The 57,671-nt window shown below is 47.7% G+C and carries 43 protein-coding genes (1 of these 43 running past the window's edge); 31 read left to right on the top strand and 12 right to left on the bottom strand.

The genetic code is table 11. The features are described from left to right. From GGR07_RS10700 to GGR07_RS10690, 3 genes are all read left to right on the top strand, one after another. Positions 1–1,025: the 3' portion of an aspartate kinase gene (locus GGR07_RS10700; protein ID WP_034543630.1), read on the top strand. Its footprint begins 295 nt before the window's first position; the window shows 1,025 of its 1,320 coding nt (coding positions 296–1,320); its start codon lies off the left edge, out of view; its stop codon occupies positions 1,023–1,025. A 72-nt stretch (positions 1,026–1,097) separates the two neighbouring features. After that, positions 1,098–2,261 (top strand): diaminopimelate decarboxylase, encoded by a 1,164-nt coding sequence (gene lysA / locus GGR07_RS10695; RefSeq protein ID WP_021646264.1) that lies wholly within the window; start codon positions 1,098–1,100, stop codon positions 2,259–2,261. Between the two features lie 117 nt (positions 2,262–2,378). Then, positions 2,379–2,858, top strand: coding sequence for a ferritin (locus GGR07_RS10690; RefSeq protein WP_021646262.1), 480 nt, complete (start codon positions 2,379–2,381; stop codon positions 2,856–2,858). Between the two features lie 60 nt (positions 2,859–2,918). On the opposite strand, the gene GGR07_RS10685 is transcribed toward GGR07_RS10690, so the two are convergent. Next, positions 2,919–3,332: a DUF2721 domain-containing protein gene (locus GGR07_RS10685; protein ID WP_021646261.1), complete on the bottom strand. Its 414-nt coding sequence runs from the start codon at positions 3,330–3,332 to the stop codon at positions 2,919–2,921. A gap of 117 nt (positions 3,333–3,449) precedes the next feature. Continuing rightward, on the bottom strand, positions 3,450–4,634 hold the full coding sequence (gene kbl, locus GGR07_RS10680) for a glycine C-acetyltransferase (protein ID WP_021646260.1): 1,185 nt from the start codon (positions 4,632–4,634) through the stop codon (positions 3,450–3,452). Positions 4,635–4,770: 136 nt separating this feature from the next. On the opposite strand from kbl, the gene GGR07_RS10675 reads away from it, so the two are divergent. From GGR07_RS10675 to GGR07_RS10655, 5 genes are all read left to right on the top strand, one after another. Beyond that, positions 4,771–5,727, top strand: a complete 957-nt coding sequence (locus tag GGR07_RS10675) for an NAD-dependent epimerase/dehydratase family protein (RefSeq protein ID WP_021646259.1) — start codon at positions 4,771–4,773, stop codon at positions 5,725–5,727. Further along, positions 5,724–6,572: a DUF4348 domain-containing protein gene (locus GGR07_RS10670; RefSeq protein ID WP_021646258.1), complete on the top strand. Its 849-nt coding sequence runs from the start codon at positions 5,724–5,726 to the stop codon at positions 6,570–6,572. The genes GGR07_RS10675 and GGR07_RS10670 overlap by 4 nt, the downstream gene beginning before the upstream one ends. Before the next feature lie 92 nt (positions 6,573–6,664). After that, positions 6,665–7,654, top strand: coding sequence for a UDP-N-acetylmuramate dehydrogenase (gene murB, locus GGR07_RS10665; RefSeq protein ID WP_034543629.1), 990 nt, complete (start codon positions 6,665–6,667; stop codon positions 7,652–7,654). A 6-nt stretch (positions 7,655–7,660) separates the two neighbouring features. Further along, positions 7,661–8,419 (top strand): MBL fold metallo-hydrolase, encoded by a 759-nt coding sequence (locus tag GGR07_RS10660; protein ID WP_034543628.1) that lies wholly within the window; start codon positions 7,661–7,663, stop codon positions 8,417–8,419. Positions 8,420–8,506: 87 nt separating this feature from the next. Continuing rightward, positions 8,507–10,057: a DUF3352 domain-containing protein gene (locus tag GGR07_RS10655; RefSeq protein WP_034543627.1), complete on the top strand. Its 1,551-nt coding sequence runs from the start codon at positions 8,507–8,509 to the stop codon at positions 10,055–10,057. A gap of 521 nt (positions 10,058–10,578) precedes the next feature. Here the strand turns inward: GGR07_RS10655 and GGR07_RS10650 are convergent. Beyond that, a complete protein-coding gene (locus GGR07_RS10650; RefSeq protein WP_021646253.1) occupies positions 10,579–10,953 on the bottom strand; it encodes a DUF3127 domain-containing protein in 375 nt (124 codons plus the stop codon). 152 nt (positions 10,954–11,105) lie between these two features. On the opposite strand from GGR07_RS10650, the gene dnaN reads away from it, so the two are divergent. The 6 genes from dnaN (at position 11,106) to GGR07_RS10620 (ending at position 19,092) form a co-directional block, all read left to right on the top strand. Continuing rightward, on the top strand, positions 11,106–12,230 hold the full coding sequence (dnaN, locus tag GGR07_RS10645) for a DNA polymerase III subunit beta (RefSeq protein WP_021646252.1): 1,125 nt from the start codon (positions 11,106–11,108) through the stop codon (positions 12,228–12,230). 174 nt (positions 12,231–12,404) lie between these two features. Beyond that, a complete protein-coding gene (locus tag GGR07_RS10640; protein ID WP_021646250.1) occupies positions 12,405–13,184 on the top strand; it encodes a 3'-5' exonuclease in 780 nt (259 codons plus the stop codon). 29 nt (positions 13,185–13,213) lie between these two features. After that, positions 13,214–14,410 carry a bifunctional phosphopantothenoylcysteine decarboxylase/phosphopantothenate--cysteine ligase CoaBC gene (gene coaBC, locus GGR07_RS10635; RefSeq protein WP_021646249.1) on the top strand — a complete coding sequence of 399 codons (1,197 nt, stop codon included), beginning with the start codon at positions 13,214–13,216 and terminating at the stop codon, positions 14,408–14,410. A gap of 13 nt (positions 14,411–14,423) precedes the next feature. Further along, complete coding sequence (gene recN / locus GGR07_RS10630) at positions 14,424–16,085, top strand: DNA repair protein RecN (RefSeq protein WP_021646248.1); 1,662 nt, start codon at positions 14,424–14,426, stop codon at positions 16,083–16,085. 566 nt (positions 16,086–16,651) lie between these two features. Beyond that, on the top strand, positions 16,652–17,374 hold the full coding sequence (gene rlmB, locus GGR07_RS10625) for a 23S rRNA (guanosine(2251)-2'-O)-methyltransferase RlmB (protein ID WP_034543635.1): 723 nt from the start codon (positions 16,652–16,654) through the stop codon (positions 17,372–17,374). A gap of 2 nt (positions 17,375–17,376) precedes the next feature. Beyond that, entirely contained in the window at positions 17,377–19,092 is a 1,716-nt protein-coding gene (locus GGR07_RS10620) for a serine protease (RefSeq protein ID WP_122056720.1), read from the top strand. A gap of 769 nt (positions 19,093–19,861) precedes the next feature. Here the strand turns inward: GGR07_RS10620 and GGR07_RS10615 are convergent. Next, positions 19,862–20,338 (bottom strand): Dps family protein, encoded by a 477-nt coding sequence (locus GGR07_RS10615; protein ID WP_021646242.1) that lies wholly within the window; start codon positions 20,336–20,338, stop codon positions 19,862–19,864. Positions 20,339–20,475: 137 nt separating this feature from the next. Between GGR07_RS10615 and GGR07_RS10610 the strand changes: the two genes are divergently transcribed. Both GGR07_RS10610 and GGR07_RS10605 read left to right on the top strand, forming a co-directional pair. Then, a complete protein-coding gene (locus tag GGR07_RS10610) occupies positions 20,476–21,402 on the top strand; it encodes a hydrogen peroxide-inducible genes activator (protein WP_021646241.1) in 927 nt (308 codons plus the stop codon). A 169-nt stretch (positions 21,403–21,571) separates the two neighbouring features. After that, positions 21,572–22,252, top strand: coding sequence for an MIP family channel protein (locus tag GGR07_RS10605; RefSeq protein WP_021646240.1), 681 nt, complete (start codon positions 21,572–21,574; stop codon positions 22,250–22,252). Between the two features lie 725 nt (positions 22,253–22,977). Here the strand turns inward: GGR07_RS10605 and GGR07_RS10600 are convergent. Further along, positions 22,978–23,688, bottom strand: coding sequence for a NigD1/NigD2 family lipoprotein (locus tag GGR07_RS10600; RefSeq protein WP_021646237.1), 711 nt, complete (start codon positions 23,686–23,688; stop codon positions 22,978–22,980). A gap of 258 nt (positions 23,689–23,946) precedes the next feature. Here GGR07_RS10600 and GGR07_RS10595 point away from each other — a divergent pair, with 258 nt between their 5' ends. Next, positions 23,947–24,495 (top strand): RNA polymerase sigma factor, encoded by a 549-nt coding sequence (locus tag GGR07_RS10595; RefSeq protein WP_021646234.1) that lies wholly within the window; start codon positions 23,947–23,949, stop codon positions 24,493–24,495. An 11-nt stretch (positions 24,496–24,506) separates the two neighbouring features. After that, positions 24,507–25,751 carry an outer membrane beta-barrel protein gene (locus GGR07_RS10590; protein WP_034543625.1) on the top strand — a complete coding sequence of 415 codons (1,245 nt, stop codon included), beginning with the start codon at positions 24,507–24,509 and terminating at the stop codon, positions 25,749–25,751. Between the two features lie 319 nt (positions 25,752–26,070). Here the strand turns inward: GGR07_RS10590 and GGR07_RS10585 are convergent, their stop codons facing one another. From GGR07_RS10585 to GGR07_RS10560, 6 genes are all read right to left on the bottom strand, one after another. Then, the gene (locus GGR07_RS10585) at positions 26,071–28,800 is read right to left on the bottom strand and encodes a cation-translocating P-type ATPase (protein WP_034543624.1); all 2,730 of its coding nucleotides are present in this window, start codon (positions 28,798–28,800) and stop codon (positions 26,071–26,073) included. Between the two features lie 313 nt (positions 28,801–29,113). Then, a complete protein-coding gene (locus tag GGR07_RS10580; RefSeq protein ID WP_034543623.1) occupies positions 29,114–30,217 on the bottom strand; it encodes a TlpA disulfide reductase family protein in 1,104 nt (367 codons plus the stop codon). 91 nt (positions 30,218–30,308) lie between these two features. Continuing rightward, positions 30,309–30,998 carry a DNA alkylation repair protein gene (locus GGR07_RS10575; protein WP_122056614.1) on the bottom strand — a complete coding sequence of 230 codons (690 nt, stop codon included), beginning with the start codon at positions 30,996–30,998 and terminating at the stop codon, positions 30,309–30,311. Between the two features lie 93 nt (positions 30,999–31,091). After that, positions 31,092–31,682, bottom strand: a complete 591-nt coding sequence (locus GGR07_RS10570; RefSeq protein WP_147298155.1) for a hypothetical protein — start codon at positions 31,680–31,682, stop codon at positions 31,092–31,094. Positions 31,683–32,033: 351 nt separating this feature from the next. After that, entirely contained in the window at positions 32,034–32,588 is a 555-nt protein-coding gene (locus GGR07_RS10565) for a 30S ribosomal protein S16 (RefSeq protein WP_021644760.1), read from the bottom strand. Between the two features lie 115 nt (positions 32,589–32,703). Continuing rightward, positions 32,704–34,005 carry a Na+/H+ antiporter NhaC family protein gene (locus tag GGR07_RS10560; RefSeq protein ID WP_122056613.1) on the bottom strand — a complete coding sequence of 434 codons (1,302 nt, stop codon included), beginning with the start codon at positions 34,003–34,005 and terminating at the stop codon, positions 32,704–32,706. A 151-nt stretch (positions 34,006–34,156) separates the two neighbouring features. Between GGR07_RS10560 and GGR07_RS10555 the strand changes: the two genes are divergently transcribed. The 7 genes from GGR07_RS10555 to GGR07_RS10525 all read left to right on the top strand — a co-directional run bounded on the left by GGR07_RS10555 (position 34,157) and on the right by GGR07_RS10525 (position 48,088). Next, on the top strand, positions 34,157–35,095 hold the full coding sequence (locus GGR07_RS10555; protein WP_021644762.1) for a tyrosine-type recombinase/integrase: 939 nt from the start codon (positions 34,157–34,159) through the stop codon (positions 35,093–35,095). 491 nt (positions 35,096–35,586) lie between these two features. Then, positions 35,587–37,056, top strand: coding sequence for an NHL repeat protein (locus GGR07_RS10550; protein WP_021644763.1), 1,470 nt, complete (start codon positions 35,587–35,589; stop codon positions 37,054–37,056). A 10-nt stretch (positions 37,057–37,066) separates the two neighbouring features. After that, positions 37,067–40,159: a SusC/RagA family TonB-linked outer membrane protein gene (locus GGR07_RS10545; RefSeq protein ID WP_034543870.1), complete on the top strand. Its 3,093-nt coding sequence runs from the start codon at positions 37,067–37,069 to the stop codon at positions 40,157–40,159. A 15-nt stretch (positions 40,160–40,174) separates the two neighbouring features. Next, on the top strand, positions 40,175–42,208 hold the full coding sequence (locus GGR07_RS10540; protein WP_021644765.1) for a RagB/SusD family nutrient uptake outer membrane protein: 2,034 nt from the start codon (positions 40,175–40,177) through the stop codon (positions 42,206–42,208). A gap of 21 nt (positions 42,209–42,229) precedes the next feature. Next, entirely contained in the window at positions 42,230–43,279 is a 1,050-nt protein-coding gene (locus tag GGR07_RS10535) for a BT_3044 domain-containing protein (RefSeq protein WP_021644766.1), read from the top strand. 24 nt (positions 43,280–43,303) lie between these two features. Beyond that, complete coding sequence (locus GGR07_RS10530) at positions 43,304–45,130, top strand: BACON domain-containing protein (RefSeq protein WP_021644767.1); 1,827 nt, start codon at positions 43,304–43,306, stop codon at positions 45,128–45,130. Positions 45,131–45,253: 123 nt separating this feature from the next. Beyond that, positions 45,254–48,088 (top strand): M60 family metallopeptidase, encoded by a 2,835-nt coding sequence (locus tag GGR07_RS10525; RefSeq protein ID WP_394357302.1) that lies wholly within the window; start codon positions 45,254–45,256, stop codon positions 48,086–48,088. A gap of 162 nt (positions 48,089–48,250) precedes the next feature. On the opposite strand, the gene GGR07_RS10520 is transcribed toward GGR07_RS10525, so the two are convergent. Beyond that, positions 48,251–49,315: a LacI family DNA-binding transcriptional regulator gene (locus GGR07_RS10520; RefSeq protein ID WP_021644769.1), complete on the bottom strand. Its 1,065-nt coding sequence runs from the start codon at positions 49,313–49,315 to the stop codon at positions 48,251–48,253. Between the two features lie 251 nt (positions 49,316–49,566). On the opposite strand from GGR07_RS10520, the gene GGR07_RS10515 reads away from it, so the two are divergent. The 6 genes from GGR07_RS10515 (at position 49,567) to GGR07_RS10490 (ending at position 57,468) form a co-directional block, all read left to right on the top strand. Beyond that, positions 49,567–50,592: a sugar kinase gene (locus GGR07_RS10515; RefSeq protein WP_021644770.1), complete on the top strand. Its 1,026-nt coding sequence runs from the start codon at positions 49,567–49,569 to the stop codon at positions 50,590–50,592. Between the two features lie 29 nt (positions 50,593–50,621). Further along, positions 50,622–51,290, top strand: a complete 669-nt coding sequence (locus tag GGR07_RS10510) for a bifunctional 4-hydroxy-2-oxoglutarate aldolase/2-dehydro-3-deoxy-phosphogluconate aldolase (RefSeq protein ID WP_021644771.1) — start codon at positions 50,622–50,624, stop codon at positions 51,288–51,290. A 355-nt stretch (positions 51,291–51,645) separates the two neighbouring features. Next, entirely contained in the window at positions 51,646–52,557 is a 912-nt protein-coding gene (locus tag GGR07_RS10505) for a cation diffusion facilitator family transporter (protein WP_021644773.1), read from the top strand. Positions 52,558–52,720: 163 nt separating this feature from the next. Then, positions 52,721–54,319, top strand: a complete 1,599-nt coding sequence (locus GGR07_RS10500; protein WP_021644774.1) for an aspartate:alanine exchanger family transporter — start codon at positions 52,721–52,723, stop codon at positions 54,317–54,319. Positions 54,320–54,396: 77 nt separating this feature from the next. Beyond that, positions 54,397–54,738 (top strand): hypothetical protein, encoded by a 342-nt coding sequence (locus tag GGR07_RS10495; RefSeq protein ID WP_021644775.1) that lies wholly within the window; start codon positions 54,397–54,399, stop codon positions 54,736–54,738. A gap of 132 nt (positions 54,739–54,870) precedes the next feature. After that, complete coding sequence (locus tag GGR07_RS10490) at positions 54,871–57,468, top strand: TonB-dependent receptor (RefSeq protein WP_021644776.1); 2,598 nt, start codon at positions 54,871–54,873, stop codon at positions 57,466–57,468. The last annotated feature ends 203 nt before the right edge of the window (positions 57,469–57,671 follow it).

Here is a 57,671-nt window from a genome sequence, read left to right as displayed (position 1 = left end):
GCTCTTATACCAAAGACCTCTTTACTTTATTTGAAGAGAAAGTGGTGCTGGCACAGGGCGAATTGATTTCTACGGCGATGATGAACTTTTATTTGCAGGAGTGTGGAGTAAACTCTGTGTTGTTGCCGGCTTTGGAATATATGCGTACCGATAAGAATGCGGAGCCCGATCCTGTCTATATTAAGGAAAAACTGAACATGCAGCTGGAGCTTTATCCGGATACGGAAATTTATATTACTCAGGGATTTATTTGCCGCAACGCATATGGTGAGATCGATAATCTCCAGCGGGGAGGGAGCGACTATACGGCTTCTCTGATAGGCGCGGCGGTAGGTGCGTCCGAAATTCAGATTTGGACGGATATCGATGGCATGCACAATAACGATCCGAGGATTGTGGATAAAACAGCACCGGTTCGTCAGTTGCACTTCGAAGAAGCCGCAGAGTTGGCTTATTTCGGCGCGAAGATTTTGCATCCTACTTGCGTGCAGCCTGCCAAATATGCTAATATTCCCGTGCGTCTGTTGAATACGATGGCGCCGGAAGCTCCGGGAACATTGATATCCAACGATACGGAAAAAGGCAAGATAAAGGCGGTGGCCGCCAAGGAAAACATTACGGCGATCAAAATAAAATCGAGCCGGATGTTGCTGGCTCATGGTTTCTTGCGCAAGGTTTTCGAGATATTCGAAAGCTACCAGACATCCATCGATATGATTTGTACGTCGGAGGTAGGGGTTTCCGTGACTGTAGACAATACGAAGCATCTGAATGAGATACTCGACGACCTGAAGAAATATGGGACGGTGACTGTGGATGAGGACATGTGCATTGTTTGCGTAGTAGGCGACCTGGAATGGGAAAATGTCGGTTTTGAAGCCCGGGCGTTGGATGCGATGAGAGATATTCCCGTGCGGATGATCTCATTCGGCGGCAGCAATTATAATATTTCGTTCCTTATCCGTGAGTGCGATAAGAAAAAAGCGCTGCAATCATTGAGCGATATGCTCTTTAATGATAAGTGATTGCGGTAGCGGAATTTTTGAAATGCACTTTGCCGTACTTTCTTATTATATTAATCAAATAAATTTCGGGCGATGAAGGGAGTATTTCCTCTTGATAAATTCTGTGATTTGCAAACCCCTTTCTATTTCTACGATATACAAGTTCTGAGTGATACGCTGGCTGCCATTCACCGGGAGACAATCAAATATCCGAATTATGCAGTGCATTATGCCATGAAAGCGAACGTCAATTCCAAACTGCTTTCTGTGATTCGTGAAAGCGGATTGGGTGCCGATTGCGTGAGTGGCGGAGAAATCCGTGCCGCTATCCGTGCTGGATTTTCTGCCGATAAGATTGTGTTTGCCGGTGTAGGCAAGGCCGATTGGGAAATCAATCTCGCGCTGGAGCACGGCATCTTTTGCTTCAATGTAGAGTCTGTTCCCGAACTGGAAGTAATCAACGAATTGGCTGCCGCACAGAATAAAGTGGCGAAAGTGGCTTTTCGTATCAATCCGGACGTGGGAGCGCATACCCATGCCAATATTACAACGGGGCTGGCCGAGAATAAATTCGGAATAAGTATGGAAGATATGGACCGGGTTGTCGACACAGCTTTGGAGATGAAGAACGTGAAGTTTATCGGGCTTCATTTTCATATCGGTTCTCAGATTCTGGATATGGGCGATTTTATTGCTTTATGCAACAGGGTAAATGAACTGCAAGATAAGTTGGAGGCACGTTGTATTCTGGTAGAGCATATCAATGTCGGCGGCGGTTTGGGCATTAATTATGCACATCCTAACCGCCAGGCCGTTCCCAACTTCAAAGATTACTTCGCGACTTATGCGGGGCAGTTGAAGCTCCGTCCTTATCAAACGTTGCACTTCGAGCTCGGGCGATCTGTTGTCGGTCAGTGCGGTTCATTGATATCGAAAGTGTTGTATGTCAAGCAGGGAACGAAGAAAAAGTTCGCCATCCTGGACGCGGGTATGACGGAGTTGATTCGCTCTGCTTTGTATCAGGCTTATCATAAGATAGAGAATCTTACTTCCGACGATGTTGTGCAAGCGTATGATGTAGTGGGCCCTGTTTGCGAAACATCCGACGTGTTTGGTAAGGCGATAGATTTGAATAAGGTAAGGCGGGGCGATCTGATCGCCATCCGCTCTGCTGGAGCTTACGGAGAAGTGATGGCTTCCGGCTACAATTGCCGGGAGTTGCCCAAAAGCTATACTTCTGCCGAGCTGATGATATAAAGATGTGAACGTAGTTTAAAAAAAAGAACGACATGAAACAATTCTTTTTGAAACCTTGTTACTTTTGTAATTAGTTCAGACGAAGGAATTGTTGATAATTTTAAAATAAAAACGATTATGATTTCAGAAAAATTACAAAAAGCAATGAATGAACAGATCACGATGGAAATGTGGTCTGCTAACCTGTACCTGTCAATGTCTTTCTATTTCGATAAAGAAGGCTATAGCGGTTTCGCTCATTGGATGAGAAAACAATATTTTGAAGAAGTAGAGCATGCTTGTTCGATGGCTGATTATATTATCAAACGCGGTGGTACTGCCCAAATAGACAAGATAGATGTGGTTCCTACCGGTTGGGGCACTCCGTTGGAAGTGTTTGAACATGTGTATAAACACGAATGCCACATCTCTGAATTGGTAGACAAGTTGGTAGATGTTGCTGCAGCTGAGAAAGATAAGGCTTCTCAGGACTTCCTGTGGGGATTCGTTCGGGAGCAGGTGGAAGAAGAAGCTACCGTACAAGGTATTGTCGACAGGATTAAGAAGGCGGGCGATGCCGGTATCTTCTTTGTCGACTCGCAGTTGGCGCAGCGTTGATGAGGTGTTAAAGTACGAATGATCTATATGGGCTGTCCGGATGAATTTCTGGGCAGTTTTTTATTTGCGCTTTTTGGTTTGCCCTTTCTCCATTGTTCCCAGATAGATTTCCAAAGAGCGGGTAGATATCTGTATTTCGTGAAAAGACACTCCTAAGGAAGCTATCAGCAGGATCAGTGCGATTCCGAACACGTAGGCCGAAAAGATTTGCAATCCAATGTAGATGAGAAACATGCTGACAACACAGAGGAAGAGGCTTGCGATGCCCAGTCCTTGCATAGTACGAGTCAGGTTCAAGCGTTTCCGCAGGTTCTCGATCTGCGCCACCGTGATGTCTGCGGGATCTTCCATGTAGCGGTCGCGTAATTGCCGAACCAGCTGCGCATAAGATAGAAACCGATTGGTATATGCCAGCAGAATCAGCGAAACTGCCGAAAAAAGAAGTGCGGGGGTAGTGAGGGTAAGTTCTTCCATTGAGTTCGTTTTTTTGAGGTTTGGATATGAGTTTCGGCGGATACATTAATAATGAGCATACGGCGAAAGTGGGAGACACCCGTATTTGCCGTATGCTCATGTTTCCGGAGTTTCGCGTTATAGCACTCCGAGATCTTTGCCCACCTTGATAAATGCGGCTATGCACTTATCCAGATGTTCTTTTTCGTGTCCAGCGGAAATCTGCACGCGGATTCGAGCCTGTTCTTTCGGAACCACCGGATAATAGAATCCGGTCACATAAATTCCCTCTTCCTGCATCCGCGCCGCAAAAACCTGAGACAGTTTGGCATCATACAGCATGACGGCGCAAATGGCGCTTTGAGTCGGTTTGATGTCGAATCCCGCGGCTGTCATCTTCTCACGGAAATAAGTCACATTCTCTACCAGCTTGTCGTGCAGGTCATTGTTTTCCTTCAGCATCTTGAAAACTTCGATGCTCGCACCTATGATACCCGGTGCCAGTGAGTTGGAGAAGAGATACGGACGGCTGCGTTGGCGCAACAGGTCGATGATTTCTTTGCGTCCGGTGGTGAAACCGCCCAATGCACCGCCGAAAGCCTTGCCCAGCGTTCCGGTGTAAATGTCCACACGTCCGTGAGTCTTGAACAATTCGCTTACTCCGTGCCCGGTAGCCCCTACCACGCCTGCCGAGTGCGATTCGTCCACCATTACCAGCGCGTCGTATTTCTCTGCAAGGTCGCAGATTCGATCCATAGGAGCTACGTTACCGTCCATTGAGAACACCCCGTCGGTGACGATGATGCGGAAACGTTGCGCTTGCGCTTCTTTCAGGCATCTTTCCAGATCCTGCATGTCGGCGTTCGCATAGCGGTAACGCTTCGCTTTGCAAAGCCGTACGCCATCGATGATGGAAGCGTGGTTCAAAGAGTCCGAGATGATAGCGTCCTCTTCGCCGAACAGGGGTTCGAATACTCCTCCGTTCGCATCGAAGCAGGCGGCATATAGAATCGTGTCTTCTGTCCGGAAGTATTCGGAGATGGCGGCTTCCAACTCTTTATGTATGTCTTGTGTACCGCAGATGAAACGGACGGACGACATTCCGTATCCGCGGCGGTCCATCATCTCTTGCGAGGCTTTGATCAGGCGGGGATGGTTGGATAAACCTAAATAATTGTTAGCGCAAAAGTTCAGCACTTCTTTTCCTTTTACAGTGATTGCTGCTTGTTGTGAACTTTCAATGGTCCGTTCTTCTTTATAAAGCCCGGCTTCCTTTATTTCAGCCAGTGTCTGACTGAGATGTTTCTGCATTCTACCGTACATAGTGTTTGAGTTATTAAGTTATATGCAAAGGACACTATTTTTATTGGAATAAACAATATCTTTTTGATTTAAATCTGAAAAAAAAGTATTTACTTTGTGCACTATTTTAGCTTAATATCTTTAGTACAAAGAAAGAATGGAACACATTTTGATTATTGGAGCTACCGGACAGATTGGATCGGAGCTGACGATGGAACTACGTCACCGCTATGGGAACACGAATGTTGTGGTCGGTTATATACCCGGAGCAGAGCCTAAGGGCGAATTGAAAGATTCGGGGCCGTCGGCGGTTGTCGATGTTACAGATGGAGAAATGATATCGAAGGTGGTAAAAGAATATCGCATCGATACTGTCTACAATCTGGCCGCCTTGCTTTCGGTAGTTGCCGAATCGAAACCGAAGCTCGCTTGGAAAATAGGGATCGACGGTTTGTGGAATGTTCTGGAAGTGGCGCGCGAACAGAATTGCGCTGTCTTTACACCGAGCTCCATCGGCTCTTTCGGTGCAAGTACCCCGCATACCAAAACTCCTCAGGATACCATTCAACGGCCGGGGACAATGTATGGTATCACCAAGGTGACCACAGAGTTGCTGAGCGATTACTATTTCAATAAATACGGAGTAGATACCCGGGCGGTGCGTTTCCCCGGCGTTATTTCCAATGTGACTCCTCCGGGAGGCGGAACGACCGATTATGCAGTCGACATATATTACTCTGCGGTGAAAGGGGAAAGATTTGTGTGTCCTATTCAAAAAGGCACCTTGATGGATATGATGTACATGCCCGACGCGCTGAACGCGGCGATTATGCTGATGGAGGCCGATCCGTCGAAACTGATACACCGCAATGCTTTCAATATTGCCTCCATGAGTTTTGACCCGGAAGCCATTTATCAGGCTATCAAAAAGCATGTACCCGATTTTGAGATGATCTATGATGTGGATCCGCTGAAACAACGCATTGCCGATAGCTGGCCCGATAGCCTGGACGATACTTGCGCCCGTGAAGAATGGGGGTGGAAGCCGGCTTACGATTTGGAAAGTATGACGGTGGATATGCTTGAAAAGTTAAGTGCCAAATTAAAACAATGAAAAAAATAATTGCAGGGGTTGCAATGTTGGGCTTTCTTGTTGCCTGCGGGAACAAAAAAGCAAACGTCGACCCCTTTGCATCTATTACCCGTGAGGTGGACTCTATCCGGCATAAGGCCGATACCGTCCGCCAACAGAAATTGCCTGAAGAACCGAAGCCGACGGAGGCGGACGAGTCTTTCGACGATTTTATTTACAATTTTGCTTCCGATGACGAGTTGCAGCGTAAGCGGATAAAGTTTCCTTTGTCTTATTACAAGGGCGACGAGAAGATTAAGATAGAGGAACGGTATTGGAAGCACGACAGTTTGTTTGCCGGACAAAGTTACTATACGCTCTTGTTCGACAGAGAAGAAGATATGGATTTGGTGGGAGATACGTCCCTCACTTCCGTGCAGGTGGAATGGATTTTTATGGCAACGAAGATGGTGAAGAGGTATTATTTCGAACGCATCAAGGGAGCGTGGATACTCGAAGCCGTCAACATGCGTCCGGCTGAGCGGGGCGAAGGCGAGGGTTTCGTGGAGTTTTTCGCCCGTTTTGCCTCCGACAGCCTTTTCCAGAGCCAGCGTGTACAAAAGCCGTTGGCTTTTGTCACTACCGATCCGGACGATGATTTCTCCATTTTGGAAACCACGCTCGATTTGAACCAATGGTTTGCTTTCAAACCCGAATTGCCTACCGAACGTCTTTCTAACATAAGTTACGGGCAACGGAATGACGACCGATCGCCCATTAAAATCCTTGCATTGAAAGGCATCGGAAACGGATTCTCCAATATCCTTTATTTCCGTCGGAAAAACGGAGGGTGGGAACTGTATAAGTTCGAAGATACCAGCATTTAGTGTCTGGAAAGAAAATAGCGGGAAGCTGTGCAGGTGTAATCCCGGCAGCACGGCTTCCTTATAATCTTGTATAATCATTTTATAATCTGTATATGTATTCTCTATTACCTCACAATACTTTCGGCATCGATGCGAATGCCGCCCGTTTTCTGGAGTACGCTTCGGTGGAAGAGCTGAAGAAACACATCTCCGGAGGGAGTGTTACAACCCCTTTTCTGCATATAGGCGCCGGCAGCAATCTACTTTTTACCAAAGACTATGACGGGGTGGTTCTCCATTCGCGCATCGAAGGTATCGAGGTGACCGGAGAGACGGAAAAGCATGTGGAGGTGAGAGTAGGGGCCGGAGTCGTTTGGGATGATTTCGTAGCCTACTGCGTGGCGAAAGGCTGGTACGGGACCGAGAATCTTTCGCTCATTCCCGGAGAAGTGGGGGCAAGCGCGGTGCAGAATATCGGAGCCTACGGCGTGGAGGTAAAAGACCTCATCACATCTGTGGAAACAGTCGATATCAATGGGAAAGAGCGCGTTTACCCGGTAGAGGAATGCGGCTATGCCTATCGCGACAGCATATTCAAACGTCCCGAAAACAAACCCGTATTTATCACATACGTCCACTTCCGGCTCGGCAAAGAGGAACGCTATATGCTCGATTACGGAAGTATCCGGCAGGAGCTGGCGAAATACCCGGCAGTTTCTTTGCCTGTCGTCCGTCAGGTGATTATAGATATACGGCAGAGCAAACTGCCCGACCCGAAAGTGAGGGGAAATGCCGGAAGTTTCTTTATGAATCCGGTCGTAGGGCGTGAGAAACTGAAAAGCTTGCAGAAGGAATATCCGCAGATGCCTTACTACGACTTGGAAGACGGAAGGGTGAAGATTCCAGCGGGTTGGATGATCGATTGCTGCGGCTGGAAAGGAAAAGCGTTGGGACCGGTGGCTGTGCACGATAAACAGGCGCTGGTGCTGGTCAACCTCGGCGGGGCAAGCGGGAGCGATGTCGTGGCACTTTCGGATGCCATACGGGTTTCCGTCTTCGAAAAGTTCGGAATCGAAATTCATCCGGAGGTAAACTTTATTTGACGAGGAATGAAAATCAGGATATTGGGAAGCGGAACATCGACAGGCGTACCCCAGATTGGCTGTACTTGCGCTGTCTGTACTTCGAACGACCCCAGAGACAGGCGGTTGCGTACTTCCGCTCTTGTGGAGACGGAAGATGCCCGCATCCTCATCGATTGCGGCCCCGACTTTCGGGTACAAGCGCTTGGCATGCCTTTCGAAAAGATAAACGCCGTGCTTATCACCCACGAGCATTACGACCATGTAGGCGGATTGGACGATTTGCGCCCCTTCTGTCGCTTCGGCCCGATTCCCGTTTTTGCGGAGGACAGTGTTGCGCGGGCCCTTTCCCTGCGTATGCCCTATTGTTTCATCGATCATCATTATCCCGGTGTGCCCGATATTTTTCTGAAAAAGATAAAGCCTGGACAGCCTTTCCTTGTCTGTGGAACGGAGGTTTTGCCTTTGCGTGTGATGCACGGGCGTTTGCCCATCTTGGGATATCGCATAGGCAAAATGGCGTATATCACAGACATGCTGACGCTGCCTGAGAACTCTTGCCGATTGCTGGAAGGGGTGGAGATTCTGATAATGAATGCACTCCGTGCCGCGCCCCATCCCACTCATCAGCATTTGGAGACGGCATTGGAGGTGGTGGAGCGTATCGGCCCCCGCAAAACTTATTTTATACACATGGGCCATGATATGGGATTGCATGCCGAAGTAATGAAAATGCTCCCCGAAAATGTATGCTTGGCATCCGACGGCTTGGAAATTCATCTCTGATGGCTAATCTTTTTTTGCAAAAGTTTTGTTTTGTTTGTAGAATTTATTATTTTTGTCCGACAGTCGATAAAGATAATCAAGAGCGTCATGAAACTTCGTACGATAGTGAAAATAGCAATCACTTCTTCTGTGGTACTTTTGTGCGCAGGTTTCGTCCTGTATTCTTTCTTCAGGCTTTCAGCCGCCGAAAGCAATAAAGATTTCAATCTTTTCTCTCTGGTTCCGCCTTCTGCCGCTGTGGTGTTGATGACGGACGACGCGGCGGAGCTTGTCGGCGAAATCGAGGGGCTGGCGTGCAGCAAAAACCAGCAATACCTTCGTGTGTCCAAACTCTTTTCTTATCTTAAAAGCTATCTAAATACGCTTGCCGAGGATACCCCGCACGGATTGAGCCGGCAGATGAGCCAAGTCATCATCAGTTTCCACGAGCCGGACAACGATCGCAATCAGGTGCTCTACTGTACACTGGGCGAAGGAGACTCGGAACTGATCGGCAGGTTTATACGGAAATACATGTCCTCGTCTTATCCTGCCAAAACATTTCGTTATAAGGGTGAAGATATTGTGATCTACCCGATGATTGACGGCGATTTTTTGGCTTGTTACCTGAAGCCTGACTTTCTGGCTGTGAGCTACCAGAAGAAGCTGGTTGAAGAAGTGATCGACGCGTATAAGGCGGGACGTTCGCTGGCTGCCGACCCCGAGTTCAGGAAAGTATGCACGCCTAAAAAGAGTACTTCGACGGCCACCCTCTATGCCCGCTTGAACGGAGTGATCGGGTGGACGGAGTTCGACATGAAGCTGAAGGAAGACTTTATCTACTTGTCGGGAACCACTCCGCAGCCCGACTCTTGCTTTACCTTTATCCACATGCTCAACAGGCAGGAGCCTGTCAAGGGATTTCCCGGAAAGAAAATACCTTCCACCGCTTTCTATTTCGTCAAACAGGGAGTCAGTGACTGGACTTCTTTGTCCGCCCAAAACGGAAAGATGAAAGAATTGCTGGCCGATTTGCGTGAAGACAGCCGGATCCGGCACGGGCAACTTTTGTCGCACCTGACGGCCGAGGATGGGCAGGAGCTTTTTACATGTCTTTTCCAGAGAACGGACACTTTGAAAGGATGCGCTATGCTGTCGAGCCTCTCCATGCCCGATGTAGCCGATGCGGACAACTTCCTGAGGTCGTTTATGGAGAAGCCCTCCCGTATCCGCTACTTCTATCATCAAGGGAGGTACTATCCGGTCTACCGCTTGTCGTGTACGGAGTTTCTGGGCCAACTGACCCATTTCGCCGACAGGGTATCGGAGGTTTACGCTACGCTCCATGACGATTGCCTGTTGCTGGCGCCGGATGAAGAAAGCCTTTCGGAGTATGTCCGTATGCTCGAACATGGCGAAGTCCTGGATGAGTCGTCGGCTTATCGGGCGGGAATGGACGGTCTGTCGGATTCGTACCAACTCATCGTAATGGCCGATTTGACCGAAGTGTTCCGCCGGTTTGACAAGGAGATTCATCTTGTGCCCGATTTCTTTTTCCGCAATGCCGACTTCTTCCGCAACTTCCTGCTTTTCGGACAGATTAGCTGTTCCGACGGGATGGTGTATCCGAACATTGTTTTGAAGTATCAGGCGGAGTAGGGCAGAGCTGTGTACGCCGCAGGCCGAAATTCCTGCGCCCGATTACCCGCAGCCGTTCGGCGCAGTGCCGCAAACGTTTGGAGAGAGTCTGTTTCGTTCGGGTGGGACTTCTGCTTTGTCTCCAATAAGCCGAAGACTGTCCGGTATATGCCTGATTTCTCCGATAGTGAGACTTCCGTTTTGTCACCGCAAAGCAGGCTCGTCGACTCTCCGGTTGCTGCTTGTTTCGCTCAGGCGGAGCTTCCGATTCGTTGCTGCAGACCTGTCTCACCTTGTTGGAACCTTCGTTTCGTCCCGATTAGAGGCCCTGTTTCTTTTCGACAGAGCTTCTGTTTCGCCCCGATAGAACCTCTGTTTGGCATCGGTGGAGCCTCTGTTTTTGTAAACGGCAGACGGAAGCGAAGCGCTTATACGCATCCGCCGGGCGATTGCCGTGCAGATAGGCGGCAACCGTCCGGCGGACAAAAACACTTTCTTTCGGCAGACTTTTCTTCGTGTTTACCCGACCTGCCGCGCAAACATCAGAAAGGAAGATCGTCTTTCTCGTCGCCCGGAGTGAATTCCGGAACGGAGGTAGGGGGCGGAGGAGGAACCGGAGCGCCCGGATCCATGCTTGCGCCTGCGCTTACACGCTCTACTTTCCATGCGCGTATGCTGTTGAACCAACGGTCGTTCCATTGGCGGGCGTCGATGTCGAAAGATACGGTCAGCTCTTCGCCCATTTGGATATTGAATTGTTCGATTTTATCGGCGCCGAATACGTCGAAGCACATTTTACGCGGATATTGGTCGTGATTCTCGATAACGTATTCTTGTGATTTCCATTCGTTGCCGCTTGTCTTTGATACTCCGCCTCTCGGGGGCAGGATAGCGATAATTTTTCCAGTAAATTCCATTGCAATAAATTTAATATTCTGCGGCGAAGTTACGATTTTTTGGGAATATCCTTGATATTATGGCTGTTTTTTCTCCGTTTTGTTGTGATGCCCGAATCTTTTTTCGTAACTTTGTGCAATTGAACATTTAAAACTTAAATATCGGGAAATATATGAAATTTATCGTTTCAAGTACTGCGCTTTCCAGCCATTTACAGGCTGTCAGTCGTGTGATAAACACCAAAAATACGCTGCCTATTCTTGATTGTTTCCTCTTCGAACTGGAAGACGGAACGTTGTCTGTAACAGTCTCCGATAGTGAAACGACGATGGTGACCACGGTGGAGGTGACCGATGGCGATACCGGCGGACGGTTCGCCGTAGCGGCGAGAACGTTGCTCGATGCTTTGAAAGAGATTCCGGAGCAACCGCTGACTTTCGATATCAATCCGGATACATACGAGATTACCGTACGGTATCAGAACGGTAAGTACAGCCTGATGGGGCAGAACGCCGACGAGTTTCCGCAAGCGGCTTCTCTGGGAGAGAACGCCGTGCGCGTGGAGATGGAAGCGGAGGTGCTGATGAATGGTATCAACTGTTCGGTGTTCGCCACCGCCGACGATGAGCTACGCCCGGTGATGAACGGTATTTATTTCGATATTACGACCGAAGATATTACGATGGTGGCATCGGACGGACACAAGCTCGTCCGCTGCAAAACACTGGCTGCCAAGGGGAACGAACGTGCGGCGTTTATTCTTCCGAAGAAGCCTGCCACGCTGCTCAAAAACCTGCTTCCGAAAGAGCAGGGAACCATGGTTGTGGAGTTCGACGAGCGGAACGCCGTGTTCATGCTCGAAAGATACCGGATGGTCTGCCGCCTCATCGAAGGGCGTTATCCGAACTACAACTCCGTGATTCCGCAGAACAACCCGCATAAGGCGACCATCGACCGCCTCCAACTGCTCGGAGCGTTGCGCCGTGTGTCCATATTCTCCTCACAAGCTAGCAGCCTCATTAAACTGCGCCTGCAGGAGAACCGGATGGTGATTTCGGCGCAGGACATCGATTTCTCTACTTCGGCTGAGGAAACGCAGGTTTGCCAGTATGACGGAACTCCGATGAGCATCGGTTTCAAATCGACCTTCCTCATCGATATCCTGAATAATATTTCGGCGGCTGAGGTCGTGATCGAACTTGCCGATCCTTCGCGCGCCGGAGTTATCATTCCTGTGGAACAGGAAGAGAACGAAGACTTGCTGATGCTGTTGATGCCGATGATGTTGAATGACTAAGTGTATTATACAATATTTTTCATAAACTGACGCAGAGTTCCACCAAGAAGGAGTGGCGCCGGAGTTCCGGCGCAAAGGCGATTGGCCGCTGTTCGGCAAATACGTTTTCGAGCCTTTCCTTTTTAGCGGAACTCTGCGTTGCTCTGATAAGAGCATAAAATCAAATACCCGAATATGAAGCTAAATCTGAAGAACCCGATTGTTTTTTTCGATCTGGAAACCACCGGAACCAACATTAATACAGACCGTATCGTTGAAATCTGTTATCTCAAGGTATATCCCAACGGCAACGAAGAATCGAAAACGATGCGCATCAACCCCGAAATGCCTATTCCGGAATCAGCCTCCGCCGTACACGGCATTTATGATGCCGATGTGGCCGACTGCCCCATTTTTAAAGCCGTAGCGAAGAACATTGCCCGGGATATAGAGGGGTGCGACCTCGCGGGATTCAACTCCAACCGCTTCGACATTCCCGTACTGGCGGAGGAGTTCTTGCGTGCGGGAGTGGACATCGACATGTCGAAGCGTAAATTTATCGACGTGCAGGTCATTTTCCACAAGATGGAGCAACGCACGCTTTCCGCCGCTTATAAGTTTTACTGCAACAAGAGTCTGGAAGACGCCCATACGGCGGAAGCCGATACACGAGCGACCTATGAGGTGCTGAAAGCCCAGCTCGACCGTTATCCCGAACTTCAGAACGATATGGCGTTTCTGGCGGAGTACTCCAACTTTACGCGGAATGTGGATTTTGCCGGACGGATGGTTTACGATGACAACGGGGTGGAGGTATTCAACTTCGGAAAGTACAAGGGAATGCCCGTAGCCGAGGTGTTGAAGAAAGATCCCGGATATTACGGGTGGATACTGGGGAGCGACTTTACGCTCCACACGAAGGCGATGCTTACGAAGATACGTTTGCGTGAAATGAGCAATCTGATTACGAAATGAACCGGAGAACGTAAAACTGCGAACTGAAAATGCTTAAAGGAAAAAAGATCATTCTCGGAATTTCCGGGAGTATTGCCGCTTATAAAGCCTGTTACCTTATTCGCGGGCTCATTAGGGAGGGCGCGGAGGTACAGGTCGTTATTACTCCGGCAGGAAAAGAATTTATAACGCCCATTACTCTTTCGGCGTTGACGAGCAAACCGGTGATCAGCGAGTTTTTCGCTCAGCGCGACGGGACTTGGAACAGCCACGTTGATCTGGGTTTATGGGCGGACGCGATGGTGATTGCGCCTGCCACGGCAGCCACCATCGGCAAGATGGCGAACGGAATTGCCGACAATATGCTGATTACGACTTATCTCTCAGCCAAAGCGCCCGTGTTCGTGGCGCCGGCTATGGATCTTGACATGTACGCGCATCCTTCCACACAAAAGAATCTCGATACACTGCGTTCTTATGGTAACCGTATCATCGAACCGGGTACGGGCGAACTGGCCAGCCACTTGGTGGGAAAGGGGCGGATGGAGGAACCCGAAAACATCATCCGTGTTCTGGATGAATTTTTCTCCGCCACGCCCGAATTGCAAGGCAAGAAGGTGATGATTACGGCAGGTCCGACCTGCGAAAAGATAGACCCTGTCCGCTTTATCGGTAATTACTCTTCCGGTAAGATGGGTTTTGCCCTCGCCGAAGAGTGTGCCCGTCGCGGAGCCGACGTAACGTTGATTGCGGGTCCCGTGCAGATGCAGGCGCGTCATTCGCGCATTCGCCGGGTAGATGTGGAGTCGGCGGCCGAAATGTACGAAGCCGCTTCGGAGCATTTCCGGGAGTCGGACGCGGCTATTCTCTGCGCCGCAGTGGCGGATTTCTGCCCCGTTGAGGCAGCGGGTAAGAAGATAAAACGGGAAAAGGAGGGAGAGCTGACGCTTCATCTTCAGCCGACAAAGGATATCGCCGCCTGTCTGGGACGGGAGAAAAAGGAAAATCAACTGCTGGTGGGCTTTGCCCTTGAGACCGATGACGAACAGCGGAACGCCGAAGGAAAGCTCGAGCGCAAGAACCTCGACTTCATCGTGCTCAATTCGCTCAACGATGCGGGCGCGGGCTTCAGGCACGATACCAACCGCATCAGCATCATCGACAGGGAGGGGCGGACGGATTATCCTTTGAAGAGCAAAAAAGAAGTGGCGCGGGATATTATAGACCGTTTGGTAAAGTCGTTATAACGGTGCAGAGTGTATGTTACGTTCATTATACATCCAAAATTATGCGTTGATAGAAAAGCTGGATATCGGTTTCGATTCCGGTTTTTCGGTTGTTACGGGCGAAACGGGAGCGGGAAAATCCATCATGCTGGGAGCTATCGGCTTACTGCTCGGCCAGCGTGCCGATGTGAAAGCCATCCGTTTGGGTGCGTCGAAGTGTGTCATCGAGGCGCGTTTCGACATTTCCGCCTACGGGATGCGTCCTTTCTTCGAAGAGAACGAGCTGGAGTACGACGGGGAGTGTATTTTGCGCCGCGAAGTTCAGGCTTCCGGCAAGAGCAGGGCGTTCATCAACGATACGCCGGCTTCACTGGCACAGATGAAGGAGTTGGGCGAACTTTTGGTCGATGTGCATTCACAGCATCAGAACCTGTTGCTCAATCAGGAGGGTTTCCAGTTGAATGTGCTCGATATATTGGCGCGCAATGACGCCGTGTTGGAGAAATACCGTTCGCTGTACGGAGAATGGAAGCGGACGGAGCGCGAATTGGCGGAACTGCATGCGCTTGCCGGACAGAACCGGGCGGACGAGGATTATATCCGTTTCCAATTGGAGCAGCTCGATGAAGCGCGTTTGACGGAAGGGGAGCAGGAATTATGGGAACAGGAGGTGGAATTGCTGAGCCATGCCGAAGAAATCAAGGCGGGGCTTTACGGCATTGAACAGATGTTCGCTTCGGATGAGGGAGGGATGCTTTCTCTGTTGAAGGAAAACCTGAACATACTGCATGGTTTGCGGAAAGTGTATCAGCCCGCCGAAGAATTGCACGGGCGTATGGAAAGTGCTTACATCGAACTGAAAGATCTTTCGCAGGAAATATCGTCACGGGCAGAGAATGTGGAGTTCGACCCCGAACGGCTCGCAGAGGCGAACGAACGTTTGAACCTGATTTATTCGTTGCAGCAGAAGCACCGGGTGCAAACGCTGGAGGAGTTGATGGCGCTGGCGGACGAATACCGTAAGAGGTTGTCGGACATCACTTCGTATGACGACCGCATTGCGGAGCTTACCGCGCTTCGCGACTCGCAGTACGGACAAGTGAAGGCGCAGGCGGCGTTGCTGACTCGCTCCCGCACGGAAGCTGCCCGTGAGGCGGAGAGGCAGTTGGCTGCCCGGCTCGTTCCGTTGGGTATGCCCAACGTACGTTTCCAAGTGGAGATGGGACTCAGGAAAGAGCCCGGCATGCAGGGGGAGGATACGGTGGCGTTTTTGTTTTCTGCCAACAAGAACGGTTTGTTGCAGAATATCTCTTCCGTGGCTTCGGGGGGCGAGATAGCTCGTGTGATGCTTTCCGTCAAGGCGATGATTGCGGGAGCCGTGAAGCTTCCAACGATCATATTCGATGAAATAGATACCGGAGTCTCCGGCGAGATAGCCGACCGCATGGCGGATATTATGCAGGAGATGGGCGACAGCAACCGTCAGGTGATCAGTATTACGCATTTGCCGCAGATAGCGGCGCGGGGCTCAGCGCACTACAAAGTATATAAGAAAGACAGCGATACGGAAACAAATAGCCATATCCGCAGGCTGACCGATGAAGAAAGGGTAGAGGAAATTGCGCACATGCTGAGCGGGGCGACGCTGATGGACGCCGCGCTCGATAACGCGAGAGCATTGTTGAAACTCGGTTAGGGATTGAAAGTCCTCAAAAGCGATATGTTTTTTCGCAGATTCCGGGTTCGTATGCAGAGGGGAGGAGGCCGGCTTCTTCTTTTGATGAAAGCGGGAAGTCTTTCGGAGGAGTTGATGCAGAATGTTGTTAGGCAGGTATTTGCAGTGAATTAAAGCTGATTCTCCTTTTGTTGAAAGCGGGAAGTCTTTCGGAGGAGCTGATGCAGAATGTTGTCAGGCAGGTATTTGCAGTGAGTTGAGACTGACTCTCCTTTTTGTTGAAAGCGGGAGCCCCTTTGTGTAAAGCCGATGTAAGATGTTGCCGGCGATGTATTTGCAGTGAGGTGATAATGATCTTCCTTTCAACCTGCTGAAAGCCGGGAGTTTGCTTACGGTAGCCGGAGAACCCGCCTGCCGCAAGAACAACGCTTTGAGAGGGCGCGGACAAATATGGTCCGGTGAGAGTGAAATAATAACAAAATTAAGGATATAAATATATGGAATATAAAAGAAAAAACAAAAGCAACTCGTCTGCCGGGGCCTCGAAAGAGGTGAAAGGGGAGCTTCGCAGCCATGAGGAACCGCAGATGATATTTGGCGTGCGTGCCGTGATAGAAGCGGTTCAGGCGGGAAAAGAGATAGACAAGATTCTGGTAAAGAAGGATATACAAAGCGATTTGTCGAAAGAACTGTTTGCCGCTCTGAAGGGAACTCTGATTCCCGTTCAGCGCGTACCGGTGGAGCGCATCAACCGTATCACCCGGAAAAATCATCAGGGAGTGGTCGCTTTCATCTCTTCCGTGACGTATCAGAAGACGGAAAACCTCGTGCCGTTCTTGTTTGAAGAGGGAAAGAACCCTTTCTTCGTGATGCTCGACGGTGTGACCGATGTGCGCAATTTCGGAGCTATTGCCCGCACTTGCGAGTGCGCGGCTGTGGATGCCGTGATTATTCCCGCGCGTGGAAGCGTGACGGTAAATGCTGATGCCGTGAAAACTTCGGCCGGGGCGTTGCATACGCTTCCCGTGTGTTGTGAACAGAGCCTGCGCACGACCTTGCAATACCTCAAGGATAGCGGATTTCGCATTGTGGCTGCCACCGAAAAAGGCGACTACGACTACTCGAAAGCTGATTACAAAGGTCCGCTGTGCATCATCATGGGAGCGGAGGATACAGGAGTTTCGTACGATAATCTGGCCTTATGCGATGAATGGGTGAAGATTCCGGTGCTGGGGAGTATCGAATCGCTTAACGTATCGGTAGCTGCCGGTATATTGATTTATGAAGCTGTGAAACAAAGAATGGAATGATTATGATAAAGTTGAGAAAGTTATTGGTGCTGCCTCTTGTGCTTCTCTCCTTGACGGAGGGGAGCCACGCGCAAACTCCCAAATGGGTGGAAAAGGCGAAACAAGCGGTTTTTTCGGTAGTGACTTACGATAAAGAGGGTAAAATCCTGAATACCGGCAACGGTTTTTTCGTATCGGAAGAGGGGTTGGCTTTGTCCGACTACACACTTTTCAAAGGTGCGGAGCGTGCCGTTATCATCTCTGCCGAAGGAAAGCAGATGCCCGTCGGCCGGATTCTGGGAGCGGATGACATGTACGATGTCGTTAAATTCCGCGTCGATATTGTCGGCAAGAAAGTGCCGGCATTGAAACCGGCAGAGGATATGCCTGCTGAGGGGTCGGCTGTATGGTTGCTTCCTTATTCTACGCAGAAAAGCATTGCCTGTGTTTCGGGTAAGGTGAAAGAGGTGAGCAAAGTCGGCGGGGAATATCATTACTATACGCTGGATCTGCCTTTGAAAGAGAAAATGGTGAGCTGTCCGGTGGTCGATGCCGCCGGTCGCGTGTTCGGCATTGCCCAAAAATCATCGGGAGCGGATACTGCTACCGTGTCTTATGCCGTAGGGACAGGCTTTGCGATGGCACAGAAAACCAATGCTCTGTCATTGGCAGACGCTACGCTGAGAAGCATCGGCATCTGCAAGGGACTGCCCGACACGGAGGAGCAGGCGTTGGTGTATCTGTTTATGGCGTCTACGCAACTTTCTGCTCCGGAGTATGAGGCGGTGCTTGATGATTTTGTGCTTCAGTATCCCAACAGTGCGGACGGCTATATGCGTCGGGCGAATTACTATGCGGGAAACGCGCAGAACGCCCCCTCGCTGCTCGATAAAGCTTCGGCGGATATAGAACGGGCGTTGAAGACTGCCGGAAAGAAAGATGATGTGTATTACAGCATCGCCAAGCTACAGTATGGCTACCGGTTGGGCAAGCCTGAGAACACGTATAAAGACTGGACATACGACACGGCGCTGGCGAATGTGCGTGAAGCGCGGGCTATCAACGATCTGCCTGTTTACGTCCAGTTGGAAGGGGATATCCTGTTTGCAAAACAGGATTATGCGGGGGCATTGGCCTGCTACGAGAGGGTGAATGCCGGCAATCTTGCTTCGCCCGCCACTTTCTTTAGCGCTGCAAAAACGAAAGAGTTGTTGAAAGCCGATCCGAAAGAAGTGATAGCATTGATGGACAGTTGCATTGCCCGTTGCCCGCAGCCGGTCACCGCCGATGAGGCTCCTTATCTGCTCGAACGGGCAGCGATGTACATGAATGCCGAACGGGGAAGGGACGCGCTGGCTGATTACGACGCATACCATAAGGCGGTGAACGGCGCTGTGAACGACCTTTTTTATTATTACCGCCATCAGGCAGCCATGAAAGCCCGTCAGTACCAACGGGCGTTGGACGATATAGCGAAGGCGGTGGAATTGAATCCCAAAGAATTGGCTTATCAAGTAGATCAGGCGGTAATCAATCTGCGGGTAAGTCGCTATGAAGAAGCCATAGAGATGCTCAACCGTGTGCTGAAGGCGGAACCCCAGTATGCCGAAGCTTACCGTCTGATAGGGGTTTGCCTTGTGCAGCTGAAGCGCATGGATGAGGCTTGCGCCAACTTTAAGAAAGCCAAAGAACTGGGCGATACGAACACGGATGACTTGATTGGCAAATACTGCAAATAGTGGATTGCGGGCGAGCCCGGAACTATTCTTGCGGCTACGGGTCGTTATCGATAAATGCTTCAACAATGGATTTTGGTGAAAAACCGATCTGCTCTTAAGGTAATGGAAAGGTGGCAATAACATAAGTCTGCGCGTACACCGGAGTATCGTTAATATTCTGGCGGAACCGTATAACCCGGCAATAGCATAAGTAGTCTGTTCGCAACACCAGAGCGTCGCTAATATTCTGGCATACTGAATAGACCGGCAATAAAACAAGCCTGTCCGTAACAGATCCTCGTTGTAAGCATTGAACGAAAGAGGCTAGACTGGCAACAAAACAAGCCTGTCCGCAATCTGTTTCCAGCTTTTAAACGTTCAGTTTTAACCGGAAGTTTTTGTGCGTGTGCTCTCGATCAAAAGAACAGAGAGTACCGTTTTTCCTGTAAAAGCAGGTTTAAAACGGTACTCTCTGTTTTATGCGGAGCTCAGGATTGTCTTTCATACGTTTTTATTCCGGTATCACGTCGCAGATTGTACGTCTTCGCAGACTCCTGATCGACTTCTATGAAAATGCACGCATTCGGTTGCAGAAAGTCATGTTCCGGTCTTCACCTTTTGTTTCTGCTTTTGCTTTTTGTTCGAAGTTCTGCTTTCACCCAGATTTTGCTTTTTACCCGGACCTCGCTTATTGTCGGGTTTTCGCTTGTTCTCCGGCTTTTGCTTCTTACCCGGACTTCGTTCTTACTTGAGTTCGCTCCTTATCCGGACTTCGCTTGTGATTCGGACTTTACTTCTTGCTGTATGCCGTCAGCATCCAAACCAGCTTTTCCTGTTCTTTCAGGTAATCGCTCATCAGCGAAACGGTAACTTCGTCGCCCGCTTGAGAAGCTACTGACAACACTTTGCGCTCTTCACCGATCAGGAGGCTGATGGACTGAAGTACGTGTTGCAAGGCTTCCGTTCCGTTGGTCACTTTATCTACTTCGTTGATGTTTGCCAGTTTCAGGTAATCGCTGAATTTGCTGGCGGGAGTACCGCCCAATGTCAGAATACGTTCGGCGATCTCGTCCACCTTTTCAGCTACGTCGTCGTACATTTTCTCAAACTGGCTGTGGAGAACGAAGAATTCCGGGCCTTGGATGTTCCAGTGGAAACCGCGGAGGTTGGTGTAATAAATCTGGAAGTCTGCCAATAACTGCTGCAAAGAGCTTACTACTTTGTTGGCTTCCGACTCGGTCAATTGGATAAATGCTAATGTTTTCATATTCTTATTGTTTTTAAATGATTTATACTTATTCTTTTTTTATGTTACTGCAAAGATAGTGGAAAAAGTAATTGGTGTCAAACTGAAAATTTCTATCTTTGCATAGAATATTTCTATATATAAACAGTTTTTTATAGATGACGATACAACAATTGGAGTATGTTTTGGCGGTCGACCGTTTCCGCCATTTTGCACGTGCCGCCGAGCATTGCCGGGTGACGCAGCCCACTTTGAGCGCAATGATCCAGAAGCTCGAAGAGGAGTTGGGAGTGAAGTTGTTCGACAGAGCGGTTCAGCCTGTATGCCCCACAGCCGTGGGGGAGAAAGTAATCGGGCAGGCACGTATCGTGCTGTCTCAGGCGGCGCACGTGAAAGAGATAATCAGCGAGGAGAAGCAGACCGTATCTGGCATTTTCCGCTTGGGCGTGCTACCTACGATTTCTCCCTATCTGCTTCCCCGTTTTTTTCCTCAATTGATAGAGAAATATCCGGAGCTGGACATCCGCGTGACGGAAATGAAAACGCACGATATCTTGCAGGCGCTGCATGCCGGCGAACTCGATGCGGCAATCGTCGCCAGCAGGTCGGACGACCAGATGCTGAGGGAGGAAACGCTGTTCTACGAGCAGTTCTATGTTTATGTTTCGCGCAGTGAGGCGTTGTTTAAGAAAGATCTCATCCGCACGGCAGACGTGACGGGCGAGCGTTTGTGGCTATTGGACGAAGGGCATTGCTTCCGCGACCAGTTGGTGAGGTTTTGTCGCATGGAAGCGGTGAAGGTAAGCCAGATGGCCTACCGTCTGGGGAGCATGGAAACTTTCATGCGGATGGTAGAGAGTGGCAAAGGAATCACGTTTATCCCCGAACTGGCTTTGATGCAACTGACCGGCGGGCAGAGCGAGTTGGTGCGTCCGTTTGCCATCCCCCGTCCCACGCGCGAAATCGTCTTGGTCACCGGTAAAGACTTTATACGCTTCAGTCTGCTTGCCGTGCTGAAAGAAGAGATACTCGCCGCCGTGCCGAAAGAGATGCTTTCGTTGAAGAGTGCCCAGTATCTGTTGTAGGAGGGGGATGCGCGGTATTTGAGGAGAAATGGCGGCCGGTGAACCTGAAAAAGAGTGTTTATTGCAGGAGAAAGCAGGGCAGACCGATTTAAAAAGCGATGAAAAACTTTGATTTCTGGTGCGGAAATCCTATCTTTGAGTTGTGTATTAATATTTTAATTCAATAGTTATGAAAAAGTACATTGCAGAAATGATCGGGACGATGGTGCTCGTTCTAATGGGTTGCGGTAGCGCAGTTTTCGCAGGAAGTGTTGCAGGAACAGTGGGTGCCGGTGTCGGAACAATAGGTGTCGCGCTGGCTTTCGGCCTTTCGGTGGTGGCTATGGCTTATGCCATCGGCAGTGTTTCGGGATGCCACATTAATCCGGCTATTACTTTGGGAGTTTTTCTGTCGGGACGTATGAACGGGAAAGAAGCGGGTATGTACATGCTTTTCCAAGTCATTGGCGCCATTATCGGATCGGCTGTTTTGTTCGCGCTGATATCTACCGGAGCATACGACGGCCCCACTGCCACGGGAGCAAATGGTTTCGGAGACGGTGAAATGTTGCAGGCCTTTATCGCCGAAGCGGTGTTTACTTTTATCTTTGTATTAGTGGTCTTGGGAGCTACCTCTTCGAAGAACGGGGCAGGCTCTCTGGCGGGGCTTGCCATTGGTCTGAGTCTGGTGCTGATACACATCGTGTGTATTCCCATTACAGGCACTTCCGTAAATCCCGCCCGCAGCATCGGTCCGGCTTTATTCCAAGGGGGAGCCGCGCTATCGCAGTTGTGGCTGTTTATCGTAGCCCCGTTTGTCGGAGCCGCTTTCAGCGCTCTGGTATGGAATTATCTGGGTGGCAAGGAATAACCCCTTCGCGGTAGGTTTTTTATCAGTCCTGAAAAGGAAATGAGCAACAGACGGCTCAATCTTCACCTATGAAGTGCGGAGAGGGCCGTCTGAACTTATGTCCGGTCGGAAGAGAGATCGGCGTGCTCTGGAAGCAAGTCTCCGCCGGGATTTGTTTACATTATTCATAGGCCGAGAACGCCCGGCCGGAAGCTCCGGTTCATTTATTTTTTATCGCCCACGGTGTTTCAACCATTTCTATTCTGATAAACCGAAGCACTCTTCCCAGAAGAGCGCGTGCTTCATCCCGATAAGCCGAAGTGTTTCTTCGGGTGAGACAAGCGGTTGCTTTTCGATGAAACAAAGCCTTTGTCGGAATGAAATAAAGCTGCCGTTGAGGAGAAACAGAGCCTCTGCTTGCCTCCAGCGAACGTTTATGTCGCAGCGGGTTGACTGCCGTGTGAGAAGAGAAGCGGATGCCGACTGTTTGCATCGCCTCGGCAGGTGAGCTTATCGGTACTGGTGCAGACTTGGCAAAAAAACAGGACATCTCGTTTGCATGCACATGTGCAGCAGGAACGGAGATGAAAAATTTAGAGCAAAACAAGACGGTTGCTTGTAGCGGCAATCGGGCTTGCTCGTTCGTGGAACAGTAAAGTTTAGGGCGAAACAAGACGGTTGCTTAGAGCGACAGTGCCTTTTTCTGGCCTGATCCGGCTTTTATACGGAGCTTTTCAGTTTAATTATTATGAAGGCGGAAAGTTTACCTCGTAGGTCTTTTCGCCGTTGTAAATGGTATTGACGCGTATCTTCAGACCCTTTTTCCCTTTCATCTGATCTTTAATTTCATTGAGCTTGAAAGATACATATCCGTTGATTGCCTCGCCCGAAGTATCTCCGTGAGCGTTGTGGCGAAACTCCAGTTCGATGTAGTCTTTTATGGCACTGGATGTTATGTCTTTCTTCTTTTCATTGATTACCAGATTCAAAAGATGTTTTTTGTCCTTCCGGTATGTCCCGTAAAATTGATACTCGATCGTCAGATACTTCCGGTCTTTAGAGATCCACATGTAGGTTTGGTTGATTTTATCGTCGCCTATCTCCGCCTCATTCTCTTTGTTCAGCTTTTTTATATCTTTTGTTAAAATGTTTACAATCTTGAGTATCCGGATGTTGTAATCGTATCCTGCCGCTTTTTCATCCAGAAAGTTGCATGTGACAAAGGCGCGTTGCCCGTCCACAGGCTTATAATTTCCCAGATATCTGATGTCTGACGGGAATAGAGTCTGCCCGTTGTCCTGAGTTAGATAGAATCGATTTTTTTCCGCGTCGGATACATTGATTGTACAGATGAGGAGTTTCTCTCGACGGTTATCGTCGTCGCCTAAGCAAGACTGCAAGAATGGCGCAAGTCCTGACAAGGCAAGAATAAAGGTGATAATTTTCAGCTTTTTCATAATATGCTTTTTTAGTTTTAACGAGTGTCTGTTTCATTCATCCATTTCGTAAAGCAGAGAGCGCTTTCCGCAATTTTCGTTGAAGAATGCCGGACGGGATGCTGGCAGATTTTCGCTGCTCCGTACCAAAGAAATGTAGGTTTTGGACGAATACTGCATCTCCATTTTGTTAAAGAAACAAAAGCCGGAAAAAATTCCGTTCTCCGTGCAGTATTTTTATCTTTGTGGTATTTATAAGTCGAACACGTGCTTAACAGAATGGAAGAATTAGAGTTGTCGGATCAATGCAGACAGGGGAATAACCGTGCCCGCAAGGTATTATACGAGCAATATGCAGGACGCATGTTCAGCGTCTGCCTGCGTTATGCCGGCGACCGGGATACTGCTCAGGATCTTCTTCACGACGGTTTTCTGAAGATTTTTTCCTCTTTTGACAAGTTCTCATGGCGTGGAGAAGGCTCTCTGAGGGCATGGATGGAGCGCGTTTTTGTAAATACAGCCTTGCAATATCTTCGCAAAAACGATGCAATAAACCGGTCGGACTCGTTGGAAAGGCTGCCCGACGATTATGAAGAACCGGAGGAATCCGACGTGGACGTGATTCCCGAAACCGTGTTGATGCAATTTGTTCGCGAACTGCCTGCGGGATACCGCACAGTGTTCAACCTATATATTTTTGAAGAAAAATCACACAAGGAAATAGCGCAGATACTGGGAATTAATGAGAAATCTTCGGCTTCCCAACTCTTCAGGGCGAAGGGAGTGCTGGCGAAGAGAATAAAAGAATGGTTAACGATCAACCGATAGACAGAATAGTGATGAAAGAGACTGATTTATGGGTAAAGAAGCTGAAAGAGAAGCTCGAGAATCATTCCGAGCCGCTTCCTGCCTCCGGTTGGGAACAACTGGAAAAGGAACTCTTACCCTCTGCTGCCGGCAGGAAAATATACTTTTACCGTAAGCGGATGCTTGCTGTGGCTGCAGTTATCTTGCTGGCTGTCATATCTTCCGTGAGTTTGTACTTTCTGAGTATTCCGGATGCGGATGATATCCTCCGTGCTCCCGATCCGGGACTGACCTCGTTGCCGGTAGAAGTTCCCGGTACCGATCCGGTGGAAGGAAAGCATGTCACTGTCGGACCGGCTGTCCGTCCCGTCGCAATCGTCCCGAAAGACAGGATGGCGAAAGCCGGTGAAACGGGCATGGTGGTGGAGTCTGTTGTTCGTAAAGAGGAAGAGGCGGGCGAGAGAGAAAAAGAAAAGGGGGAAGAAACGCCTCCTGCGTCCGATCCCATCGAAAGAGAAAGCAGGCATGAACCTGAGGAAGGCGGAGAGATACGTACTCGCCCGCCGCGCCGGTCGCCTAAAGAGAAGCGGTATGTATCCTCGAAAAAGGGTTTGAAAGCCGGCGGCGGATGGGCTCTCGCACTTTCCGTGGGCAATTCTGCCGGAGCGTATGCCGGATCGGGGGATGGCCCCGTTTACATGACCCGTGTCAATACGGTGACCTTATCCGATGGCTTGATGGATGTGCCGGATGATAAGAAACTAGTTTTCGACGAGGGAGTTCCCTATTTTCGCCAGTCGAAAGAACTGACCGAGATCAAGCATCGCCAGCCTGTCTCTGTGGGAATATCCGTCCGCAAGAATCTGGGAAGCGGCTTTTCCGTCGAAACGGGGCTGAACTACACGTTCCTTTCGTCGGAAGCGAAACAAGCGGACACTGGACATAAATTGCAGCAGACACTGCATTATCTCGGCATACCCGTGCGTGCCAACTGGAATTTTCTCGACAAGGAACGCTTCACGCTCTATCTGTCGGGTGGAGGCATGGCAGAGAAATGTGTTTACGGGAAACTGGGAAGTGAAAAAGAGACGGTGAAACCGTTGCAGTTCTCCGTATCGGGTGCTGTGGGGGCTCAACTGAACGCCACGAAGCGGCTGGGCTTCTATGTAGAGCCCGGTGTCTCTTACTTCTTCGACGACGGTTCGGAAGTGCAAACCATCCGGAAGGAGAATCCGTTCAACTTTACCGTCCGGGCAGGCGTCCGGTTGACATATTAAGGGGGAGGAGATGACTGCGGCGTCGCGGCAGATATGCCGGAAGGTCCTCGTTAAGCGTCTTGCGGGGGAGGGTAGTGCCTGCAAAGATGTGTGATGACCTTATTGTTACTCTTTTTAGGTGTCGGGAACACATTAATCGAGGAAATCTTCAGAATATCGCAGCTTGAAGAAAGCTAACCAATTATTTTGTAGCTGACAAAAAGAGGGTGAATCGCTTATTACGACACCCCCCCCTTTTTTTGTGATGTGGCCGGTTCATGTTATAATGCCTCACGGTCGTTTTTGAGTACCGGCGGGAGTCGGTACTTTTGTTTTTACGTTAGAACCTTATCGGCTTTCTTTTTTCATGCTTCCTGCGAAGAAATTTGAATATCTCCATGACTAATAACATCGGAATAGCCAACAGCAGTATATATATCCACTCATTGAGATGGATGGGCTCTATGCGTAAGATGTTTTGCATCAGAGGGATCTGCATGCTTAATATATGAATGGCTTGTGCTGCGATCACTCCGAACACAAGGATAATATTCCTTTTTATTGGAACTCTGAAAGTCGATACTCTTTCGGACCGACAGTTGAACACATGGAAGTTCTGCATAAATACCATGAGCAACAATATCAGGTCGCGTGCATGAACTTCATCCATTTCTGTGTATTTGTTCAGATAAAACCACAATCCAAAGACGATTAGCCCCATGGTTGCCCCAGATACAATGGTTTGGCTGATCATCTGTGAGTTGAATATCTTCTCAGAAGGTTTGCGGGGAGGCCGTTTCATTGCATCCGGCTCACCGCCTTCGAAAGCGAGGGCCACATCTTGAATGCCGTTGGTTACCAAGTTTAGCCATAACAGTTGTACGGCAAGAAGCGGTAAAGGCAAACCGGCGAAAATTGATGCAAGAAAGAGAATGATCTCGGCTGCTCCCGTAGAAATCAGCAAGTATATTACTTTGCGTACATTATCATAAGCAAACCTTCCTTCTTCGACACCCGAAACGATAGATGAAAAGTTGTCGTCCAAAACAATCATTGAGCCTACTTCTTTAGCTACGTCAGTACCCGACCCCATTGCAACTCCGATATTCGCACGTTTGAGAGCAGGGGCATCATTCACACCGTCTCCTGTTACTGCTACGAATTCTCCTTCACGAATCAATACATCTACAATTTCAAGCTTTTGCGTCGGGGCCACTCTTGCAAAAACAGTGGTTGAAGATACTAAGTCTTCGAATGCAGGGCTGTCGGGCGCGCCTGACTCGGCCAACATTTGTCCTGTTATGACTTTAGTGTTTTCATCTGCTATACCTAATTGGCGCGCGATGGTTCCGGCGGTTTCAGGATGATCTCCGGTAATCATGATTACTTTTATACCGGCAGTCTTGCACTCTGCTATCGACTTTTTTGCTTCTGGCCTCAGCGGGTCGATAAAGCCTACCAGCCCGTAAAATACAAGAGGGGGAATATCTTTATTTTCATAAATTTCCTTCTTGACAAAGTCAAGACATTCGCCGCTGGCAAATGCCAATACCCTGTATCCGTCTTTTGCCAGTCTTTGGGCTTCTGCCGCTATTGCGGTTTTGTCTATTTCAGTAACTTGATTATTGATGGACATAGAGTCGCAGAAGCCGAGTATGGTTTCTACGGCTCCTTTGGCATCTATCTTTATGGAATCGTTAGCTTCATAGAATGATGCGGAGAATTTACGCTCCGACTCATAAGGAATCTGAGCGACAACTTTTTTTTCTTTTTTCCACTCTTCGGGATTCTTGCCTCCTTTGTAACATAAGCCGAGCAAAGCTACATCCATTGCATCTCCATGGTATTTCCATTTCCCGTTTTCTTCAGTGAGCGAACCTTCATTTGCGAAACAAGCTATATGAAGGAGCTTTGATATTTCGGTATTTTCGGATGAATTATTTACTCCCTTATCCGCTTCGTTGATTTTTCCTTTTCCATTATAGCCTTCTCCTGTGATATCATATTCACTTCTATCCGGTAGAATGATCACTTTGGCCGTTTGCTCGTTTACGGTAAGCGTGCCGGTTTTATCGCTTGCTATTACCGTACAGCTGCCCAGGCTTTCAACGGATGTCAGCTTGCGCACAATTACATTGCGTTTTGCCATTCGTTTGGTAGCTATTGATAGGGCTACCGTTAGGGCCACGGGCAGGCCTTCGGGTATTGCGGAAACTGCCAATGCTACCACGAAAAAGAATATTGCCGTTATATCCATTCCTTGTGAGCGGAGTATAATCGCTAATATGACGCTTAAGGCAATGATGAAGAAGCTGATTTGTTTTATGAATTTTTCCATGCGCTGCATCAATGGCGGTTTGGCAGACGCGGATTCGGCGACATTTTGCGAAATAATCCCTACTTGGGTGTCAATTCCTGTGCAGACTACTACGCCCATACCTCTCCCTTTCATCACTGTGGCTCCGGCAAAAGCCATATTGGTTCTTTCGGCAACACCGATATTTTCTTCCAATAGGCCTGTTTGCTTTTTGGCGGCTATAGATTCTCCCGTCAGAAAGCTTTCATCTATTTCCAGTCCCGATACTTCGAGCAATCGCATATCCGCCGGCACTTTTATTCCTGATTCAAGCCATACGATATCTCCGGGAACTAACTCTTCGGAGTCTACTTCCTTTTCAATGCCGTCTCTTTTTACCCTTGCCTTAATTTTCATTAACTGCTGCAGGCTGCTTGCGCTCTTTTCGGCATTGTATTCCTGAAATGTTCCCAATGCGCTGTTGATGAGAATAACCAAGAGGATAAAGACGGCATCTTTCTCTTCTCCTATGGTAATAGATGCTATTGCAGCCGCTACAAGAATGAATATTAAGGGGTTCAGCAATTGGTGGAGAATTATCTGCATGAGCGTGACCCTTTTGCTTTCGGGCAGTTTGTTTTGCCCGTAAAATGCCAGCCTTTTGCTTGCTTCTTCCTGAGTCAATCCACTATCGGAGGTTTTTAGTTCATTAAAGATTTTCGTTTTATCGAATGCTTGCCAATGCTCAGCAGATATTTTTTGTTGATGTTTCATGTGCATTTAGTGTTTATAGTTATTTAATAATATCTCCTTCCCCTTGATATCTATGAAGAATCTCTATTGGAATCCGTAGATGATGCGGTCATTTTTTCAGGTTGCAACCTGAACGTTTCTCTTTCTCAATGAATGAGTTTTATTGTGTTTCGGTTTGGATTGCCTGCCATCTATGCCTTTGTAACATTGCAGAGAGGTTGACGGTTCTGATGGGTGCTGCCATATTAAGAGATTTTAATAAGGCAGCATCCAAGAGAATTCGGTTAGCAACCGTCTGGAGTTTGGTTTGGGATGAGTGCCGTTGTATGTTTTTTCACTTCACGACCTCCGCCAGTTTCTCTGTCAAGCCGTCTCCATGCAGGCCGCGTGCGATGATAGTGCCTTCGCCGTCTATCAGTACGGTGTGCGGGATGCTGTTTACGGCATAGAGCTGTGCACCTTCGTTTTGCCAAAGTTTCAGGTCTGACATTTGCGGCCAAGTCATTTTCAGGCTCTTGATAGACTCTTTCCATGCTTCTGCATCCTGATCGAGCGATACGCCTACGATTTCGAAATTCTTGCCTTTGTATTTGGCATAGGCTTCCACGAGGTTAGGCATTTCGCGGCGGCAGGGTCCGCACCAGCTTGCCCAGAAATCTACCAGCACCACTTTACCTTTGCCTGCATAGTCCGACAGTTTAACGGCTTTCCCTTCGGGCGTTTTCATTTCGAAGTCGATAAACTTTGTGCCTACGGCTGTCCTCTTTTGTTTCTCGGTCATCTCCTTAATCTTGACGATTGCCTCGTCGCTTTGGAAGTTGGCGGGTATTTGTTGCAGCAAAGCGTCGTTCTCGTCGACCGAATTTTCGTAGAAAGTTCTTTTAAACAGATGTATTCCCACTGCATTGCCGATATTCTTTTTCACGGCTGCTTTGAGAGCGGCGCTGTATTCCGCTTCCAGTTGTTCCGCTTCTTTCAGTTTGGCCTCCCGTTGTTCGTCGGTCAGCAGTGTGTCGCCCAGCATATTGAATATTTGGTTTGTCTTTTTGCCGATTCCGTCGATCTTTTCTCTGATTTCCTGATAAGCGTCGTTAGACGGAGTACCGGTGGCGGAGTCGTTCTCTTTTCCCAATTCGACTTTGATTTTTCCGTTCTCGAGAAAGAAGTCCATCAACAAGGGTTGGTTCTTTACCTGGCAAGTGAGGTAACGGTTTACGGCGGAATCTTGCTGCCCTTTGAAAGTAAACGTGCCGTTTCGGATGATGGCGGTGTCGATTTTGACCAATTCACGCCCGTTCGCTTCCTGCAAGTACACGGTGTCGCCGTCGGCGGCGCCTTCTACGGAACCGGTTATCACATATCCGTTTTTGTTTTCGCCGGTACAGGCTGCGATGGTCAGAGCGGCAGCCGTGATGGCTAAGTAAGTTAGTTTTTTCATCTTTTGTTCGTTAATTGGTGAATAAATGTAGGTTACAAATATAGTATAATTTCTCATTCTGTTTGGCCGGATGCGTGTCATATTCCGCTTTTTACCGCTTCATGCTTCGGATTTGCTTTTTTGTGGCGGCGGGTATTCGCAATGATTCGACAATCTTTTGCAAGGTTTTATTGTAAGTCTGGTCGTCTAAAAAGCTCTTGTTTTGAAGCTGTTTCATCGTCTTTTCGGGGAACTTGACGAAGCAGACGGACAGCAGCCATGCCATTGCCATGCGGGCGTAGTAGCCTTCGTGCGCGAATCCGCCGGCGTAAGCGAGCAGTTGGTCGATGTGTTCCGGGTCGGTGAAATGAAACAGCATCACCACTCCGAACCGCACTTCAAACTCTTCGGACGAGCGCAGGTAAGGCTGTATGAATTGCCACATCGCTTCCGGTTCTTTCTTTACCGTGCGCTTCAGCTCCGAGCAAAAGGTGTCGCATACCGCCCAGTTGTCGATACGGGGAACAAAGCGGCGGATATACTCTTTCCGTTCGTTGAAGTCCATTTTCGCTTTTCCTATCACGAGTCCTTGCAGCATCGTTTCTTCGTAGTATCTCGTGTCGGGGCGGTCTGCAAACATTCTCCAGTCTGTCAGTCGGGCTAACTCCTGAGCCAGCTTCCTCAACTGCGGAATGCGTACGCCCACAATGTTTGCTGTGCCCGGTAGCAGCCCCGCTTGAAATTTCCGGTACTCTTCGTCTGCCAATGCTTCCAGCCGTTTGCGAATTTCTGTTAGTGTCATGATTTTGGGCGATTTTAAAATGATGTGTATGAATAAATTCCGGTTGCGGCAAAGATAAATAAACTCCGTCTCTGCTCCAAGCACTTTGGCGGATTATTGGGAGAGAACCTTTTGTTCGCCTGTTGTTCGGGGTGCGGCGCGGGTCGGGAAAGAGGCGGGGAGGGTACGGGCAGAACTATTGTCGGGGTGAACGGGATTTCTGTCGGGAATGGGTGGCAATCCCGTTCGAATGAGGCGAAGACTTCGTTTGATTTGAGCCGAAGCTCTTTCGAGTAAAACGGAATTTCTGTCGGAGAATGGGTGGCAATCCCGTTCGAATGAGGCGAATGTTACGTTTGATTTGAGCCGAAGCACTTTCGAGTAGAATGGAATTTCTGTCGGAGAATGGGTGGCAATCCCGTTCGAATGAGGCGAAGACTTCGTTTGATTTGAGCCGAAGCACTTTCGAGTAGAATGGAATTTCTGTCGGAGAATGGGTGGCAATCCCGTTCGAATGAGGCGAATGTTACGTTTGATTTGAGCCGAAGCTTTTTCGAGTAAAACGGGATTTCTGTCGGAGAATGAACGGCAACTTCTTTCGAATGAGACAGATGCTTCGTCCAGTTTGAACGGAAGCTCTGTCCGGGCAAAACGGAACTTCTGTCGGATCGAAACAGAGCTTTTGTCGGGAGCGAATGGAGCCACTGTTTATAGCACCGGGCAGAACCTCCGGCGGAGAGGATGCTTTTCATAAACGGGAAGTCGGCATTTTCTTCATCCTCCACTTATGTTCTGTTGAAGGTTGCTCCCGGAGCACTCTTTCTGTTTGGTAAAGAACGATGTTGGGCGATGTGACCGATAAAATGAGGCAGGTCAGGCGGAAGACAGACTCAAAGGTAACCGGTGAACAGCTTGAAAAGAACGTTTGAAACGGTCTTTTACCATTCCTGTCGACTGATAATGCTTCAACTCCCGACATAAATAAAAAATCCCCTTCGGCTTGGCCGGAGAGGATTTATGCTTTTTTCAAAGCCCTTGTCAGCAGCTTGCCGGAATTTATTCGGCGGCAGCTTCTGTTGCAGGCGCTTCTTCTGCGGGTGCTTCTGCTGCTTCTTCGGCAGGTGCTTCGGCAGCAGCTTTCTCTGCTTCTTCAGCGGCTTTCTTTTCGGCGAGAGCTTTCGCTTTTGCTTCGTTCACTTTCTTTTCTGCTTCCAAACGTGCTTTAGCCTCTGCTTTCTTGGCTTCTTCTTGCTTTGCTTTCAGCGCGGCCAGACCCGATTGCTTGTTGTTTTTCCAAGCCTCGAACTTAGCTTCTGCTTCTGCTTCTCCGAATGCGCCTTTAGCTACACCGCCCAACAAGTGCTTCTTCATGTATACACCTTCGCGGGAAAGGATGTTGCGTACCGTGTCTGTCGGCTGTGCGCCTTTCAGTACCCATCCCAGTGCAGAGTCGAAATTCAAATCTACCGTAGCAGGATCGGTATTCGGGTTGTATGTACCGATCTTCTCAATAAATTTACCATCACGTGGTGCTCTGCTGTCTGCAATTACAATTGAATAAAACGCGTAACCTTTACGTCCGTGTCTCTGCAATCTGATTTTAGTTGCCATTTTAAATAAATGTTTTTTTATTAATGATTTGAATTATATGCTACTATCTCGTAATAGCGGCTGCAAAGATACGCTTTTTCTTTTGAACGGCAAGCGTTTCCGCGTCATTTTTCTTTCAGGAATATTTTCTCGGATATCGCAGCAGAATGGCCCCCAGCGCAAAAATCCCCATTGTGAACGGGTAGTAAAGGTTGCCGATGATGTGCAGCGGAGAGATGTTTGCCAGTCCGGCGGCAATCAACATCTGCGCTCCGTAGGGGATGATGCCCTGTATCAGACACGAGAACGTATCGAGTATGCTGGCCGTTTTTCTTCTGTCGAGATGGAACCTGCGGGCAATGTCTTTCGCTATCGGGCCGGTTGTGATAATGGCGATGGTGTTGTTTGCAGTGCACAGATTGGCGATACCGACCAGCGCGGCAATGCTCAACTCGGCTCCCCGCTTCCCGTTTACACGTCGTGTCAGCCGTTCGATGATAAAGTCTATCCCCCCGTTGTAGCGGATGGTTTCGAGCATTCCTCCCGCCAGCAGGGTGATGATGATGAGCTCGCCCATCCCGGTGATGCCTTCTCCCATCGCGCCGAACCATCCGAAGAGGTCGAGACTGCCGGTGGATATGCCGATGATGCCGCTCATGATGGCTCCCACGAGAAGTACGATCATCACGTTTACCCCTGCGATTGCCGTGCCCAGAACGGTGATATACGGAATCACTTTGACCCATTCTATCGTTTGCGTATGCGCCGGAGCGGTGACAGACAGCCCCTGAAAGACGTATATCGCCAGTACGATAAGAGCCGCCGGGACTACAATCATGGAGTTTACGCGAAACTTGTCGCGCATCACGCACTCCTGCGTTTTCGTCGAAGCAATCGTAGTGTCGGATATGAACGACAGGTTGTCGCCGAAAAACGAGCCGCCGACGACAATCGCTACCATAAACGCAAGATCGATGCCGGTCTTTTCCGCCAGTCCTGCGGCAACGGGCGTCAGGGCGACTATTGTTCCCACGCTGGTTCCGATAGACAGGGAGATGAAGCATGCGGCGATAAATATGCCCGCCAGCAACAGATTGTCCGGGAGAAAGTGCAATGTCAGATTCACTGTGGCGTCGATAGCTCCCATCTGCTTGGCGCTCTGCGCGAAAGCCCCGGCAAGGATGAAAATCCAGATCATCAGCATGATATTCTTGTTCGAAGCTCCCACCGAGAACTGATAGATTCGCTGCTCCGGCTTCAATCCCCGTGTGATGACGATGGCATAACACGACGAAATCAGGAAGGCCACAGTGATGGGAACTTTGTAAAAGTCGTTGATGATAAGCGAAGTTACCAGATACAAGCAAAGAAATACGAGCAACGGACTCAGCGCCCACCAGTTTCCGGCGCGACTGTTTTTTCTTGTTTCATTAGTCATAAGGAATAAGATTGTTTTTATTTAAAGACACAAAGTTAATAAAGAGATAGGTAAGTAGTGTTGTAAATTAATTTAAATATTTCAATTGATAATTGATGTTTAAGTAATTTTGTTACCTCATTAAAGGTTATATAAGTGAATTTTATAGTTTATGAGCAACTTTATTTTTTTCATGAGAGATGTGGTCGGTGAGCTTCAAGATTCCGGCAATCTGGGTACAGCCCATGTTTATCGCAGCAGCCTGAATGCTGTTCTTGGTTTTCATGGAGATGATTTGCTACGTTTTGTGGATATCACTCCGGAATGGCTTAAAGGTTTCGAAGTTTATCTTCGTGCCCGCGGTTGCAGTTGGAACACCGTATCCACCTATCTGCGCACGTTGCGTGCCGTCTACAACCGTGCGGTGGACCGTGGCAAGGCTGAGCACGTGCCCCGCCTGTTCCGTTCGGTCTACACCGGTACCCGCGCCGACCGCCGCAAGGCCCTCGACGGCGACGAGATGCGCAAAGTGCTCGGCAGCCTTCCCCGGGAAAGTTCCGTACCCCCGCCGTTGAAGCGCGCGCAAGAGCTTTTCGCGCTCATGTTCCTGCTTCGCGGCTTGCCGTTTGTCGATTTGGCCTATCTGCGCAAAAGCGATTTGCGGGGTAATGTTATCACCTACCGCCGCCGCAAGACCGGTCGCTCCCTGTCGGTCACGCTCACTCCCGAAGCCATGCTGCTGCTGAAAAAGCACAAAGACTGCAACCCCCACAGCCCCTACCTTTTTCCGATTCTTCGGAGCCGGGAAGGCAGTCGCGAGGCATATCGCGAGTATCAGCTGGCATTGCGCAGCTTCAACTACCGTCTGGCATTATTGGGTAAGCGTCTCGGCCTTGCCGACCGGCTTAGTTCGTACACCGCCCGCCACACATGGGCCACCACGGCTTACTATTGCGAGATACACCCCGGCATCATTTCCGAAGCCATGGGGCATTCTTCCATTACGGTGACGGAAACTTATTTGAAACCTTTCAGAAACAAGAAAATTGATGAAGCCAACAGAAGGGTAGTCGATTTTGTAAAACGTTCAGGATATGGATTAGTAGTCTGATTTTTTGTCTGTTACTTTGTAGGTAACGGGAAAATATTGGGTGCAAATATGAGTATTTTTCTTTCAAAAAACAAATAAAATTCTTTTTTTTCAGATTAACGATAAAAAAAAGAACAGAACAAGTAAATCAATGTGACTTTTTATTTTAGGTACCCATTAATTTTCTTTATTCTTTGAGAAAGGGTCCCCTCCCCTCTGCCGCCGTCCGGAAGCAGGGGTAAAATAGTTGTCGACTTTCTTAAGAGTTTTTCCATAATAGATGCTTTAATACGGTTCGGGCAAAGGTTTCCCGTTACCTACAAAGTAACGGACTTGGAATCTAAATATGACCTGGAATCTAAATATGATTGAACCAATTCATAAACACAATGAGAAAATTAGCATTTTACTGATTATAAAACAAAATTGATACATTAAAATAAAACACTCGATTCTCTTATAAGTGAGAAAAACTATTTTATCTATTCACTAATTTTTAAAAACACGTTAAAATGAGAAACACAACACTGAAACTGCTGGGGGCAGTTTACATCTGCTGTTGGGTCATGTCTTGTTCCGACAAAAAAGATTCAGGCGGCGGTACAGCCTTTAACCCCAATCAGGACATTGTTATTGAAGATTTTTATCCCGACTCGGGAGGAATTGCGACCCCTATGATTATTGAGGGGAAAAACTTCGGTGCGGACACAACCGGACTGAGTGTGTATTTTGTTGACGAAGACCAAGTAAGGCGTAAAGGCGGTCTGGTTTCGTCTAACGGTGAGAAACTTTATGTGTATGTCCCTTCCGGACTTACTTACAAGCGTAACATTGATTTAGTTGTAGAACGGAAGATGCCCGGAAAAGAAGAAGTATATTCGGGCAAGTCTTCCCATCCTTTTATTTACAAGACTCAAACTTCGGTGACTACTGTGATAGGGCAGGTGTCTACGAATCCTCAGCCAACTAAAGCCGCGGATTTAAATACAACGACTTTGTCGGCTCCGGGATTTATCTGCTTGGACGATGAAGACAACATCTTTATTGTCGAGCGTACGTTCGACTCGGGTAGCGCGGAAAAAGGCGGTGATATTTATTGTAAGAAAACCGATGGAAACAATTCAAGCGGTAATGTTTTGAAGGCTTCGTTGACGAGAAAGGATGTAGTTCTCCTTTCCGAGAATCAGATAGAACGCCCCAATGCTCCGGCCTTTTCCGATGAGAAAGGATTGGAGACGGTATATGTGCCGGCAGATTTGGGGATGCATTATCTGGCTATGGCCAAAGCATTGGATTATCAACCCCGTAAATTGCTTGCGCTGAAGAATGAGCAATATCCGGAGATCGATACGAGAAACTGGAAGTATAGCTTTGTGGTGAATAAGAATGACAAGCAACTTTATACTGTGATGTATAACGGTCAGTTGGTGCGTATCAACCCGAAAACAAGACGTACGGAAGTGCTGTTGAAAAGTATCGGAGTGCATGGGGGAGGAGACACATACATAAGCTTTAGTCCGATTGAAACAAACAAGCTTTTTATCTGCCTGGCTGATAAGCACGAGATTTGGACTGTGGATATCGACCAGTTGGAAGGTAAAGACATTAACGAATACCACGGCGAACCCTATGCCGGAAAAGCATGCTGGGAAGGAATCGTTGCCGGTAAAGGTTGGGAAGACGGATTGCTCAAGAATGCAAAATTCAAATACCCTCGTCAGATCTGCTTTACGAAAGACGGGAAACTGTATATCGCCGACTCCGGCAATTGTTGCATACGTACTATCGATACAACGCTTCCGCAGGATAAAGCGACTGTGACTACAGCCATCGGTATACCCGGTTCCAAAGGCCATCAGGATGGAGGTCCGGATATCGCAAAATTCAATTTCCCTTTTGGAGTAGCGGTCAGCCAAGATGGACAGACTGTATACGTGGCAGATACGTATAACAGAGTAATTCGTAAATTATCCATTGAGTAATCTTTAAAGTATGAGAAACTATATATTATTTATATTATGCATGTTGGTCTTATCGCCGCTAGATGCATATAGCCAGGATAAGAAACAATTTACAGTATCGGGTATTGTTGTAGATGATTCGGGCGAACCGTTTCCCGGTGCTACTGTTTATGTGAAAAACATGCCCGGAAAAGGAACTGTTTCCGATTTAGACGGTAAATTTAAAATCAGAGTAGACGCTAATGCGGTTTTGGTGGTACAATCGGTTGGTATGAAATCGGTGGAAACTCTTATCAATAAAGATATGCCTAAACTGAAAATTGTGTTGACCGAGGACTCAGAAAGTCTTGAAGAAGTAGTTATCACCGGTTTGAGTTCACAGAAGAAAGTTTCAGTGGTAGGAGCCATCTCTTCACTGGATGTCAGTCAGATTAAGACTCCCGCCACTTCACTGAGCAACATGATCGGTGGTCGGTTGGCAGGTGTTATCACCATGCAGACTTCGGGTGAGCCGGGAAAGAATCTTTCGAACTTCTGGATTCGCGGTATCAGTACCTTTGGTGCCGGAGGCGGTGCTTTGGTGCTTATCGACGGACTGGAAGGAAATCTTAACGATATCGACCCGGATGATGTGGAATCATTCAGTATCTTGAAAGACGCTTCGGCTACAGCCGTTTACGGTGTACGCGGAGCGAACGGTGTTGTGCTTGTAACTACCAAGCGCGGTGGAAAAGACAAGTTGAACATTACCGGTCGCGCTACTGTGAAAATGTCTCACATCAAACGCTTGCCTGAGTATTTGGGTGCTTACGACTATGCATTGCTTGCCAACGAAGCGCGTGCCATGTCCGGACAAGAAGACCTCTATACTACCTTGCAACTCGACTTGATAAGATCCGGTTTGGATAAGGATTTGTATCCGGATGTGAATTGGACCGATGAAATCATGAAGCGTAACTCCTGGCAACAAAACTATTACGTCAGTGCCCGTGGCGGTGGAGATATCGCTACTTATTTCCTTTCTCTGGGATATCAGGACGAAGGGGCCGCTTATCGTCAGGAAGAAAATATTTTTGATGAGCCGCTGGCTTATCGGAGATTGACTTATCGTGCCAATATCGATATGAATCTGACCAAAAATACAAAACTTTATTTCGGTGTCGATGGGCATATTTCAAATTACACTACTCCCGGTGGACAAAGCACGCAAGATGTGTGGAACGCCGTTCGTTTGCTTAACCCGTTAATGTTTCCGGTTGTTTATTCCGATGGAACAATGCCTACATACGGTAGGGATGACTTGATCTCTCCTTATGTAATGTTGAACCATACGGGATACCGGTCTCAAGATAATAACCGGAACGTGCTTACGCTTAAATTGTCGCAACAATTCACCGGCGCACTCAAAGGATTGACTTTGTCGGCACAGGCCATGACTGAGCATGTGGGGAATTTTAACGAACGTCGGTTCATCAGCCCGAACTTGTATCGTGCTTCGGGACGTACTTCTCAGGGTACTTTGATTAAAACTTTGCGTCACAAACAGCAGGATATGGCTTACTTCTCGAATACTGTTACTTACCGGAAGTATTATATGGAGTCTAAAGCAGATTATAACCGTTCTTTCGGCAACCATAATGTGGGCGCGCTTCTTTTTTATTACATGGAGGATGCTCAAGGTTCCAATTGGGGTACCGACGTATTGGGAATTAACGCAATACCTCAACGTCGTCAGAACTTGTCCGGACGTCTTTCTTACGGATACAATAACTGCTATTTTATCGACGGAAACTTTGGTTATACCGGTTCTGCCCAATTTAAAAAAGGAGATCGTTTCGGTTTCTTCCCCTCAATTGCTGTGGGTTGGGTGCCTACGGCTTACAAGTGGGTGAACAAAAACATGCCATGGTTGAGCTTCTTTAAAATACGCGCTTCTTACGGATTGGCAGGTAACGACCAAATCGGTGGCGGAAGATTCCCTTATTTGACTTTGATAGACCATCACGCTCCGGTATATTGGGGATATGTAGGTCGCGGAATCAGAGAAAAACAAACCGGAGCCGATAATTTGACATGGGAAGTTGCCAAAAAAGCGAATCTGGGTATCGATACGAAATTTTTCAAAGATAAGCTTTCTGTGACGGTAGACTTCTTCCGCGACGAACGCGATCATATCTTCCAGGATAGAGTTACTTTGCCTCGCTATGTAGGTATGGTTACTTTCCCGAAATCCAATGTGGGACGTATGCACAGTTACGGTTCGGACGGTAATATTTCATATTTCCATGAGATAAATAAGAAAATGAATTTTACGTTACGCGCCAACTACACGTTCTCACAGAATATTGTAGATTATTTTGAGGAAAACAAACTTCCTTATGACTATTTGAGTGTAACCAACAAACCTTATGGTTTGATACGAGGTTACATTGCAGAAGGGTTGTTCAAGAGCAAAGAAGAAATCAATACAAGTCCTGATCAGCAAAGCTCGTTCGGACGTGTCCGTCCGGGTGACATCAAGTATCGCGATGTAAACGGCGATGGCAGAATTACTGCCGATGATAAGGTGCCTTTGTCTTATGGCAATCAAGTTCCCCGTGTGATGTATGGATTTGGCGTGGATTTCAACTATAAGGATCTGACCGTAGCTGTTTTGTTCAAAGGAGCTGCGAAAGTTGAGTATTACCGTTCCGGTTTTGGAGGTAATGATGCCGGTTGGATTCCGTTCTACAACGGAGAGTTGGGTAATGTCATCAAATTGGCCAATAACCCCAAAAACCGCTGGACGCCGGCATGGTATTCGGGAACAACGGATACTGAGAATCCGAACGCAGAATTCCCGCGTTTATCTTATGGAGGCAATGCCAATAACTCTCAATTGTCTACTTTCTGGAAACGCAACGGATCTTATCTTCGTTTCCAAGAGTTGAGTCTTCGTTATAAATTGCATGCTAAGCCTTGGATCAAGAAGATGGGGCTTTCTGGAATCGATTTAGAGTTTGTTACCAATAATATATTTACGATAGATAAAGTGAAGTATTTCGACCCGGAACAGGCTTCTTACAATGGGGCTGCTTATCCGATTCCCACTACGTATACATTCCAGGTTTATCTCAAATTTTAATACAGATATTTATATATGAAAAAGAAGATATTGACATATATTACCGGGGTAGCGATATTCGGCTCAATGCTGCTGACTTCGTGTAATTTTTTAGATGTAGATCGCTACTTTGAGGCTACATTCAAAGAAGACTCTATTTTTCACAGCCAGGCCAATGCCGAAGGTTATTTGTGGAATACGCCCTCAGCGTTTCCCGATCCGGGAAAGATTTGGGGAAGTTCTTGGAATCCCGGGCAAACAGCATCGGACGAGATTACCGTAAAATGGCAGACCTCGGAGTTTTGGGGAGCGCAATTCTCTGTGGGAAATATTAATGAGAATTATATTCCCAACTGGGGATTGTGGGATGATATGTATCGGGTTATCGCTCGTTGCAATAAGATGTTGGTCAATGTGGAGAATGTGCAAGATATGACCGACGGAGACAAACGGGAATACAAAGCTTATGTGCATTTCATTCGAGGATATGCTTATTATCACCTGCTGATGAACTGGGGCCCTTGTCTCATTGTGGGTGATGAGATTATTACTACCGATAAACCTGCCGAATACTATGATAGGGAACGTAGTACTTACGATGAATCGATCGATTATATATGTAATGAGTTTGCACTGTCGTTGAAAGGAATGCTGGGTCCTCAACAACAATCGTTGAACTTTTTCGAGCGCCCCACCAAAGGAGCGGCTTTGGCACTGATTGCGCGTTTGCGTTTGTTCCAGGCATCACCTACGTTTAATGGAGGAGCTTCTGCCAAAAGATGTTTCGGCAATTGGTTGAGAGAAAGCGATCAAGTGTATTATGTGAATCAGGAGTACGATCCCAAGCGCTGGGCGGTTGCGGCAGCGGCAGCCAAGCAGGTTATCGATATGGGCTATTATGAATTGCATACGGTAGAAAAAGACAAAACAAATCCGTATCCTTTACACCCGAGTGTGCCTACAGGAACTTTTCCCGATGGTGCCGGAAATATTGATCCGTTCCATTCTTATGCCGATATGTTTACGGGCGAAAGTATGCCTAAGGTAAACAAAGAGTTTATTTGGGCGGTAGAATCGTCAGGTAATGTAAGAGGATACACGCGTCATTCATTCCCTGTAAAGTATCAGGGATGGGGCGGTATGTCTGTTCCGCAAAGAGTAGTCGATTGCTTCCTTATGAATGACGGTAAGACGGTAAATGAGTCTGAAGAATATGTTTCCGATTTGACGCAAGTGACTCCGACTACGAAAGTATTGGGAACTTATCAATTGATGGCTGGAGTCCCGAAGATGTACGAAAACCGTTCGGCGCGTTTTTATGCTTCTATCGGTTTCCCGGGACGTTATTGGGAGATGAATACCGCCAGTGCGGATAAGGCTTTTATTAACAAACAGTTCTGGTATTCGAATGATGATCAGGAAGCGGGTAAGGCCGGCGCCGGAAACAACCCGAACGATTATTGTATTACGGGATATGTGCCGGTAAAATATATTCATCCGGACGATTCTTATGCAAAGGTGAACGGTACCACGGTGATGGTGAAGCCATTCGCTATCATCCGCTATGCTGAAGTCCTTTTGGAGTACATTGAGGCCATGAACAACATCCAAGGCAGTGAGACCGTTGAGGTGCATGACATTACAGGTGAGCTGAAACCTGTGACAGTGACCAGAGATATTGCTGAAATGAACAGATATTTCAGTCAAATTCGTTATCGCGTAGGTCTGCCCACGGTCAGCGAAGCTGTTCTTGCCGACAGGGACGCTTTCGAGAAAGTTATCCGTAACGAACGTCAAGTGGAACTTTTCAATGAAGGATACCGATACTTCGATACACGTCGTTGGGGTACTTTCCTTGACGATTCACAGTCGGAAAACTGGAAAGGACTTGATGTAAACAGAGACCGTACCGACCAGAATGGAAATATAGGTTTTTGGAATCTCGTACAAATTAACGAACAAAATATTCGCGACCGTGTGTCTAAACCCAGGATGGTGTTCCTGCCTCTGCATCACAATGAGTTGATTAAAGTGCCTCGCATGGCGCAAAATCCGGGATGGGAAAGATAATTTATTTTAATATTGTAAGACATGAAATATAAATATTCTATATTATTATGCACAGTATGTGCTGTTTTAGGTGCCTGCAACAGCTACGATTTTGATCAGGAACAATATCGTAAGGAAATTAACTTGCTTCAAAATACAGAAGGAGTGTTTGACAGGCAAGTGGTGGATATGGCGGATGAAACGAGTGAAAAAGGCGCAATCATCAATATTGTAGCCGGTTTGAGCGGATCTCGGCCTTCCAACCAAGCATATTCCGTTTCTCTTATAAATTCCGATTCTTTATTTAATGCTTATAATAAATCGAATTTTGATATCGAAACTGAACGTTATGCACGAAGACTGCCTGCTGAATGCTATGAAGAGCCGGAGTTGAGGCAAGATATTCCTGCCGGTAAATCTCAGGTGTTATTTCCTTTCCGTTTGAAAAACCTGAGCAAACTATCACCGGACAGTGTTTATATGCTGAATTATGAGATTGACAAAAATACGGAGACTCCGTATAATCCGAAAAAGCGTCATGTGTTGCTTCGTATTCACTGGAAGAACGATTATGCGTCGACCGCAAGGCAGATGGCATACAGTTATAATAGTGCTAAAGTGATTACCCCTGCCACTACCCCGACCGGAACCGCTACATTGAGAAGACCGACAAACTCGTTGACAGCATTTCCGTTGACGAAAAACTCGGTTCGTTTCCTTGCAGGAGATGAGGAGTACGGCGATTATAAGAAGGCTTTACGGCAAATCAACCAGAAGAGTATTATTATCGAAGTGGGAGAACAGCTTCCGGAAAATCCTTTGGCAAGATATATTACTATCAAACCTTATAAGGAAGAAGAAATGGAGGTAAAAATGATGACTCCGCTGGGTGAATATGACAATACTTTCCTGTTGAATGAAATGCAGGTGTTAGGAGGAGGAAATTCTAAATTCTATAAAGAATTCCGTGTACATTATAAATATCGTTTGCTTAAAGTAAAACAAAACGACGGTTCTTTTGCTCCCGGTCCGATGAAAACAGTGCAAGCTAAATTGCGCTATGAGTTTAACCCCCGGGCAGATCAACTATAGAGAACTTTTAATATTTGAAATGTTATGAAAAAGAATATATTTATTATAACACTGATAGGCCTGATTGGAATAGCCGGCGGATTCTTCTCATGTTCGCCGGATTATGAGACCGATTTTCATGTGTCGAGTTTGGTAGTGTCTCATAAAAATCAGGGGCTTATTTTACTACCCCTTGAAGGAGGCAATAAAGAAATACCTGTTCAAACAAATATTCCTTTGGACAAATGGACGGCAACGTCTAACGCTCCCTGGTGTGAGGTGTCTAAAGCGGAAGGCTTAGTCACAGTCAATGCAGGTGAAAACAACAATTACAAAGAAAGAAAAGCGTTGGTAACAATTGCTTATGGACATCAGAAATATGATATTCAAGTGAGACAATTCGGAAAAGAGTCGACTTTGGAGATCATAGAAAATGAGAACTTTAAAATGGTCAAGAATATAATGACCACTACTGTGGAACCGACAGCCGAAACATTGGAGATACCTTTGCGCACGAATCTGGTTGTAGACCATGTGCTTATTCCGGATACTTGTAATTGGGTGCATTACACTCCGTCCGGTAGAGGAGAATCCGACAATTCGGAAATCGTTTATCTGACATTGAATCTTGATCAGAACACTGAACTGGAAGAGCGTTATTGCATGCTTATTCTCCAATCTTCCTTAAATTACAATGTAACTAAGGAATTGCTTATCAAGCAAGATAAGAGAGGATTTATCGTGGTGCCTATTGAAGGAAAAACAGAATTTGAAGTAGAGGATGCCGGTGATATTGTCCGTGTTCCATTCGGCAGAAATGGAGGAGATGACTCATATACCGTAACTGTTGCGGAAGACGCTCAAGAATGGATTCAAATTCGTCCTAAAACAAGGGGGATATCAAATGATGAATTGGTGCTCATTGTTCAACCGAATGAAGTGGAAGAACCACGTACCGGAAAAGTAACGATTAAGAGTAACAACGAAGAAGAAGAGAGTTCTTTTGTCGTGACTATTAATCAGAAGGCATTTGTTCCTGTTCCTCCCAACAATGTAGTTAATCTGATGGCAATACCGGGTGAAGGATTTATTAAGCTTTCGTGGGATAAACCTGAAAAAGCGAATTATTCGAAAGTGGTAATTACTTATTTGGATACACCGAGAAGAAAGAATATAAGAAAAGAACTGACAGACAAGAATGTAACAGTATGTAAATTTGATTCTACTTTTGCTTTTGCAGGTGAGTATGAATTTACTGTGAAAACATACGGTCCTACAGGGTTGGAGACTGCCTCTCCGTTGACGGTGAAAAGTCGTTCGCTTCCATGGAGTGAGAAAAAAGAAATCACACTTACGCAAACCATGATTACGGCCAATGCGACACAGACTAATGATGGTGGTGGTATACCTGCTTTGGTAGACAGGAAGGTAAATACTTACTATCACTCTTTCTGGGGTCCTACTTCTCCGGGCAAGAAGCCGCATTATTTGCAATTCAATTTCTCCCAACCGATTTATAAGAAGTTTACGATAGAGTATGTCGGACGTCATAATGGTGATGGTGGAGGAGATATCAAACGTACGGATATATTGGTGAGCGACACCGGCGGTGACAACGACAGCGAATGGCACAAAATCGGCGAAATTACCTATACGCTTCCGTCCGGAAGAGGACAGCCGGGTACGGCCAACGGGTATGTGACAGCAGACAAAAATTATAATTATGTTCGCTTCTTGCCTACGGCTCGTCGTTCTAAAGATCCGCTGAACGGACCTGATCCATCCACTTGGACCGGAAAAGAATGGTGGAATATGGCCGAAATCTATATATACGAGATACATGATGAAGCTTGGATTATAGACAAACTATAGCAAAGGCTGATATGAATTTACAATGCCGCTTTATATATAAGCAGCTTCTATAAACCCCGGCGGGAGCATAAGTTGAATGAATTATACCGACTCATGTTCCCGCCTTTTATCATAAATCAACGCATTATGAATAGAAATATATTATTTTTTTACTTTTTATTTTTATGTTTGCTCAACATCGGATGCTCTTCAAGCGACGATGGGCTGTCTGCCCCGACTATTACTGTGGGGAAAGAAGTGGTAGACTTCGAAAATGGTGCCGGTGTTCAAGAGGTGAGTGTAAAAACCAATATCACCGGTTGGAGCGCAACGGCTGATAAAAGCTGGTGTCATCCTACCCCTTCCGGAAATTTTTTACGTATTTCCGTTGATGAAAGTAACGATCGACTGGTTCGCGAAGCGATAATAACGCTTACATTCGATAAGCAGACAAAGACAATCAAAGTCCGCCAATTGGGTTATGAACCGGCTATCCTTATCGATCAACAGATTTTCTTGCTTAACGCTTCGGGAGGCAATATCAAATTCACGGTAACCGCCAACGTAAAAGTGGGAATCGAAGGAGTTCCCGAATGGGTCAAACCAACTTCAAGAACGCGCGCTCCCGAAATGGTGAGCACCGATTACTCATACACAGTAGGAGCTTCCACGAATGAACAATCGCGTGAAGCCTCTATTGAGATAACAGAAATATTGGATGCCGGCGTCAATGATATAGCTCCGAAAAAAGCGCTTATTGTCATTACTCAAAAAGGATTGGGGAACTATGAGGCCGAACCGGGCGATGAAATAAAAGACGATATCAAGATAAGAGTGGTAAGCGGCACGGCATCTTCTTTCCAGCAAGGTCAAAATATAGAAAAATCATTTGACGGAGATTATACCACTTTGTATCACTCCAATTGGGATAATAAACCGGAAAACTACTTTCCTATCAGTTTGGTGTACAATTTTGAGGAACTCTCAACGGTAGACTACCTGCTTTATCATCCGCGAAGCGATGGGAATCCCAATGGCCGGTTTAAAGAAGTGGACATCGAATATTCCGAGGATGGAAGTTTCTTTAAACCGCTCATGACTAAAGTGCTTCAAAACGTAGCCCATGCTACCAAAATGGAGTTTCCTAAATCTGTTCAGGCCAAATCTTTCCGCTTTACAGTGAAGAGCGGATTCGGAACGGGAAAAGGATTCGCGTCTTGCGCCGAAATGGAGTTTTATGTGAAGAATTCCGAGAACTTCGACTATTCGACACTCTTCAGCGACCAGACTTGCAGCGAGTTGAAGCCGGGCATCACCGAAGAAGAAATTCTGAAATGCGAATATCCTTTCTTTAAAAACATCGCTTACTATATGCTGAAAGGAAAGTACGACAGAGAATTCCGTATAGATGAGTTCAAGGCATACCCGCATCCTGACATAATGGCCCGCACGCACAAGACGAATGCGTATTCATTGTTGGATAACCCCACCGGAATTTCGGTAAAAGAGAATGAGACAATCATTGTTTTCGTAGGCGACACGCATGGGAAAACAATCAGCTTGCGCGTGCAGAATCTGGACAAGCCGAACGGTGACGGATTCGGCGGGAAATATTATGCGTTGAATCCCGGAGTGAACAAATTGCGCATGTCTACCAAGGGATTGGTTTATGTGATGTATCATACATCGACGATCGAAGAAGCTGACAACGCGAAACCTATCAAAATACACTTTGCTTCGGGAAGTGTCAACGGATATTTCGATTCGAACAAACATCAGCCTTCAGATTGGAAGAGATTGCTCGATAAGGCTGTAGATCCTTATTTCGATCTGGTAGGGAAATACGCCCATCTTACTTTCCCGACTTATCGGTTCCGGACATTGACGCCCGACGGGAAAGCGTTGATAGACGCTTATGATTTGCTTGTGAATTCTGAAATGGAATTCATGGGGTTGTATAGATACGATAAAGTCTTCAGAAACCGCATGTATTTCAACGTAATGTATCATAGCTATATGTACGCCACCAACTATCATACCGGGTATCATGATAATACATTGCAACAATTGTGCGATGTGAATAAATTTAAGGCGGCTCCTTGGGGACCGGCTCACGAAGTGGGGCATTGCAACCAAACCCGTCCGGGATTCAAATGGTTGGGTACGACGGAGGTGACCAACAACGTGATGTCTTTATATATACAAACAACCATATTTAACCGCCCATCACGCCTGCAAACCGAGAATATGGGAAATGGTATCCGCAACCGCTATTCGAAAGCATGGACAAGCCTCGTCGCTCCGAGACCGCAGCTTTCCTACTCTTCATTCGGCGACAACGACGTGTTCTGCAAACTGGTTCCTTTGTGGCAGTTAGAGTTATACTTCGGAAAAGTGCTTGGGAGAACTCCACTGCAACAATCGGACAAGGGAGGTTTCTATCCCGATGTATATGAGCATGTAAGGACACACAGCGACTTGCCGACGCCGGGAGAACAGCAGCTTGAGTTTGTTTATATCGCTTCACTGAAAGCGCAGAAAAACCTTATCGGGTTCTTCAAGAAATGGGGCTTCCTGACGCCTGTCGATGTGGAAATAGATGATTACGGAAAAGGCCGGATGAAGATTACCCAATCTCAAGTCGACAACATTATCAAAAGGGTGAATGATTTGGGATTCCCGGAACCGGACGTTGCTTTGGAGTATATTACAGACAATACAGTGGAAGTTTATAAGACCAAAGCGGACATTATACCCGGAACAGCGACTCGCAGCGGGCAGGTTTTGACTATGACAAACTGGAAGAATGTAGTGGCTTATGAGGTAGTAAACGAAGAAGAGGGGAAAATGGTTTGTATTTCAGACGGTGTGTTGGAGGCTTCGTCCATAGCAACGTTTGATGTGCGCACGCCTTGGCAAAGCTCCTTCAAAGTGTATGCCGTATCGGCAACAGGTAAACGAGTAGAAGTGGTATTGTAATGTGATGACAATGTAAACAATGTGGTATTTCAAATAAGAACGTGTATAATTAAAGAGGGTGTCCGTTGTGGGTACCCTCTTTAATTATTATCCGGTTTGATTGAAATATTCTCAGAACGTTGTTCTGTAAAACTCATTTGGATGATGCGAAATGAGGTGGGTTTATTTGCTATGGTAATAGTCGATCGTTTCCACCGACAACAAGTCGATAGGCATGTAATTGACGCACGTCACCTCTTTTTTGAAGATGAGATGATCGCAAAGCGACTTGATGCCGTTGAAGCCTTGCAGTTCCGGTTGTTGGGCGATGAGGAAAGACACCTTGCCTTCTTTCAGGCAGGTCACGTTGCGCTCCAGCAGGTCGTAGCCTATGAGGTTGAATCCCTCTTTCCCTCGCTTTTGCAGGTATTCGCCTATGATGTAAACTTTGGAGTTGAAGGTAATGCCGTTCTTTACCGCCGGGTGGGAACGGAAAAACTCGTCGAGCATCGCGTTGTCTTCATCGTTTCGCTCGGCATGCAGGTCGAGTTCCAATATGTTGCAGTGCGGATGATGCTCCCGCATGTATTGCCTGAAGCCTATTTCTCTGCTCTCCTGCTGGTTGGAGCCCACAATGCCTTCGTGTATTTTCCTGAAAATCACGACTTCTTTTTCATTTCCGGCAAGTAGCATCAGGATGCGGGCGGCAAAATATCCGCTTTGGCGTGAGTTCTGTCCGAAGAAAGCAAGGGGAGGCTCTTCTTTAATATTCGAATCTATATATATATAAGGTATACCTTTCGCTTTCAGTCCGTCGGTGAATCCTTTCGTGTGCCGGGGAGCGGTGGGAGCCACCATTACTCCGTCGGGGCGTTCCGCCAAAATTGCTTCTCCGGCATTCACAAACGAGCGATAGTCGTAAGGGTCGTAGTAGCGGATGTGTGCCGAGATGTTGAAATCGGAATAAGTCACGGTCGCTTCATGAATGCCTTTCTCGATAGCTGTCCAGTATTCTCCTTCCAAATGCTTGGGAAGCAGGCAGACGAAACTGTACTTCTTGTTCGAGGCCAAGGCGCTGGCATACATGTTGGGCTGATAATCCAGCTGTTTCAGAATTTCTTCCACCCGTTTTCTGCTCGACTCCGATACGCCGCTTCGTCCGTGCAGAACCCGGTCTACTGTTCCTACCGATACGTTCGCCAGACGCGCGATGTCTTTGATTCTGATTCTTTCAGGCAATTTATTCATGATTGTTCATTTCGATTTCTTATTTGTGTACGGACACAATGATAATCTTAATATTTTCGACACAAATATATAACAACTTTTGTAATTACGAAAATAGTTGTATCTTTGTGCTCGCACACGAATTGGTTGACTCCTGAATGGTGTATGATATTAATTATCTTTTATTCAGTGTATTATGTGCATAAATATCGAAAAGATTATAATTTAAAAGTTTATTGTATCAAACAACTAAAGAATTTAAATATAAGATTATGGGAAAGAAAGTCGTTACATTAGGCGAGATCATGCTTAGATTATCAACTCCGGGCAATACCCGCTTTGTTCAATCAGACTCTTTTGACGTGGTATATGGCGGAGGAGAGGCAAACGTTGCGGTGAGTTGCGCTAACTACGGACACGAGGCTTATTTTGTAACCAAATTGCCGAAACATGAGATCGGTCAGTCTGCCGTGAATGCCTTGAGGAAATATGGCGTGAAGACGGACTTTATAGCCCGCGGCGGCGACCGTGTGGGGATTTATTATCTGGAAACCGGAGCTTCCATGCGTCCGAGCAAGGTGATTTACGACCGTGCTCATTCGGCTATCGCTGAGGCGGATGCCGCCGATTTCGACTTCGACGCAATCATGCAGGGAGCAGACTGGTTTCACTGGTCGGGCATTACTCCGGCTATCTCCGACAAAGCTGCCGAACTTACCCGTCTGGCCTGCGAAGCGGCGAAGCGTAACGGCGTGACTGTGTCTGTCGATTTGAACTTCCGTAAGAAACTCTGGACGAAAGAAAAAGCCCAATCTGTGATGAAGCCTTTGATGAAATACGTAGATGTATGTATCGGCAACGAAGAAGATGCCGAGCTTTGTCTGGGCTTTAAGCCCGATGCCGACGTGGAAGCCGGACATACGGATGCCGAAGGCTATAAGGGAATTTTCCGTCAGATGATGGAAGAATTCGGTTTCAAATATGTGATTTCCACACTCCGCGAATCTTTCTCGGCCACTCGCAACGGATGGAAAGCGATGATTTACGACGGAAAGGAATTCTATACCTCGAAACGTTACGATATCGATCCCATTATCGACCGTGTAGGCGGGGGAGACTCTTTCTCAGGCGGCATTATACACGGTTTGCTGACTAAACCGAACCAGAGCGAAGCGCTTGAATTTGCGGTTGCCGCATCCGCTTTGAAGCATACGGTGAACGGCGACTTCAACCTTGTGTCTGCCGAAGAGGTGGAAGCCTTGGCAGGCGGAGACGCGAGCGGACGCGTACAGAGATAAATGAATCATTAAACAGTAAACAGACTAAAATGGCAAAATTCGATAAAATGGCCGTGATGAGTAAGATCGGCTCTACAGGTATGGTTCCTGTATTCTATCATAAAGATGCGGAAGTGGCGAAGAAAGTGGTAAAGGCTTGCTATGAAGGCGGCGTGCGCGCTTTCGAATTTACCAACCGCGGCGATTTCGCGCAGGAAGTTTTTGCGGAGATTGTGAAATTCGCAGCTAAAGAGTGTCCCGAGATGGCAATGGGGATCGGTTCGATTGTAGATCCCGCCACTGCCGCCATGTATTTGCAATTGGGGGCTAACTTCGTGGTAGGCCCGCTGTTCAATCCCGAGATTGCAAAAGTTTGCAACCGGCGTGCGGTGGCTTACGCTCCGGGTTGCGGATCTGTATCCGAAGTAGGCTTCGCGCAGGAAACGGGCTGCGACCTTTGCAAAGTATTTCCGGGCGATGTGTACGGAACAAACTTTGTGAAAGGGCTGATGGCGCCGATGCCTTGGTCTAAGCTGATGGTGACGGGTGGGGTGGAACCTACCAGAGAAAACCTGACCGCTTGGGTAAAAGCCGGAGTATTCTGCGTAGGCATGGGCTCCAAACTGTTCCCGAAAGACAAAGTAGCTGCGGAAGATTGGACGTATGTAACCGATAAATGTAAAGAAGCGCTGGGTTATATTGCCGAAGCCCGGGGTTAGTTAGCAATAGGCATATTTCATTTTTGTTTAAAGGTGTTTAAAGGGGATAAGCCATTGGAATGAAGCGATTCATTTCCGATGGCTTGTTTTTTTTCAAAGCCCGCGGGCTTTGAAAAAAAGGCGGCGGGCTTTGAATACAAACACGACGGGCTTTTTTTAAAAGGCGCACCGTGTTTTTTCAAACGTCGCGATGATTGTTGCCGGACGTTTTAATGCACCTGAGTAGGGATAGCAAGCATGGATGACAAGATGAAAATAAGTAGAAATAGGTATTGCCTCGTACGATGGTTTGCGCTACCTTTGTGGGTGAAACAAAAGAAACGGACTTAAAGTAAGTATTTATTTTCTGGGATATATGGATTCACATCATCACCATCATCATCACGAGCACAACCACCGTCTGACTTCGCTCAACAAGGCTTTTATCACCGGTATTGTTCTCAACCTTTCCTTTGTGGTTGTCGAGTTCGGGGCCGGATTTTACTACAATTCGCTGGGTTTGCTTTCCGATGCGGGGCACAATCTGGGCGATGTGGCGAGCCTCGTGCTGGCCATGCTGGCTTTCCGTCTGGAGAAGGTGCGCCCCAACAGCCGCTACACATACGGCTACCGGAAAAGTACGGTGCTGGTTTCGCTGCTGAATGCCGTTATTCTGCTGGTAGCGGTGGGCGTCATCATTGCGGAGAGTGTGGAAAAACTCATTCATCCCGCTCCCGTAGCCGGATCGGCGATTGTCTGGACGGCGGGTGCGGGAGTCGTGATCAATGCTCTTACCGCCTGGCTGTTTATGAAAGATAAAGATAAAGACCTGAACGTAAAAGGGGCTTACCTGCACATGGCGGCGGATACACTGGTTTCTGTCGGCGTGGTGGTTTCGGGCTTTATCATCATGTATACGGGCTGGTACATTGTCGACCCCGTCATCGGGATGCTGATAGCTGTTGTGATCATAGTTTCCACTTGGAGATTGCTGCACGACAGCCTTCGTCTGTCGTTGGACGGTGTTCCCGTGGGTATCGACTCCGGGAAGGTGAAGCAAACAATTTTGGAAACGCCGGGAGTGGCGGATTGCCATCATTTGCATATCTGGGCGTTAAGCACTACCGAAACCGCACTTACGGTGCATGTGGTGATCGACGATGTGAGGCGGATGGAAGAGGTGAAGCACCGGCTGAAGCACCGACTCGAAGAGGAAGGGATACATCATGTGACGCTGGAGGTGGAATGTAAAGGTTGTTTGTGTGATTCTGCAGACACTTGTTTGTAGATCGGTGCCGGTTGTTGCTCCGCTTGCCGCAAACAGTCTTTGAGTCGCCGGAGTAAACGGGTGGGAAGCTCTGGCGGATGAAAATAAAAATCCGTCGAGTGAAGTCTTTCTGTAGACTTTTTTTGTACCTTTGCCCTGCAAATTTACTAATCTTTATCTTTGTATGTTTACGGATCTATTGAACTTTTCTTATTTCTCGCTCTTTCTGATTGTGGCGTTAGGCTTTATGTTGGGAAGAATTAAAATCAAAGGCCTTTCTCTCGACGTATCGGCTGTTATTTTCATTGCGCTGCTTTTCGGCCATTTTGGAGTGATTATTCCTAAAGAGTTAGGGAATTTCGGACTGGTTCTCTTCATCTTTACTATCGGCATACAGGCAGGGCCCGGTTTTTTCGATTCTTTTCGCAGCAAGGGGAAGACGCTGATCATTATCACGGTGCTCATCATTGCTTCCGCCTGCCTTACGGCGGTCGGGCTGAAATATGCTTTCAACATCGATACCCCAAGCGTGGTGGGATTGATTGCAGGAGCTCTGACCAGTACTCCCGGTTTGGCCGTGGCTATCGACAGCACCAACTCTCCGCTGGCTTCGATTGCTTACGGTATCGCCTATCCGTTCGGTGTCATCGGCGTTATTCTTTTTGTGAAGCTCTTGCCTAAGATTATGCGGATCGACCTCGATCAGGAAGCCCGCCGTCTTGAGATAGAACGTCGCGGGCAGTATCCGGAGTTGAGAACTTGTGTATATCGGGTTACGAATACGGCGGTATTCAACCGAAGTCTGGCGCAAATCAACGTGCGCGGCATGACGGGGGCAGTCATATCCCGCCTGAAACATGGCGATGAGATTATTATTCCCAAAGCTGCTACCATTCTTCGTGAAAACGACTATATACAAGGAGTGGGGAGTGAAGAGTCACTCAGTCAGTTGGCTGTTTTGGTCGGCGAGCGTGAAGAAGGAAAGCTCCCTTTGGATCGGACGCAGGAAATCGAATCGTTGTTGCTTACTAAAAAAGATATGATCAACAAGCAGTTGGGCGATTTGAACCTGCAAAGAAACTTCGGTTGTACGGTGACCCGTGTTCGCCGAAGCGGTATCGACCTCTCACCGTCGCCCGAACTCGCTTTGAAATTCGGCGATAAGCTGACGGTGGTGGGCGAGAAAGAGGGAATTAAAAGTGTGGCGGGGCTTCTGGGAAACAACGCGAAACAGCTGTCCGATACCGACTTCTTTCCCATTGCAATCGGGATTGTGCTGGGAGTATTGTTGGGCAAGCTGAATATTTCTTTCCCCGGCGGGCTTTCTTTTTCTCCCGGATTGACGGGCGGCGTGCTGATGACGGCCCTTTTGCTGAGTGCCGTGGGTAAGACCGGCCCTGTACTGTGGTCGATGTCCGGTCCTGCCAATCAATTGTTGCGCCAGTTGGGACTCCTGCTTTTCCTTGCCGAAGTGGGTACATCCGCCGGAAAGAATCTGGTATCTACGTTTCAGGAAAGCGGGCTGCTGCTTTTCGGCGTGGGAGCTGCCATTACGTTGGTTCCCATGTTGGCGGCAGTATTGGTTGGGCGTTTGGTATTCAAAATCAATATTCTCGATTTGTTGGGCACGATTACCGGAGGGATGACCAGCACGCCCGGTCTTGCCGCCGCCGATTCGATGGTCGACAGCAACATCCCCAGTGTGGCATACGCCACGGTTTATCCCATCGCCATGGTATTCCTTATCCTGTTTATTCAGATGATTGCCACAGCGGTGGTATAGCGCCCGACAACGAATCATTATAAATAGGGATTGGGCGGTATTGGTATTTTTCGTACTTTTGCCGCGTGAATCGAACGATGAATCAATTGCATAAACATATATTGAAGTGGTTTCTGCCTGTACTGTTTACCTCGTACATGGCAGGTATCACTTTGTTTATGCACTCCCACGTAGTCGACAGGGTTACCATCGTTCACTCTCATCCTTTTAAGAAAGACGGCGGGCATACTCATACCACGGTCGAGTTCCAACTGATTCATCTGTTGAATCATTTGCTTACTACCGACTTCGGATTGACTCCTTTACTTACCGCCGTTGTTTTATTTCTATTACACATCCTTTTCATGCGTCCCTGGCATAGGGCTTTCCGTAGCGCTTGCCAAGGCATTGTCTCTCTAAGGGCTCCTCCCATGCGTTAAGCCGCTTTGCTGTTTGCCGTATCCGGATATATACCTTATTCCGGACTTTTCCGCGTGTCGCGTGTTCCGTGCTTCGTGTCCGGTGGTTCGGCACCTCGATTCTCATATAAATAAAAAAACAAACTGACGAAAATGAAAAAATATATCATGATTCTCGTTAGCCTTTGCTGTGCTTTGACGCAGGCAATGGCAAATCATCCGGAATACCCGGAGTTGAAAAAGTCCGATGCTAATATTGTCGGACATGTGTTGGATAAAAATACAAAAGAACACTTGCCTTATATTACCGTAACGTTGAAAGGTACCACTATCGGAACGGTGACCGACGCCACCGGGCACTACTTCCTGAAGAATCTGCCCGAAGGCAATTTCGTGCTCGAAGTAAGTTCCATTGGTTATAAGACGGTAACCCGAAATGTCACCTTGAAAAAAGGCAAAACCCTCGAAGAAGATTTCGAGATCGAAGAGGATGCCGTGGCATTGGATGGAGTAGTGGTTTCCGCCAACCGTAACGAAACCAAACGCCGCTTGGCGCCTACGCTGGTGAATGTGTTGGATATGAAGCTCTTCGAACGCACCCAGTCTACCGATTTGGCTCAGGGATTGAAGTTCCAGCCGGGCGTGCGCGTGGAGACCAATTGCCAGAATTGCGGATTCAGTCAGGTGCGCATCAACGGTCTGGACGGTCCTTATTCGCAGATATTGATCGATTCGCGCCCCGTATTCAGCGCATTGGCAGGCGTATACGGTCTCGAACAGATTCCCGCCAACATGATCGAGCGTGTGGAGGTGATGCGCGGCGGAGGTTCCGCCTTGTTCGGTTCTTCCGCCATTGCCGGAACCATCAACATTATTACCAAAGAACCGTTGAGCAATTCGGCAAGCATTTCGCACGAGCTTCGCGGATTGGGCGGACTGAATACATTCGAAAATACCACCAACTTCAACGGTTCCATCCTGACGGATAACAACCGCATGGGAATCACGTTGTTCGGTCAGGCACGCCACCGTTCCGGTTACGACCGTGACGGCGATGGGTATACCGAAATGCCGGTGCTCGACGGCCGCACCTTGGGATTCCGCGCTTTCATCAAGCCGACGGATTATTCGAAAGTGACGGCGGAGTTTCATAATACTCACGAATTCCGTCGCGGAGGCGATCTTCTGAAGAACGAACCTCATAACGCTCACATTGCCGAACAACTGGAACACACCAACAACATCGGAAGCCTGAATTACAGCCTGATGAGCCCCGACGGCAAGCATCACTTTAATGCCTACGCTTCGTTTATGAAGGTGAACCGGAAAAGCTACTACGGAGGGAGCGACAAACTGGCTTCCGACATCATCGACGGAGGAAGAAAGAATGTAGAGGCTGCCAAGGATAAATTCATCGCGGATTTGAAAAAGAAAACACCGGACATATCCGAAGAAGATATCGTCAAAAAGGTTGAAGAGGAGTTCAATCCGCAGATTCACAACGGGCTGACAAACGAAGATTGGTTGGAGCTCGATAAACGCATGGCGTCGTACGGACGTACCGACGGACTTACCTATATGTTGGGTGCGCAGTATTCTTACGATTTTTCGAAATTGCTGTTTATGCCTTCCCAGCTTACGGTGGGAGCGGAGTATACGCGAGATAAGCTCGATGATATCAGCGGTTACCGCCCGGCCCCCATCACTCAGAAAGTGCATGTGAAAAGCCTTTTCGCGCAGAACGAGTGGAAGAACGATTGGCTGAGCCTGTTGGTGGGAGCCCGTTTCGACAAGCATTCCATGATCAAGCATGTCATTGTAAGCCCTCGCGCCAATCTGCGCTTCAACCCCGTGAAAGATTTGAGTCTGCGTGTAAGTTACAGCAAAGGTTTTCGCGCTCCCCAGATATTCGATGAAGACCTTCATGTCGACAACGCCGGAGGCGAACTCATCCTTTCCGTGCTCGACCCGAATCTGAAAGAAGAAACGTCACACAGTTTCAGCGGTTCGGTAGACTGGTACCACCGTTTCGGCGCATGGCAGTTGAACCTGATGGCCGAAGGATTCTATACCAAGCTGAACGATGCGTTCGGCTCGTTGCAACAGAACGCGGTGGAAAACGGAAAGGCGTTTATCCGCAAGTATCGTACCAATACCGACGGGGCGAAGGTGTACGGAGCCAATCTCGAAGGAAAGCTCGCTTACCTGAGCCTTGCCCAATTTCAGGCGGGAGTTACCGTGCAAAAAAGCCTTTGGGATACGAAGCGCCAGTGGAATGATGATGACGCTTATACCACCCGCCGCATGTATCGCACGCCGAACGTATATTCCTATTTTGTGGCTACGGTCAATCCCGTCAAACGATTCAGCGTTTCCCTTTCAGCCAACTACACCGGCAATATGCTGGTAGGTCATGAAATACCGACCGAAGATGATGGTTCGCTGACCATGTTCGATGGCAAGCCCGCCGCTACCATTCATGCCGATCGCCTGCAGCACGGTAAGGATCAGACGGCAACCACTTACGGCCCGCGTACTTTCAAAACTCCTTCATTCTTCGAGATGGGATGCAAACTGGCTTACGACTTCCCGTTGTATAAGGTCTATACCCTGCAAGCCTATGCCGGTGTTCAGAACATGTTCAACTCCTATCAGAAAGATTTCGACAAAGGTCCTTCCCGCGATTCCGCTTATATCTACGGACCGGGCGCGCCGCGGAGTTTCTTCGCCGGTGTGAAGATCAGCTATTAATGGAAATCGATGTCATTCAATAAGCCGTGAGCTTAACTAACAACAAGAAGGTGTGTCAAAAATCGCACCTTCTTTTTTTATGCACAAAGAGGGTGCATCGCTTATTACGACACATTTACATTTGCAGTATTAAATATCCCAATAAAAATATAAGTGTATATTTGAAAAGAAGAGTTGCAGTGAACTAACTTTGACACTAGTCT

Origin of the sequence: Bacteroides pyogenes (assembly GCF_014196225.1) — a bacterium.
Lineage (GTDB): Bacteria > Bacteroidota > Bacteroidia > Bacteroidales > Bacteroidaceae > Bacteroides > Bacteroides pyogenes_A.
This window is presented reverse-complemented; position numbering and strand designations above follow the sequence as displayed.

Bases quoted from the DNA above. Each gene is read 5' to 3' on its own strand.
- GGR07_RS10685 (WP_021646261.1), bottom strand. From the start codon at position 3,332: ATGGAAGAACTTACCCTCACTACCCCCGCACTTCTTTTTTCGGCAGTT.
- GGR07_RS10690 (WP_021646262.1), top strand. From the start codon at position 2,379: ATGATTTCAGAAAAATTACAAAAAGCAATGAATGAACAGATCACGATG.
- GGR07_RS10605 (WP_021646240.1), top strand. From the start codon at position 21,572: ATGAAAAAGTACATTGCAGAAATGATCGGGACGATGGTGCTCGTTCTA.
- GGR07_RS10595 (WP_021646234.1), top strand. From the start codon at position 23,947: ATGGAAGAATTAGAGTTGTCGGATCAATGCAGACAGGGGAATAACCGT.
- GGR07_RS10670 (WP_021646258.1), top strand. From the start codon at position 5,724: ATGAAAAAAATAATTGCAGGGGTTGCAATGTTGGGCTTTCTTGTTGCC.
- GGR07_RS10515 (WP_021644770.1), top strand. From the start codon at position 49,567: ATGGGAAAGAAAGTCGTTACATTAGGCGAGATCATGCTTAGATTATCA.
- GGR07_RS10555 (WP_021644762.1), top strand. From the start codon at position 34,157: ATGAGCAACTTTATTTTTTTCATGAGAGATGTGGTCGGTGAGCTTCAA.
- GGR07_RS10545 (WP_034543870.1), top strand. From the start codon at position 37,067: ATGAGAAACTATATATTATTTATATTATGCATGTTGGTCTTATCGCCG.
- GGR07_RS10640 (WP_021646250.1), top strand. From the start codon at position 12,405: ATGAAGCTAAATCTGAAGAACCCGATTGTTTTTTTCGATCTGGAAACC.
- kbl (WP_021646260.1), bottom strand. From the start codon at position 4,634: ATGTACGGTAGAATGCAGAAACATCTCAGTCAGACACTGGCTGAAATA.
- GGR07_RS10575 (WP_122056614.1), bottom strand. From the start codon at position 30,998: ATGACACTAACAGAAATTCGCAAACGGCTGGAAGCATTGGCAGACGAA.
- GGR07_RS10550 (WP_021644763.1), top strand. From the start codon at position 35,587: ATGAGAAACACAACACTGAAACTGCTGGGGGCAGTTTACATCTGCTGT.
- GGR07_RS10620 (WP_122056720.1), top strand. From the start codon at position 17,377: ATGATAAAGTTGAGAAAGTTATTGGTGCTGCCTCTTGTGCTTCTCTCC.
- lysA (WP_021646264.1), top strand. From the start codon at position 1,098: ATGAAGGGAGTATTTCCTCTTGATAAATTCTGTGATTTGCAAACCCCT.
- dnaN (WP_021646252.1), top strand. From the start codon at position 11,106: ATGAAATTTATCGTTTCAAGTACTGCGCTTTCCAGCCATTTACAGGCT.
- GGR07_RS10510 (WP_021644771.1), top strand. From the start codon at position 50,622: ATGGCAAAATTCGATAAAATGGCCGTGATGAGTAAGATCGGCTCTACA.
- GGR07_RS10610 (WP_021646241.1), top strand. From the start codon at position 20,476: ATGACGATACAACAATTGGAGTATGTTTTGGCGGTCGACCGTTTCCGC.
- GGR07_RS10540 (WP_021644765.1), top strand. From the start codon at position 40,175: ATGAAAAAGAAGATATTGACATATATTACCGGGGTAGCGATATTCGGC.
- GGR07_RS10565 (WP_021644760.1), bottom strand. From the start codon at position 32,588: ATGGCAACTAAAATCAGATTGCAGAGACACGGACGTAAAGGTTACGCG.
- rlmB (WP_034543635.1), top strand. From the start codon at position 16,652: ATGATATTTGGCGTGCGTGCCGTGATAGAAGCGGTTCAGGCGGGAAAA.
- GGR07_RS10490 (WP_021644776.1), top strand. From the start codon at position 54,871: ATGAAAAAATATATCATGATTCTCGTTAGCCTTTGCTGTGCTTTGACG.
- GGR07_RS10650 (WP_021646253.1), bottom strand. From the start codon at position 10,953: ATGGAATTTACTGGAAAAATTATCGCTATCCTGCCCCCGAGAGGCGGA.
- GGR07_RS10495 (WP_021644775.1), top strand. From the start codon at position 54,397: ATGAATCAATTGCATAAACATATATTGAAGTGGTTTCTGCCTGTACTG.
- GGR07_RS10655 (WP_034543627.1), top strand. From the start codon at position 8,507: ATGAAACTTCGTACGATAGTGAAAATAGCAATCACTTCTTCTGTGGTA.
- coaBC (WP_021646249.1), top strand. From the start codon at position 13,214: ATGCTTAAAGGAAAAAAGATCATTCTCGGAATTTCCGGGAGTATTGCC.
- GGR07_RS10530 (WP_021644767.1), top strand. From the start codon at position 43,304: ATGAAAAAGAATATATTTATTATAACACTGATAGGCCTGATTGGAATA.
- GGR07_RS10580 (WP_034543623.1), bottom strand. From the start codon at position 30,217: ATGAAAAAACTAACTTACTTAGCCATCACGGCTGCCGCTCTGACCATC.
- GGR07_RS10535 (WP_021644766.1), top strand. From the start codon at position 42,230: ATGAAATATAAATATTCTATATTATTATGCACAGTATGTGCTGTTTTA.
- GGR07_RS10500 (WP_021644774.1), top strand. From the start codon at position 52,721: ATGTTTACGGATCTATTGAACTTTTCTTATTTCTCGCTCTTTCTGATT.
- GGR07_RS10615 (WP_021646242.1), bottom strand. From the start codon at position 20,338: ATGAAAACATTAGCATTTATCCAATTGACCGAGTCGGAAGCCAACAAA.
- recN (WP_021646248.1), top strand. From the start codon at position 14,424: ATGTTACGTTCATTATACATCCAAAATTATGCGTTGATAGAAAAGCTG.
- GGR07_RS10675 (WP_021646259.1), top strand. From the start codon at position 4,771: ATGGAACACATTTTGATTATTGGAGCTACCGGACAGATTGGATCGGAG.
- murB (WP_034543629.1), top strand. From the start codon at position 6,665: ATGTATTCTCTATTACCTCACAATACTTTCGGCATCGATGCGAATGCC.
- GGR07_RS10585 (WP_034543624.1), bottom strand. From the start codon at position 28,800: ATGAAACATCAACAAAAAATATCTGCTGAGCATTGGCAAGCATTCGAT.
- GGR07_RS10520 (WP_021644769.1), bottom strand. From the start codon at position 49,315: ATGAATAAATTGCCTGAAAGAATCAGAATCAAAGACATCGCGCGTCTG.
- GGR07_RS10600 (WP_021646237.1), bottom strand. From the start codon at position 23,688: ATGAAAAAGCTGAAAATTATCACCTTTATTCTTGCCTTGTCAGGACTT.
- GGR07_RS10590 (WP_034543625.1), top strand. From the start codon at position 24,507: ATGAAAGAGACTGATTTATGGGTAAAGAAGCTGAAAGAGAAGCTCGAG.
- GGR07_RS10505 (WP_021644773.1), top strand. From the start codon at position 51,646: ATGGATTCACATCATCACCATCATCATCACGAGCACAACCACCGTCTG.
- GGR07_RS10660 (WP_034543628.1), top strand. From the start codon at position 7,661: ATGAAAATCAGGATATTGGGAAGCGGAACATCGACAGGCGTACCCCAG.
- GGR07_RS10560 (WP_122056613.1), bottom strand. From the start codon at position 34,005: ATGACTAATGAAACAAGAAAAAACAGTCGCGCCGGAAACTGGTGGGCG.